This window comes from Blautia acetigignens, from assembly GCF_025566865.1.
GTDB classification, from domain to species: domain Bacteria; phylum Bacillota; class Clostridia; order Lachnospirales; family Lachnospiraceae; genus Blautia_A; species Blautia_A acetigignens.
The window spans coordinates 57,672-115,342 of the sequence record NZ_JAOQJM010000013.1 but is presented as its reverse complement, the minus strand read 5'-3'; the positions used below and the strand labels follow the sequence as shown (position 1 = coordinate 115,342).

Annotated in this window: 49 protein-coding genes, 7 tRNA genes, 2 pseudogenes and 1 riboswitch (2 of these 59 cut by a window edge); of the genes and pseudogenes, 47 read left to right on the top strand and 11 right to left on the bottom strand. The window is 47.1% G+C overall.

The window, feature by feature from the left end; all coding sequences use genetic code 11:
- Positions 1-259 carry the 3' end of an MATE family efflux transporter gene (locus OCV70_RS14445; protein WP_262579792.1) on the top strand. It extends 1,154 nt beyond the left edge of the window, so 259 of the gene's 1,413 nt are visible here — the last part of the coding sequence; the start codon falls outside the window, past its left edge; it ends in the stop codon at positions 257-259.
- Between the two features lie 127 nt (positions 260-386).
- Here OCV70_RS14445 and OCV70_RS14440 read toward each other — a convergent pair whose 3' ends face one another.
- Together OCV70_RS14440 and OCV70_RS14435 are read right to left on the bottom strand one after the other, a co-directional pair.
- Complete coding sequence (locus tag OCV70_RS14440; protein ID WP_173766730.1) at positions 387-1,349, bottom strand: substrate-binding domain-containing protein; 963 nt, start codon at positions 1,347-1,349, stop codon at positions 387-389.
- Positions 1,342-1,554 carry a TOBE domain-containing protein gene (locus OCV70_RS14435; RefSeq protein ID WP_118579240.1) on the bottom strand — a complete coding sequence of 71 codons (213 nt, stop codon included), beginning with the start codon at positions 1,552-1,554 and terminating at the stop codon, positions 1,342-1,344. Before OCV70_RS14435 ends, OCV70_RS14440 begins: the two co-directional genes overlap by 8 nt.
- A 304-nt stretch (positions 1,555-1,858) precedes the next feature.
- Between OCV70_RS14435 and modA the strand changes: the two genes are divergently transcribed.
- The 3 genes from modA to OCV70_RS14420 all read left to right on the top strand — a co-directional run bounded on the left by modA (position 1,859) and on the right by OCV70_RS14420 (position 4,587).
- Complete coding sequence (modA, locus tag OCV70_RS14430) at positions 1,859-2,743, top strand: molybdate ABC transporter substrate-binding protein (RefSeq protein WP_173766728.1); 885 nt, start codon at positions 1,859-1,861, stop codon at positions 2,741-2,743.
- 96 nt (positions 2,744-2,839) lie between these two features.
- Entirely contained in the window at positions 2,840-3,535 is a 696-nt protein-coding gene (modB, locus tag OCV70_RS14425; RefSeq protein WP_173766726.1) for a molybdate ABC transporter permease subunit, read from the top strand.
- Positions 3,535-4,587: a sulfate/molybdate ABC transporter ATP-binding protein gene (locus OCV70_RS14420; RefSeq protein ID WP_262579790.1), complete on the top strand. Its 1,053-nt coding sequence runs from the start codon at positions 3,535-3,537 to the stop codon at positions 4,585-4,587. The genes modB and OCV70_RS14420 overlap by 1 nt, the downstream gene beginning before the upstream one ends.
- Positions 4,588-4,695: 108 nt before the next feature.
- Here the strand turns inward: OCV70_RS14420 and OCV70_RS14415 are convergent.
- Together OCV70_RS14415 and OCV70_RS14410 are read right to left on the bottom strand one after the other, a co-directional pair.
- Positions 4,696-4,766: transfer RNA gene (locus OCV70_RS14415), tRNA-Trp, on the bottom strand.
- 128 nt (positions 4,767-4,894) lie between these two features.
- Positions 4,895-4,982, bottom strand: a tRNA-Ser gene (locus tag OCV70_RS14410).
- Between the two features lie 185 nt (positions 4,983-5,167).
- Here OCV70_RS14410 and epsC point away from each other — a divergent pair.
- The 5 genes from epsC to OCV70_RS14385 all read left to right on the top strand — a co-directional run bounded on the left by epsC (position 5,168) and on the right by OCV70_RS14385 (position 6,659).
- The gene (gene epsC / locus OCV70_RS14405; RefSeq protein WP_173766722.1) at positions 5,168-6,094 is read left to right on the top strand and encodes a serine O-acetyltransferase EpsC; all 927 of its coding nucleotides are present in this window, start codon (positions 5,168-5,170) and stop codon (positions 6,092-6,094) included.
- A 230-nt stretch (positions 6,095-6,324) separates the two neighbouring features.
- Positions 6,325-6,395: transfer RNA gene (locus OCV70_RS14400), tRNA-Gly, on the top strand.
- A 3-nt stretch (positions 6,396-6,398) separates the two neighbouring features.
- A tRNA-Gly gene (locus OCV70_RS14395) sits at positions 6,399-6,471 on the top strand.
- 41 nt (positions 6,472-6,512) lie between these two features.
- A tRNA-Gly gene (locus tag OCV70_RS14390) sits at positions 6,513-6,583 on the top strand.
- Positions 6,584-6,586: 3 nt separating this feature from the next.
- A tRNA-Gly gene (locus OCV70_RS14385) sits at positions 6,587-6,659 on the top strand.
- Between the two features lie 149 nt (positions 6,660-6,808).
- On the opposite strand, the gene OCV70_RS14380 is transcribed toward OCV70_RS14385, so the two are convergent.
- Together OCV70_RS14380 and OCV70_RS14375 are read right to left on the bottom strand one after the other, a co-directional pair.
- Positions 6,809-7,024 carry a DUF378 domain-containing protein gene (locus OCV70_RS14380; RefSeq protein ID WP_021924950.1) on the bottom strand — a complete coding sequence of 72 codons (216 nt, stop codon included), beginning with the start codon at positions 7,022-7,024 and terminating at the stop codon, positions 6,809-6,811.
- Between the two features lie 115 nt (positions 7,025-7,139).
- Entirely contained in the window at positions 7,140-8,243 is a 1,104-nt protein-coding gene (locus OCV70_RS14375; RefSeq protein WP_021924951.1) for a DUF5067 domain-containing protein, read from the bottom strand.
- 149 nt (positions 8,244-8,392) lie between these two features.
- Between OCV70_RS14375 and OCV70_RS14370 the strand changes: the two genes are divergently transcribed.
- From OCV70_RS14370 to OCV70_RS19405, 11 genes are all read left to right on the top strand, one after another.
- A complete protein-coding gene (locus OCV70_RS14370) occupies positions 8,393-9,322 on the top strand; it encodes an alpha/beta fold hydrolase (RefSeq protein WP_021924952.1) in 930 nt (309 codons plus the stop codon).
- A gap of 140 nt (positions 9,323-9,462) precedes the next feature.
- On the top strand, positions 9,463-9,615 hold the full coding sequence (locus tag OCV70_RS14365; RefSeq protein WP_021924953.1) for a hypothetical protein: 153 nt from the start codon (positions 9,463-9,465) through the stop codon (positions 9,613-9,615).
- Positions 9,616-9,860: 245 nt separating this feature from the next.
- Positions 9,861-10,805 carry an ABC transporter permease gene (locus tag OCV70_RS14360; RefSeq protein WP_021924954.1) on the top strand — a complete coding sequence of 315 codons (945 nt, stop codon included), beginning with the start codon at positions 9,861-9,863 and terminating at the stop codon, positions 10,803-10,805.
- Positions 10,806-10,807: 2 nt separating this feature from the next.
- Positions 10,808-12,166, top strand: coding sequence for an ABC transporter permease (locus tag OCV70_RS14355; RefSeq protein ID WP_173766720.1), 1,359 nt, complete (start codon positions 10,808-10,810; stop codon positions 12,164-12,166).
- Positions 12,167-12,181: 15 nt separating this feature from the next.
- The gene (locus tag OCV70_RS14350) at positions 12,182-13,189 is read left to right on the top strand and encodes an ABC transporter ATP-binding protein (protein ID WP_021924956.1); all 1,008 of its coding nucleotides are present in this window, start codon (positions 12,182-12,184) and stop codon (positions 13,187-13,189) included.
- The gene (locus tag OCV70_RS14345) at positions 13,189-14,199 is read left to right on the top strand and encodes an ABC transporter ATP-binding protein (RefSeq protein ID WP_173766718.1); all 1,011 of its coding nucleotides are present in this window, start codon (positions 13,189-13,191) and stop codon (positions 14,197-14,199) included. The genes OCV70_RS14350 and OCV70_RS14345 overlap by 1 nt, the downstream gene beginning before the upstream one ends.
- Positions 14,200-14,303: 104 nt before the next feature.
- On the top strand, positions 14,304-15,959 hold the full coding sequence (locus OCV70_RS14340) for a peptide ABC transporter substrate-binding protein (protein WP_173766716.1): 1,656 nt from the start codon (positions 14,304-14,306) through the stop codon (positions 15,957-15,959).
- Between the two features lie 214 nt (positions 15,960-16,173).
- Positions 16,174-17,700, top strand: coding sequence for a 4-alpha-glucanotransferase (gene malQ / locus OCV70_RS14335; RefSeq protein WP_173766737.1), 1,527 nt, complete (start codon positions 16,174-16,176; stop codon positions 17,698-17,700).
- Positions 17,697-19,430, top strand: a complete 1,734-nt coding sequence (locus tag OCV70_RS14330) for an ABC transporter ATP-binding protein (RefSeq protein WP_117854132.1) — start codon at positions 17,697-17,699, stop codon at positions 19,428-19,430. The genes malQ and OCV70_RS14330 overlap by 4 nt, the downstream gene beginning before the upstream one ends.
- Positions 19,430-21,172 carry an ABC transporter ATP-binding protein gene (locus OCV70_RS14325; protein ID WP_173766714.1) on the top strand — a complete coding sequence of 581 codons (1,743 nt, stop codon included), beginning with the start codon at positions 19,430-19,432 and terminating at the stop codon, positions 21,170-21,172. Before OCV70_RS14330 ends, OCV70_RS14325 begins: the two co-directional genes overlap by 1 nt.
- 80 nt (positions 21,173-21,252) lie before the next feature.
- A complete protein-coding gene (locus OCV70_RS19405; protein ID WP_173766711.1) occupies positions 21,253-21,741 on the top strand; it encodes a hypothetical protein in 489 nt (162 codons plus the stop codon).
- A 22-nt stretch (positions 21,742-21,763) separates the two neighbouring features.
- Here the strand turns inward: OCV70_RS19405 and OCV70_RS20225 are convergent.
- Positions 21,764-21,892, bottom strand: a pseudogene (locus OCV70_RS20225) (DUF6783 domain-containing protein); the annotation flags it as partial.
- On the opposite strand from OCV70_RS20225, the pseudogene OCV70_RS19870 reads away from it, so the two are divergent.
- Positions 21,830-21,961: pseudogene (locus OCV70_RS19870) on the top strand (DUF6783 domain-containing protein); the annotation flags it as partial. The pseudogenes OCV70_RS20225 and OCV70_RS19870 sit on opposite strands and share 63 nt — an antisense overlap.
- Positions 21,962-22,056: 95 nt before the next feature.
- On the opposite strand, the gene OCV70_RS14315 reads toward OCV70_RS19870, so the two are convergent.
- Complete coding sequence (locus OCV70_RS14315; protein ID WP_173766709.1) at positions 22,057-22,560, bottom strand: VanZ family protein; 504 nt, start codon at positions 22,558-22,560, stop codon at positions 22,057-22,059.
- Between the two features lie 150 nt (positions 22,561-22,710).
- Between OCV70_RS14315 and thyA the strand changes: the two genes are divergently transcribed.
- Both thyA and OCV70_RS14305 read left to right on the top strand, forming a co-directional pair.
- On the top strand, positions 22,711-23,559 hold the full coding sequence (gene thyA / locus OCV70_RS14310; RefSeq protein ID WP_021925155.1) for a thymidylate synthase: 849 nt from the start codon (positions 22,711-22,713) through the stop codon (positions 23,557-23,559).
- A 44-nt stretch (positions 23,560-23,603) separates the two neighbouring features.
- Positions 23,604-24,095, top strand: coding sequence for a dihydrofolate reductase (locus OCV70_RS14305; protein ID WP_173766707.1), 492 nt, complete (start codon positions 23,604-23,606; stop codon positions 24,093-24,095).
- A gap of 123 nt (positions 24,096-24,218) precedes the next feature.
- Here OCV70_RS14305 and OCV70_RS14300 read toward each other — a convergent pair whose 3' ends face one another.
- The gene (locus tag OCV70_RS14300; protein ID WP_021924281.1) at positions 24,219-25,244 is read right to left on the bottom strand and encodes a branched-chain amino acid aminotransferase; all 1,026 of its coding nucleotides are present in this window, start codon (positions 25,242-25,244) and stop codon (positions 24,219-24,221) included.
- Between the two features lie 245 nt (positions 25,245-25,489).
- On the opposite strand from OCV70_RS14300, the gene OCV70_RS14295 reads away from it, so the two are divergent.
- From OCV70_RS14295 to OCV70_RS14265, 7 genes are all read left to right on the top strand, one after another.
- Positions 25,490-26,860 (top strand): 5-bromo-4-chloroindolyl phosphate hydrolysis family protein, encoded by a 1,371-nt coding sequence (locus OCV70_RS14295; RefSeq protein ID WP_117854113.1) that lies wholly within the window; start codon positions 25,490-25,492, stop codon positions 26,858-26,860.
- A gap of 67 nt (positions 26,861-26,927) precedes the next feature.
- Positions 26,928-28,079: a toxic anion resistance protein gene (locus tag OCV70_RS14290; RefSeq protein ID WP_117854110.1), complete on the top strand. Its 1,152-nt coding sequence runs from the start codon at positions 26,928-26,930 to the stop codon at positions 28,077-28,079.
- A gap of 66 nt (positions 28,080-28,145) precedes the next feature.
- Positions 28,146-29,213, top strand: a complete 1,068-nt coding sequence (gene ispG / locus OCV70_RS14285) for a flavodoxin-dependent (E)-4-hydroxy-3-methylbut-2-enyl-diphosphate synthase (protein WP_021924278.1) — start codon at positions 28,146-28,148, stop codon at positions 29,211-29,213.
- A gap of 21 nt (positions 29,214-29,234) precedes the next feature.
- Positions 29,235-33,755, top strand: a complete 4,521-nt coding sequence (locus OCV70_RS14280) for a PolC-type DNA polymerase III (RefSeq protein ID WP_117854108.1) — start codon at positions 29,235-29,237, stop codon at positions 33,753-33,755.
- A gap of 27 nt (positions 33,756-33,782) precedes the next feature.
- Positions 33,783-35,741 (top strand): fructose-1,6-bisphosphatase, encoded by a 1,959-nt coding sequence (locus tag OCV70_RS14275; RefSeq protein WP_117854105.1) that lies wholly within the window; start codon positions 33,783-33,785, stop codon positions 35,739-35,741.
- Between the two features lie 15 nt (positions 35,742-35,756).
- Positions 35,757-37,172, top strand: a complete 1,416-nt coding sequence (locus OCV70_RS14270; protein ID WP_117854103.1) for an amidophosphoribosyltransferase — start codon at positions 35,757-35,759, stop codon at positions 37,170-37,172.
- Between the two features lie 27 nt (positions 37,173-37,199).
- Positions 37,200-38,126: a YARHG domain-containing protein gene (locus tag OCV70_RS14265; RefSeq protein ID WP_117854101.1), complete on the top strand. Its 927-nt coding sequence runs from the start codon at positions 37,200-37,202 to the stop codon at positions 38,124-38,126.
- A 65-nt stretch (positions 38,127-38,191) separates the two neighbouring features.
- Here the strand turns inward: OCV70_RS14265 and OCV70_RS14260 are convergent, their stop codons facing one another.
- A complete protein-coding gene (locus OCV70_RS14260; protein ID WP_021924271.1) occupies positions 38,192-38,407 on the bottom strand; it encodes a helix-turn-helix domain-containing protein in 216 nt (71 codons plus the stop codon).
- Between the two features lie 151 nt (positions 38,408-38,558).
- Between OCV70_RS14260 and OCV70_RS14255 the strand changes: the two genes are divergently transcribed.
- The 11 genes from OCV70_RS14255 to OCV70_RS14205 all read left to right on the top strand — a co-directional run bounded on the left by OCV70_RS14255 (position 38,559) and on the right by OCV70_RS14205 (position 51,785).
- Complete coding sequence (locus OCV70_RS14255) at positions 38,559-40,142, top strand: YifB family Mg chelatase-like AAA ATPase (RefSeq protein ID WP_317259472.1); 1,584 nt, start codon at positions 38,559-38,561, stop codon at positions 40,140-40,142.
- A 47-nt stretch (positions 40,143-40,189) separates the two neighbouring features.
- Positions 40,190-41,080 (top strand): DNA-processing protein DprA, encoded by an 891-nt coding sequence (dprA, locus tag OCV70_RS14250; RefSeq protein WP_117854099.1) that lies wholly within the window; start codon positions 40,190-40,192, stop codon positions 41,078-41,080.
- A gap of 120 nt (positions 41,081-41,200) precedes the next feature.
- Positions 41,201-43,279, top strand: a complete 2,079-nt coding sequence (topA, locus tag OCV70_RS14245; protein WP_021924274.1) for a type I DNA topoisomerase — start codon at positions 41,201-41,203, stop codon at positions 43,277-43,279.
- Between the two features lie 258 nt (positions 43,280-43,537).
- Complete coding sequence (gene codY, locus OCV70_RS14240) at positions 43,538-44,323, top strand: GTP-sensing pleiotropic transcriptional regulator CodY (RefSeq protein ID WP_021924275.1); 786 nt, start codon at positions 43,538-43,540, stop codon at positions 44,321-44,323.
- 346 nt (positions 44,324-44,669) lie between these two features.
- A complete protein-coding gene (gene groES / locus OCV70_RS14235; protein ID WP_021924276.1) occupies positions 44,670-44,954 on the top strand; it encodes a co-chaperone GroES in 285 nt (94 codons plus the stop codon).
- A 38-nt stretch (positions 44,955-44,992) separates the two neighbouring features.
- On the top strand, positions 44,993-46,615 hold the full coding sequence (gene groL / locus OCV70_RS14230; protein WP_117854097.1) for a chaperonin GroEL: 1,623 nt from the start codon (positions 44,993-44,995) through the stop codon (positions 46,613-46,615).
- Positions 46,616-46,743: 128 nt separating this feature from the next.
- Positions 46,744-47,250 carry a DUF6106 family protein gene (locus OCV70_RS14225; protein WP_021924948.1) on the top strand — a complete coding sequence of 169 codons (507 nt, stop codon included), beginning with the start codon at positions 46,744-46,746 and terminating at the stop codon, positions 47,248-47,250.
- A gap of 82 nt (positions 47,251-47,332) precedes the next feature.
- Entirely contained in the window at positions 47,333-48,790 is a 1,458-nt protein-coding gene (gene guaB, locus OCV70_RS14220; protein ID WP_021924947.1) for an IMP dehydrogenase, read from the top strand.
- Positions 48,791-49,564, top strand: coding sequence for a peptidoglycan recognition protein family protein (locus tag OCV70_RS14215; RefSeq protein WP_021924946.1), 774 nt, complete (start codon positions 48,791-48,793; stop codon positions 49,562-49,564).
- A gap of 90 nt (positions 49,565-49,654) precedes the next feature.
- Positions 49,655-49,737, top strand: a riboswitch (ZMP/ZTP riboswitch).
- 71 nt (positions 49,738-49,808) lie between these two features.
- Positions 49,809-50,522 (top strand): IMP cyclohydrolase, encoded by a 714-nt coding sequence (locus OCV70_RS14210; protein WP_117854094.1) that lies wholly within the window; start codon positions 49,809-49,811, stop codon positions 50,520-50,522.
- A 42-nt stretch (positions 50,523-50,564) separates the two neighbouring features.
- Positions 50,565-51,785, top strand: coding sequence for a phosphoribosylaminoimidazolecarboxamide formyltransferase (locus OCV70_RS14205; RefSeq protein WP_021924944.1), 1,221 nt, complete (start codon positions 50,565-50,567; stop codon positions 51,783-51,785).
- A 150-nt stretch (positions 51,786-51,935) separates the two neighbouring features.
- Here the strand turns inward: OCV70_RS14205 and OCV70_RS14200 are convergent.
- Positions 51,936-52,008: transfer RNA gene (locus OCV70_RS14200), tRNA-Gly, on the bottom strand.
- A gap of 231 nt (positions 52,009-52,239) precedes the next feature.
- Here OCV70_RS14200 and OCV70_RS14195 point away from each other — a divergent pair.
- The 6 genes from OCV70_RS14195 to OCV70_RS14170 form a co-directional block, all read left to right on the top strand.
- Positions 52,240-53,145 (top strand): 3D domain-containing protein, encoded by a 906-nt coding sequence (locus OCV70_RS14195; RefSeq protein WP_117854092.1) that lies wholly within the window; start codon positions 52,240-52,242, stop codon positions 53,143-53,145.
- Between the two features lie 196 nt (positions 53,146-53,341).
- On the top strand, positions 53,342-54,031 hold the full coding sequence (locus OCV70_RS14190; RefSeq protein WP_021924942.1) for a polysaccharide biosynthesis tyrosine autokinase: 690 nt from the start codon (positions 53,342-53,344) through the stop codon (positions 54,029-54,031).
- 59 nt (positions 54,032-54,090) lie between these two features.
- Positions 54,091-54,822, top strand: coding sequence for a CpsB/CapC family capsule biosynthesis tyrosine phosphatase (locus OCV70_RS14185; protein ID WP_117854089.1), 732 nt, complete (start codon positions 54,091-54,093; stop codon positions 54,820-54,822).
- A 58-nt stretch (positions 54,823-54,880) separates the two neighbouring features.
- Positions 54,881-55,615 (top strand): YveK family protein, encoded by a 735-nt coding sequence (locus OCV70_RS14180; protein ID WP_117854087.1) that lies wholly within the window; start codon positions 54,881-54,883, stop codon positions 55,613-55,615.
- 26 nt (positions 55,616-55,641) lie between these two features.
- Positions 55,642-56,463: an immunoglobulin-like domain-containing protein gene (locus OCV70_RS14175; protein WP_117854084.1), complete on the top strand. Its 822-nt coding sequence runs from the start codon at positions 55,642-55,644 to the stop codon at positions 56,461-56,463.
- A 44-nt stretch (positions 56,464-56,507) separates the two neighbouring features.
- Positions 56,508-57,671, top strand: the 5' portion of a protein-coding gene (locus OCV70_RS14170) for a sugar transferase (RefSeq protein ID WP_117854082.1). It continues 255 nt past the right edge of the window; the window shows 1,164 of its 1,419 coding nt (coding positions 1-1,164); its start codon is at positions 56,508-56,510; the stop codon falls past the right edge of the window.

Below are 57,671 nucleotides of genomic sequence, written 5' to 3'. Positions count from 1 at the left end.
TATGCCGCAGAATGCATTTCTCCATGCGGCTTATTTCACTCTGCGCTCCGGCGGCAAGACCATTATTACATTCCTGTTTGACAGTGTGTTCGTGTGGTGCGTCAGTGTGCCCATTGCGTACTGTCTCAGCCGATTTACAGGGCTTCATGTGCTGGCAGTATTTACCATGGTGCAGATCGGAGATATTCTGAAATGCATTGTTGGCTTCGTTCTGGTGAAAAAGGGCGTATGGATGCAGAATATTGTTTCCAGCCGTTAAACTGCCAAAAGACCTTTTGCCCCGAACATCATTTGTATTGGAAAATTCCATAATAAAAAATGCGTTTCATTTCAAAAACATTCGCTGCCAAAGAAATGAAGCGCATTTTTGAATTTAAAGCAAAAGATTACAGGGAAAACAGTTCTCCTGTGCGGGTTACGTCGTATCCTGTCTGTCCCTGAAGGATGGTGCGAAAATCTTCAGAACGGACGATCTCCAGCAAAGCAGCAAATCCAGGCTGGGAAAGAGCACTTGTTTCCATAACAAGATACATGGGCAGTGTTTCCAGGGGAACAAAATCTAAAAGCCCGGACTGATGAGCCGCATATTCTTCCCCAAGGGCCGTGTCCGCTTTGTGATTAGCCACAGCTGCAGCTGTAGAAATGTCAGACACAAGCTCTGTGGAATAACCGGAAACACTGGCAGGGGAAATCTGGCTGCCAAGAAGGAAACGGTCCAGATAGATTCTGGGAGTGCTGCCTTTCTCACGGTTAGCAATGGTAATGTTTTTTCCAGAAAGGGCATTAAGGGATGTGATTCCCTTAGGGTTGCCGGATGGAACATAAAAGCCAATGGCATATTCATAAAGACAGATCACGGACAGTGCAGTGCCGGGAACCAGATGGCGGATATCTTCCAGATCCAGGCTGGCACAGGCAATATGGGCCTTTTTGAAATAAAGGGAATAAAGGCTGTTGTAGCTGTTCATAAAAGACTGAAGCACTGGAATTCCCTGTGGATGAATGGACATCTGGCTGACCAGAAGCTCCAGAGCCGGGGAAAACTGTCCGCACAGGATCAGTCCGCTGGAATGAAGCAGATAATCCCGCTTCAAAAGGGAGCTTTCTGGCGGAAATTCCGGAACCTGCAGGCTGGACATGGGGGAAATCCCGGAAGCAGAGGCTCCAGAATTCCCGGGATTTCCGGAATTGCTGTGCTCCAGATACTGGTTCAGCTGCTGTTCACTGATCCGCAGCTGCTTGCCAACCTTGGAGGAATATAATTCTCCCCGCTTGATCAGCTCATATACGGTTGTTTTTTTAATCTGAAGCCTGTCTGCGACTTCCTGGGCAGTATAAAGCTTATTCATCAATTCCCACCATTACGTTGGTAGCCTTGATTACGGCATAAGCATCGGAGCCTACCTCAAGTCCAAGCTCCTCTACAGCTGCGCAGGAGATGGTAGCTGTGATGATGTTTCCGCCGCCGATATCGATGGTGACGATGGAGTTTACAGCTCCCTTGTTAATATTGATAACTTTGCCTTTTAACTGATTGCGTGCGCTTAATTTCATAGTAAAAATCCTCTTTTCTTAAATAAAATCTGATTCAGAAGTAATCGCTGCGAAAGACAAAAAACAGCAGTTTTTCCATGCTTTCGCTGTCCTACTATGATAGCATGGAATGTGGGAAATAACAAGCTTCGACACGATTCCAAACACGTTCTGGTTATAGGAAAATTTACAAAAAATATTTGCATGGATAAAAAGAATTTGTACAATTTGCAGGCGCAGGAATTGACATAGAAAAACAAATCAAGTATAATGGATAAAACGGAACAAAACTCAACAAAACGAAGCAAAAATGGAGGAACGAGACATGAAAAAAAGAGTTTTTGCAGCACTGATGGCTGGTGTTATGGGAACTATGATGTTTGGTACCACTTTAGTATCTGCTGAGGCTGAGACTCCGGAGCTGAAAGGCGAGGTTTACGCGTTTATTGCAGCCAGCCTGAACAATGCCATGGAAGAGCTTCAGAAGAACTTCAATGAGACATATCCGGACGTTGAGATCCTTTACAATGCAGACAGCTCAGGCACACTGCAGACTCAGATTGAGGAAGGCGCACGCTGCGATATCTTCTTCTCCGCAGCACAGAAGCAGATGAATGCGCTGGTAGATGAAGGCCTTGCAGACAAGGATTCCGTTGTAGATCTTCTTGAAAACAAGGTAGTCCTGATCAAACCAAAGGATGGCGAGACTAAGGTAACAGGCTTTGAGAATATTACAGACGCTGCCAACCTTGCACTTGCAGGCGAGGATGTTCCGGTGGGACAGTATTCCCGTGAGATTTTTGACAATCTTGGAATTACAGACGAAGTAAACAAGATGGAGATCAACGAAGGCAAGAACGTGACTGAAGTACTTGCGGCTGTAAGTGAGGGAAGCAACGAGGTTGGTATCGTTTATGCCACTGACGCGGCTTCTGTCGCAGATTCCGTTGATATTATCGCAGAGGCACCGGCTGGAAGCCTTGAGACACCTGTACTTTATCCGGTAGGACTTGTAGAAGACCAGGAAGCAAGCGATGATGACAAGGCAGCTGCAGCAGCATTCCTTGAGTATCTTCAGTCTGATGAGGCTCTTGAAGTATTTGAGAAATACGGATTTGCAGCTTATGTAACAGATGAGAATGCTGATGATGCCCAGGCTGACGATGCCGCTGAAGAGACAGAAGAGGCAGCTGAGGATACAGCAGAATAATTACGGAACATAAATTTTTACATATGACAATATATGGTTACTGCTCCTTACCTGGACAGTAACCATATTCATATTAGAAAGAAAAAGGATAGTAATATGGGAGAATTTCTCAGTGAAATAAACTGGACTCCGTTATGGATTTCCATGAAAACAGGTGTGGCGGCAACCATAATCGCCTTTTTCCTGGGTGTATTCTGCGCAAGGAAGATCATGAAATTAAAACCAGGGGCCAGGGCTATTATGGACGGCATCCTGACTATGCCCCTTGTTCTTCCGCCTACTGTAGCGGGATTTTGCCTGCTTTTGCTTTTCAGCCTGAAAAGACCCTTTGGAAAATTTTTGCTTCAAAATTTTGATATCAAGGTAGTACAGACATGGACCGGCTGTGTGATCGCGGCTTCTGTGATCGCGTTTCCTTTGATGTACCGAAATACCAGAGCTGCTTTCGAGCAGGTGGATGTGAACCTGATCTATGCAGGACGGACTCTGGGAATGAGTGAGAGCAGGATTTTCTGGAAGGTGATCATGCCTGCAGCAGGACCTGGAATCGCATCCGGTACCGTGCTGGCTTTTGCCCGTGCAATCGGAGAATACGGCGCTACCTCCATGCTTGCCGGCAACATTCTTGGAAAAACAAGGACGGTTTCAGTTGCCATCGCTTCAGAGACAGCAGCTGGAAACTTTGATATGGCTGGCTTTTGGGTTGTGGTAATTATATTGATCTCATTCCTGGTGGTTGCGGCAATCAATATTGTCTCCGGCAGAGGAATGCAGACCAGAAGGTGGATATAATGGCGATTGAACTTGATATTCAGAAAAATTTCAAAGGCTTTTCCCTGAATGTAAAGCTGAAGGGGCAGGACGGAACCATGGGAATCCTGGGAGCTTCCGGAAGCGGAAAGAGCATGACGCTTCGCAGTATTGCGGGAATTGAGACGCCGGATTCCGGGAAGATCGTGATAAATGGAAGAACGGTTTTTGACTCGGAGCAGAAGATCAATCTGCGTCCCCAGGAGAGACGGGTGGGATACCTGTTTCAGAATTATGCCCTTTTTCCTACAATGACAGTGGAGAAGAACATTGCCTGCGGATTCCGCGGGGACAAAAATGAAATGGCCGAGAAAGTGGCAGATTACATAAAACGTTATCATCTGGAGGGGCTTGAGAAGCATCTGCCGTCTCAGCTTTCCGGAGGTCAGCAGCAGAGAGTTGCCCTTGCGCGGATGATGATCGGGGAACCGGAGGTAATTCTTCTGGATGAGCCGTTTTCTGCGCTGGATGGTTATCTGAAAGATATTTTACAGAGGGATATGCAGAATTTCCTGAAGGACTATAAGGGTGACATGATCATGGTTACCCACAGCAGGGATGAGGCGTACAAGTTCTGCAGCCAGCTGACGCTGCTGCATAATGGCAAGGAGATCCTGACGGGAGAGACACGGCAGATCTTTGAGAAGCCACAGTATCTGGAGGCTGCTAAGCTTACCGGCTGCAAGAATTTTTCCGCTGTGCAGAAGATGGGACCGCATCAGGTGTATGCCCTTGACTGGGAGCTGATGCTTCATATCCAGGAGGAAGTTTCCGATGAGATCACCCATGTGGGAATCCGCGGCCACTGGATGCGTCCTGCCAATGAGAGCGGGGAAAATGTAATGACCGTGCAGGTGGAGGAATATATTGAGAATACATTTGAGCATCAGTATCTGATCCGCAATAAGGAAGCCGATGGAAGCACACCCCTTTGGTGGATGTGCCAGAAGAAAGATTTCCAGGAGAAAACAGAGGATCGGGTACCTGCGTATCTGTATTTTCCGCCGGAGCATCTCATGCTTCTTAAGAAATAAAAAACGGGAAGAAATCGCAATGGTGGATTTCTTCCCATATTTTTTATGAATAGATAAAGCAAAAAGCCGGAAAACTTTGATTAGAAAGCTTTCCGACTTGTTGGAGAACAGGGGATGAGAGAATCGAACTCCCACCAAAGGTTTTGGAGACCCCTATCATACCATTTGACCAATCCCCTATGTTTTGCTTCTGTTGCAATTATACATACAAAAGGCACACTTGTCAAGATAAAATGTTAGATTTCGCGAAAATTTTTATAAAAGCGGTGTACCTGGCGGACAAAGTGCTGTGCATAATAGCAAAAAGCGGAGATGGAGGGATTTGAACCCTCGCATCGGTTGCCCGACCTACCGCATTTCGAGTGCGGACCCTTCAGCCACTTGGGTACATCTCCACGACATTTCTCATTATATCGGGGGATGGGAGAAAGGTCAATCCTTTTTTTATTATTGACGGGAAAACAATAGTGTAATATTATGGGAAGGTAACCATTTGTGGCAATCATGCCGGAAGAATCCGGCATACTATATAGAAAATAGGCGGGAGCATATCTGCTTTCGTGAAATAAGGAGAACAGTTATGAGTGATAAGAAGACATCCATAGAGAATGCAGTAGCCCGTCTGACTGCCAATTACCGCAAGGAAGAGCTGTTTCTGACAAAGAGTGGAAGACACCTTCCTGTCCGTGCGGCGATTATTGATATTGTGAAAGAGATGAGATCCGTTATTTTCCCGGGATATTTTGACATTGATTCCGGCGCGGCGGTTTTTCCAGAGCATTACACCGGATATCTGCTGAATGACCTGTTTGACCGTATGAAGGAGCAGATTGAGACTGCATTTCTCTATGTGGGCGAGGATACTGCCAGCGCATGCGGCAAGGCTGCCAGGGTAACAGCCAGCTTTTTTGAACAGCTGCCGGATGTGCAGGAAATGCTTCTGAAGGATGTGCAGGCAGGCTTTGACGGTGACCCGGCTGCCAAGAGCAGGGAAGAGATTATTTTCTCCTATCCGGGATTCCTGGCAATTTATGTGTATCGTCTGGCCCATATCCTTTATCTGGAGGAGGTGCCTTTTATTCCCAGAATCATGACAGAGTATGCACATGACCATACAGGAATCGATATCAACCCAGGTGCCACCATTGGAGAGTACTTCTTCATTGACCATGGAACCGGCGTGGTAATCGGTGAGACTACTACTATTGGAAATAATGTGAAGCTGTATCAGGGCGTGACTCTTGGTGCGCTTTCCACCAGAAAGGGACAGCAGCTGTCCGGTGTGAAGCGTCATCCTACTATTGAGGACAATGTGACCATTTATTCCAATTCTTCCGTGCTTGGCGGTGAGACTGTCATTGGAGAAAATACCATCATCGGCGGTAACACCTTCATTACAGAGTCCATCCCGGCGAACTCCAAGGTAAGCGCCAAGAGCCCGGAGCTTGTGATCAAGAAGCCGCGCACCTGCGTGGAGGCTTCCAATGTGTGGGACTGGGAGAACTGATCTTGGCAAGATCGATTTGGAAAGTGATAAATGAGAGCCAGAGCCTTTTTCAAACACACTTTAGGGTGTAGGAGCAGGGGTCTGGCTCTTCTGGAAATCCCCTAAAAACAGTTCTATTGCGTCAATCTTAGAAACAAAAGAAAAAATTTGAAAAAATTTCAAAAAAGTTATTGACAAATCCGTCCACATCGGATATACTAAGTTTCGTTGTGACGGACAAGCACAAATGTGCGGGTGTAGTTCAATGGTAGAACACCAGCCTTCCAAGCTGGATACGTGGGTTCGATTCCCATCACCCGCTTATGCGATAGTGGCGTAGTTGGTAACGCGCGACCTTGCCAAGGTCGAGACCGCGGGTTCGAGCCCCGTCTATCGCTCTTCTGACGAAAGTCAGGCAGGCACATTTGAATACAGATGTGCGGGTGTAGTTCAATGGTAGAACACCAGCCTTCCAAGCTGGATACGTGGGTTCGATTCCCATCACCCGCTTGTGCGATAGTGGCGTAGTTGGTAACGCGCGACCTTGCCAAGGTCGAGACCGCGGGTTCGAGCCCCGTCTATCGCTCTTGAGAAACCAGGACATATTGCTCCTGGTTTTTTGTTTGTAATAGGAAAGCAGCCTGCGCTTTGGGATTCGATCCGCGAAATGCAGGCTGCTTTTGCATATTCATAAGATGAAAGAGTGTTTTGAAAAAAGACTATGTTGCCTGGGTTTTATGCGTCTGCCTCGTCTGCGCAGATGATTCCATAGAAGCTGAGCAGATACAGGCCGCTAAGTCCCACCAGTGCATAGATAATTCTGGAGATCCAGCTCATGCTTCCAAAGATTAGGGCTACCAGATTGAAATTAAAGAATCCGATCAGTCCCCAGTTGATTGCACCGATTATGGTAAGCGTCAGACAAAAACATCTCAAAAATTTATTTCCCATAAGTCACCATCCTTTCGTATCCATAGTGTCTCTTCTTTTTCGTAAAATATGCATAAAAAATACGCGAAAATCCAGTTAAAAGATTTTCGCGCATTTTAAAAGTAAAAAGCAGTTTTTACTGCAGGTTCAGGGTCTGCACCGCTGTTACACTGGTGTCCAGTCCAAAAGCGTCCACAGCCTGTAAGGTAACCGGACTCATATCCTTCAGGGAAAAGGCCTGGCATACATTCACGGTCTCCCCTGGCTGGATCTCTTTCATAAAGGCATCGATGGCGCTGTCGCTGTTTGCCGGAATGGCGGCCTCAAGAGAAGCACCGTTCTGGTAAGCGGTCAGGTTCACATCCACCATGGCACTGGAAGCACCGGAACCGTTGTTGGTGTAGTCGTAGTAAACAAGAAGACAGGGTTCACCGCCGAAGTCTGTGGAGACTACATTTCTGGTATAGTGAATGGAAAAACGTTCATTTGAAAGATCAATGGTGCCGTCTGAAGCAGCAGGCGCCTGGGCATTTTCTGAAGAAGAGCCATCTGCCTCCTCAGAAGAAGCGCTTAAGGTCTGGCTGATTTCATCTTCCACGCTTTTGAAGTTTGCGGACATGATCTTTACAGTCTCATCATCCAGGGAAGTGACCTTCCACTGGCCGTCTACCTTGATCATAGGATAAGTGATATCAGCCTCGCTGAATTTATCCTCCAGACTGTCTGATTTTTCCATTAAGATCGCGGCAAGCTTTTCCTGTGTCTCCTGCTCTGTGAGGCTTTCGCCGGAAAAGGCGCTGGACACGATCTGACGAAGAAATTCTGTGACCGTTTCCCTGTAAATATCAGAGCCGTCGATATAACGGATGCGTGCTGTCACATCGGCTGTTCCATTCTGGAAGCTAAAGCTGGTCTTAGTGATGGACCAGGTCATTTTGGCATTGATGGACTTGAAAAAGCTTTCGTATGCAGCATTTGTCACATCTGCATTGTCAAGAGCAGACAGATCGGCGCTTTGAAGGTGGGACTGCATGGCGTTAAGATCAAGGGACTGGATCGCGGTAAGGTATGTCTCCAGTTCTTTGGCTGGCTGACTTCGCTCGTAGAAATAGTATCCCACGCCTGCTCCGATCACAAGGATAAGGGCAAGCAGAATCAGGACGCGCCCAATCTTGCCCTTTTTTTTCTTTTTACGGGGAACGGACTGCTCATCCGGGGTATTTAATTGTGGCTCTCTCATGTTTCCTCCTTTTCGTTGCTGGAATTGCTTCCATTATAGTATACGAAAAGATTTGTGTCAAAGCATTTGTCCAAAGGAGGGCATGTCAAAATAGTGGAAAAACAGGGGCGTCCATGTTATACTAAGAAAAAAAGAAAGGCGGAAAAACTATGAGTGCAAAATACGAAGCTTATATAGAATCCGAGGCGGACGGCCTTGATATTTCCGTTCTGGCAGTGGTTCCGGACGAGACGCCTTACCGGGGAATCCTGCAGCTTGTTCACGGCATGAGCGAATACAAGGAGCGTTATCTTCCATTTATGGAATACATGGCAAAGAGAGGCTATGTATGCGTGATCCACGACCACAGAGGCCATGGGAAAAGCGTCCGCGCCATGGATGACCTTGGTTATATGTATGGCGGCGGTGCAGATGCCATTCTGAAGGATATTGAGGTGGTGAACCGGGAAATGCACCAGCAGCTTCCGGATCTTCCCTTGATCCTGTTCGGTCACAGCATGGGTTCCCTGGCAGTCAGGGCTTTTGCAAGGGATCATGATGACTGCATGGATATGCTGATCATCTGCGGTTCCCCAAGCAAAAATACAGCAAGGCCATTAGGGGTGGCACTGGCCCATGCGGAGAGCACTGTTTTCGGCCCGACTCACAGAAGCCATGTGATCGAGGCCTTGTCCTTTGGCGGAAATGTAATGCGTTTTCGTAAGGACCAGAACTGTACCTCCTGGATCTGTGCCAATAAGGCAGCAGCACAGGAGTATTCCGATTCTGAGCTGTGCGGCTTTACTTTCACAGACGATGGCTACCTGGCACTTTTCGAGCTGATGAAGCGAGCCTACGATGTGAAGCACTGGCACTGCACAAAGCCGAAAATGCCTGTGCTTTTTGTAAGCGGCGCAGACGATCCCTGTATGATCAATGTGCGCCATTTCGCAAAAGCAGTGCAAGATATGCGCCACGCAGGTTATCTGGACGTAAAAGGCAAGCTCTATCCGGGCATGCGCCACGAGATCCTCAATGAGACTGATAAGAAACGGGTTTATCACGATATTGCATTCTACATAAGGAAAAAAGGCTTCTGATAAGAAGAGCACCTGTTCAGAAGCGTTAAGGAATGGGAGAAAACAGAAAATCAATGTTTTGCATAGAAAAATCCATTTGGAGCATAATGAGGATATAAGAGGCAACGACGAAAGAGGTTTATTGGAAAATGGAGATTTCTATGAGAAAAAGAGGCTGGATTTTGCTGCTTGTCCTGCTGTGCGTGGCTTTTCTGATCAGCTGCGGCAAGGATACAGAGCCGGATGAGGCAAAAGGTGAACTGGTGAGAACGGAACAGGAAGGGTACCCTATGGTGCTCTTCCTTTTTTACTGACAAAAACAGAAAAATTTTCGAAAATGCTTCTGCCAGATTGCAATATGTGCCTAAAAAACTTATGGCAGTGCCGCGTAAGCGTACTACAAACTTAAAAAATTACAATATCACCCTGTTAAAGTTTAAAAAGTTACTTGCCTAAAGCGAACGAAGATGCTATAATTTTTTTCATATCTTATTAAAAATGAATCCTGGTCAGAAATTAAAGAAGGAAAGATTTCAACCAGGTGAATTAAGGAGGAAAAATGGGAAAGTACTTTGTAAAAAGACTGGGAATGGCAATCCTGACGATCTTTCTGGTAGCCTGTCTGACATTCCTGCTGATGAATGCTGTACCGGGAAGCCCATGGCTCAGTGAAAAGACACCTTCTGAAACCACACTTGCAGCACTGAATGCCAAATACGGACTGGACAAGCCAGTTTATGTACAGCTGTTTATGTATCTGAAAAATATTCTTCACGGTGATTTCGGCGTATCTCTTAAGATGCAGAAGAACCGTGCAGTTCTTGACATTATTGTGGATATGTTTCCGGTATCTGCCAAGGTAGGTGCGCTTGCGCTCCTCTGGGCGATCCTGGTAGGCGTACCTCTTGGATGTCTTGCAGCATTTAAGCGCGGCAAGCTTACAGACAGTATCCTTCGCGTGATCTGTACACTTGGAATTTCCATGCCAAGCTTTGTTGTGGCATCTGTTCTTCTGGTTACACTTACTGGAAACAATGCACTGAATCTGTTTCCGTCTATTTTTGACCCGTCACAGGGATGGCGCGCCTATGTGCTGCCCTGCTTTGCGCTTGGATTTTATCCGATGTGCTACACAGCCCGCCAGACACGTTCTGCCATGCTGGATTCTTTAAGCCAGGAGTACATTAAGACAGCCCGTGCCAAGGGTCTGAAAAATAAAAAGATCATTTTCAAGCATGCCCTGAGAAATGCCCTGATTCCGGTTATTACATACTTAGGACCGCAGGTAGCCTTCACTCTTTGCGGCGGTTTCGTTGTAGAGAGCGTTTTCTCTATCCCGGGACTTGGACGTTACTTTGTACAGTCCATTCAGAACCGTGACTATCCGGTTATTATGGGAACCACTATTTTCCTGGCAGCATTTATTATTCTGATGAACCTGGTTGTAGACCTCCTCTATAAGGTAGCTGACCCGAGAATCAGCCTTACGAAAGGAGGAGAATGATCGTGACAGAAGATAAGAAAATCAAGAAATGTCCGGTTAGTCTTCAGCCGGATATTGAGAATCTCCTTCAGGATCTGACGCCGGATGATTTTGCATCTGCTTCCAGACAGGAGAAGGATGATTTCATTCAGGACCGCCAGAGCGTATCCTACTGGAAGGATGCCTGGAGAAGACTGAAAAAGAATGCAGTAGCTATGGTTGCACTTGGTGTGATCGTGTTCCTGTTTTTATTTGCTTTTGTGGGACCTCTTCTGATTCCCTATGGATATGATGAGTTTAACAAGGGTGCTGAGAATCTTTACCCATATCACTATACTTTAGAAGATCAGCAGCGTGTGAATGATGAGATTGCCGCAAGAACTCAGTCTGATGTGGTCGATGTAGATGAGATGATCGCACAGGCGAAGGCTGAAGCAGAGAAAAAAGGTGAGAAATTTACAAAGAAGGACGAAGCCGTTATCCGTGCGAAGGCAAAAGTTGCTGCAAAGCCGGCAGATTCTTCTTCTGAAGATCAGAGCGTAGATGAGGATTCCGTCCGTAAGGAGCTTGGAATTAAAAAGCATATTTTCGGCTATTCTCAGGCTGAGCTTGAGCGTAAAGCAAATGGGGAAAACGTATTTCCTCATGTATTTGGTACTGATATGTATGGCCGTGACATTCTGGTCCGTGTTATGTATGGCGCCAGAGTTTCCATGTCCGTTGGTGTGTTTGCCGCTATTCTTGTACTTGTGATCGGTGCTCTTTACGGAGCAATTTCTGGTTATTGCGGTGGTAAGGTTGACGCAGTAATGCAGCGTATTGTAGAGCTTATTTATGCGGTTCCTGAGATGCTTGTTGTTCTTTTGATTGCCACTGCACTGAAGCCGATTCTTACTGACTATGTAAACTCTGCAGGAACCAGTCCTTTGAAATCCTTTGTTAATGTTCTTGGACCTAATCTGATTTCCATGTTCATTGCCTTTGGTCTTCTGTACTGGGTAACCATGAGCCGCATTATCCGCGGTCAGGTGCTTCAGCTGAAGCAGCAGGAATATGTAACCGCAGCCAGAGCACTTGGCGCATCGGGCGGCAGAATCATTCGTCGCCATCTGCTTCCAAACTGTATCGGACAGATCGTTGTTACTACCTGCCTGCAGATTCCTTCTGCTATTTTCCTGGAGTCCTTCTTATCCTATCTTGGTGTTGGTGTCTCTGCACCGCTTCCAAGCCTTGGCTCCATGGCAACAGATGCATTAAGTGGTATGTACACCTATACTTACAGATTGATTGTGCCTTCTGTGATCCTGAGCATTATGATTCTTGCCTTTAATTTATTTGGCGACGGTCTTCGCGATGCTCTTGATCCGAAGCTGAAGAAATAAGAGAGGAGGAGAAAAATGTCTGAACAGAAAAATAAATTATTGGAAGTAAAAGACCTGAAAGTCTCCTTCTTTACTCCGGCAGGAGAAGTAAAGGCTGTTGGTGGTATTTCTTATGATCTTGATTATGGCGAAGTTATGGGCGTGGTTGGAGAATCTGGTTCTGGAAAGAGCCAGGAAGCATATTCTATTATGGGGCTTCTTCAGTCACCAGGTAAGGTAATCGGAGGATCTATCACCTTCGAGGGAAAGGATGTCCTTTCTTTTTCAAAAGATGAAATGACTGCATTTCGCGGAAATAAAGTAGCGATGATTTTTCAGAATCCAATGACCTGCCTGAATCCGGTTTACACCATTGGAAACCAGCTGGTTGAGGCTCTTCGTGCCCATGATAAAAAAATCAGTGCAGAAGAAGCACAGAAGCGTGCCATGGAAATGATGGAGCTGGTAGGAATCAACAATGTAGAGAAGCGTATGAAGCAGTATCCTCATGAGTTTTCCGGCGGTATGCGTCAGCGTGTAATGATTGCTATGGGACTGATCTGTCATCCGCAGCTGCTGATCGCAGATGAGCCTACCACAGCACTTGATGTTACCATTCAGGCTCAGATCCTGGATCTGATGAAGAATCTTCAGAAGAAAACAGGAATGGGAATAATTTTTATTACGCACAATCTTGGCGTTGTTGCAGACATCTGTGATAAGGTATCGGTAATGTATGCAGGTAAGATTGTAGAGCAGGGGCCTGTGGATGATATTTTCTATAAGCCTGCTCATCCATATACAAAAGGTCTTCTTCGTTCTATGCCTCGTGTTGATGCCGAGAGCTATGAACGTCTGATTCCTATTGAGGGAACACCAGTTGATATGCTGAATCCACCGGAGGGATGTCCGTTCGCTCCCCGCTGTGAGCACTGCATGAAGATCTGTCTGAAAAAAATGCCTCCTTACGTGGAAGTGGGCGAGAAACATCGTTCTGCCTGCTGGCTTCGTGTTCAGGAGCTTATGAACAAGGAGGGGAAATAATGGCAGAAGAAAAGAAACTTCTTGAAATTCAGAATTTACGAAAATATTTTCCGATAAATGGTGCAAAGGGACCGGTGGTACAGGCCGTACAGGATGTTTCACTTTTTATCAATAAAGGAGAAACACTTGGTCTTGTAGGAGAATCCGGATGTGGAAAAACGACACTTGGAAGAACGATTCTTCGGCTGCATGAGCCTACCGGAGGAAAAATTATTTATGATGGAGAGACCATATACGATAATCCACTTGATAAAGACGGCAAACCTCTTGGAAAAGCAAAAACAGTAAAAATGCTTCCATACAGAAGAAAAATGCAGATTATTTTTCAGGATCCGTCTGCTTCTCTTGACCCACGTATGACTGTCGGCGAGATTATCGGAGAAGCAATTGATATTCACAAGCTTGCCTCCAGCAAAAAAGATCGTGCAGATATGATCAAGGAGCTTCTGGCACAGGTTGGACTAAATACAGAGCACGCAAATCGTTATCCGCATGAGTTTTCCGGTGGCCAGCAGCAGAGGGTTGGTATTGCCCGTGCACTTGCAGTAAAACCGGAATTCATTGTATGCGATGAACCGATTTCTGCGCTGGATGTTTCGATTCAGTCACAGGTGGTAAACATGCTTGAGGATATGCAGGAGCAAATGGGCTTGACCTATCTGTTTATTGCACATGATCTTTCTGTTGTCCGTCATATTTCAAACAGAATTGGTGTTATGTATCTTGGTTCTCTTGTGGAACTTGGAGAAAGCTATGAGCTAAACAGACATCCGATTCATCCTTATACCCAAACACTGCTTTCTGCGGTTCCGGTACCGGATCCAAAGCTTAGCAGAACCCGAAAACGTATTATTCTGGAAGGGGATGTACCTAGTCCTATGAATCCGCCAAGCGGATGCAGCTTCCATACCAGGTGTCCTTATGCTACCGAAAAGTGTAGCCGGGAGACTCCTGTATTCAAGGAACATGAGCCGGGTCACTGGGCTGCATGTCATCTGCTGGATAAGTAAATCATAATTTTGGTATTAGGTTTTCCATAAAGGAGAACTGCTTAATACATGCGTCGGTTCTCATTTCTCATGCGGCGCGAAAAAGCAAAAAAGGAGGAAATGTAATGAGAAGAAAATTTATGTCTATGGCACTTACAGCAGCTATGGTAATAAGCATGGCTGCAACACCGGTATTCGCTGAGGATACAGCAGCTGACGAAGGATTTAACCTGAATCTTTGCATTGCATCTGAACCACAGACTATTGACCCGGCACTGAACTCTGCTGTTGACGGATCAATTATGTGCAACCATATGTTTGAGGGCCTTGTTAAATGGGTAAATGATGGTGAAGGAAATGCCATTACAGCTCCTGGACAGGCTGAGTCCTGGGAAAAGACAGAGAACGAGGACGGTACTGTAACTTACACAGTTAAGCTTCGTGATGGAATTAAGTGGTCTGATGGACAGGATGTAACAGCTGGTGATTTTGTTTATGCATGGCAGCGTCTTGCAAATCCTGAAACAGCAGCAGATTACTGCTATATGATCGATATGGTTCAGGGATATGACGCAGTTGCTGACGGAAGTGCAACACCGGATACCCTTGGAATTAAAGCAGTTGATGATAAGACTCTTGAGATTAATCTTACCTATGACTGCCCATACTTTGAAGAAATCATGGCATTCCCGGCAACCTTCCCGGTTCGTCAGGACATGGTTGAGGGAAGTGACAACTGGACATTTGATCCAAGCACCTACATTGGCAATGGACCTTACAAAATGACAGAGTGGTCTCATAACGCTTACATTTCCATGGAGAAAAATGAGAACTACTACGATTATGACAATCTTGGACCGGATACCATCAAGTTTACTCTTCTTGATGATAACAACGCTATGCTCAAAGGCTACAACAACGGAGAGCTTGACTTCATCGAAAACCTTCCTGTAGATGAGATCCCGACATACCTTGCTTCCGGAGAGCTTGAGATCGGAGACTATCTTGGAACATATTATGTATGCTTCAATACAGAGGATGAGGTATTTTCTGACCCGAATATCCGCAAAGCATTCTCTCTTGTAATTGACCGTAACTACATTGTAGAGAACGTTTCCCAGGCTGGTGAGGTTCCGGCTGACGGATATGTTCCGAACGGTGTAAACGATGCAGCTGGTCCTGGAAGTGATGATTTCCGTACAGTAGGCGGCTCTTACTACAGCATTTCCGAGGAGGATTATGAGAAGAACTGTGAAGAAGCCCGTCAGCTTCTTGCAGATGCCGGATATCCAAACGGCGAAGGCTTCCCAACTGTAGAGTATCTGTACAACACAGCTGATAACCACAAGAAGATCGGTGAGGCTCTTCAGAACATGTGGCAGACAGAGCTTGGCGTAACTGTTAATCTGAACAACCAGGACTGGAACGTATTCCTTCAGAACAGAAAAGATGGAAACTTCCAGATTGCACGTAACGGCTGGATTGCAGACTACAATGATCCTTGCTCCTTCCTGGATATGTGGTACACAGACGGTGGAAACAACGACGCTCAGTACTCCAACCCGGACTATGATGCAGCTATCGATGCAGCAAAAGCTACCTCCGATCCGGCAGAGCGTATGAAAGCATTCCACGAAGCTGAGGATCTCCTTATTGGACAGGACAGCGTACTTGCTCCGATCTACTTCTATACACAGCCATACATGCTCAATCCGGATATTGACGGTATGTACTACACACCACTTGGATACTTCTTCTTCGGTTATACAACCAAGAAATAATCCAGGGAAAATATAAGGTTTTACGCATACGTAAAATACAGCAGGCATTCGGGAATTTTCCGGATGCCTGCGATTTTTTGCAGATGAGGCATCCGTTTTTGGGAAAGTGTGTTATCAATCCGGGTTTATTTATATTGACCGGGGATGCATGGAAGCTGTATAATAAACAGATAATGGTTATTGTAAAAACAGTAACAGACAGGAGGAACACATGATGAGAGCCAGCGGTATTTTGTTGCCGATATCCAGCATCCCTTCCAACTACGGAATTGGATGCTTTTCTAAAGAAGCGTACGCTTTTGTAGATCAGCTTGCAGAAGCAGGACAGAAGTTCTGGCAGATTCTGCCACTTGGACCTACCGGATATGGAGATTCCCCGTATCAGTCCTTTTCCACATTTGCAGGAAACCCTTACTTTATTGACCTGGAGGAGTTTATCCAGAGAGATCTTCTGACAGCACAGGAGTGCGCGCAGTGCGACTGGGGCGGAAGTCTTAGCTATGTGGATTATGAGAAAATCTACCATTCCAGATTTGCCCTTCTTCGCAAGGCCTATCACCGTTTTTACCAGATGGATACAAAGAAGAAAGAGCTTGAGCTGCTCCGTGAGGAGATGGAGGCTTTTGAGAAGGAGCAGGGCTTCTGGCTGGAGGATTACTGCCTGTATATGGCAGTGAAGGACAGCCTGGAGGGCATTTCCTGGAATGAATGGCCGGAAGAGCTTAAGACCAGGAAGCCGGAGGCACTGGCAAAGGCAAGACAGGTGCTGAGGGAGGATATCAGCTTTTATGCATTCCAGCAGTTCTGGTTCTACCGCCAGTGGAGCCAGCTGAAAAAATATGCCAATGACAGGGATATCCGGATCATTGGAGACCTGCCCATTTACGTTGCCTTTGACGGCGCAGATGCATGGGCAAACCCGGATCTGTTCCAGTTTGATGAGGACGCTGCGCCGGTAGCTGTGGCAGGATGCCCGCCGGATGCTTTTTCCGCAACCGGACAGCTGTGGGGCAATCCCCTTTATAACTGGGATTACCATAAGAAAACAGGCTATAAGTGGTGGATTCTTCGCATGTCCCATTGTATGAAGCTGTACGATAAGGTGCGTATCGACCATTTCCGCGGCTTTGATGAGTACTGGGCAGTTCCTTATAAGGATGAGACTGCTGAGAATGGAAAGTGGGAGAAAGGACCGGGAATTGAACTGTTTAAGGTTCTGGAGCAGAATATTTCCAATCTGGATGTGATCGCAGAGGATCTTGGCTTCCTTACCGATACGGTAAGAGAGCTTCTTGCAGATTCCGGCTACCCGGGCATGAAGGTGCTGCAGTTTGCCTTTGACGAGAGCGGGGAAAGCGTTTATCTGCCTTTCCGTTATGAGAGCAATTGCGTTGTCTATACAGGAACCCATGACAATGAGACCACCAAAGGCTGGCTGGAAGGACTTTCCAAGTCCAATCTGGATTATGTGAAACGGTACATTGCATGCGAGAATAAGGATGCAGATGCGTGCGTCTGGGGACTGATCCGTGCTGCCCAGTCAAGTGTGGCTGAGCTTTGCGTGATCCCGCTGCAGGATTATCTCTGCCTTGGAAATGAGGCAAGAATGAACACGCCTTCTACTTTAGGCGATAACTGGAAATGGCGTCTCAGAAGAGGACAGCTGACCGATGAGGTAATCGGGCAGATCAAAGCCATGACCAAATTATACGGAAGAACTCAGGAGTATAAGAAGAAATGAAAAGGCTGATTCGATTTTTGAAGGGCTATGAGAAGGAGAGCTTTCTGGCACCTTTGTTTAAAATGCTGGAGGCTACCTTTGAGCTGATCGTGCCTCTGGTTGTTGCAAATATTATGGATATCGGTATTAAGAACCAGGATAATGCCTATATCTGGCATCAGTGCGTGATCATGGTACTGCTTGGCGTGATCGGACTTGTGTGTGCGCTTACGGCCCAGTATTTTTCCGCGAAGGCTGCCATGGGATTTAGTACGGCCCTTCGTAAGGAAATGTTTGCCCATATCAGCAAGCTTTCCTACAGGGAATTAGACCAGCTTGGAACCCCGACCCTTGTGACCAGGATCACCAATGACGTAAACCAGGCACAGACAGGTGTCAACATGGTGCTTCGTCTGTTCCTTCGCTCCCCCTTTATTGTTGTGGGTGCGGTGATCATGTCCTTTACCATTGACTGGAAGATCGGACTGATCTTTTTGATCGCAGTGCCGCTGATCTCGGTTGTGATTTATGCGATTATGCGAACCACCGTTCCCATTTACAAAAAGGCACAGTCCTCCCTGGACCGCATTTCCCTGATCACCAGAGAGAACCATGTAGGTGCCAGAGTGGTGCGTGCTTTTGGAAGACAGCAGGAAGAGTATAAGGAATTTTCCCAGGTAAATGATGATTACACCAAGGTTCAGGTGACAGCAGGTAAAATTTCCGCGCTTTTAAATCCTGCAACTACTGTAATCATGAACTTTGCCATTATCGGAATCCTGTGGTATGGAAGCAAGGAGGTTTCCATCGGTACCCTGACACAGGGTGAGGTGGTTGCCCTTGTAAACTATATGAACCAGATCCTGATCGCTCTGATCGCACTTGCCAACCTGATCGTGGCAGTTACCAAGGCTATGGCTTCTGGCGTGCGTCTTAACGAGGTTCTGGATACACAGCCGTCTCTTACAGATGAGGGCAGCAGCACGCAGCAGGAGAAGGCGAAAGCAGACAGAGTTGCATTTGAGGATGTAAGCTTTACCTATGCAGGCAGCAAGGAGCCTGCACTTTCCCATATTTCCTTTACTGCAAAGCCGGGTGAGACCATCGGTATCATCGGAGGTACCGGATGCGGAAAGTCCACACTTGTGAACCTGATCCCCCGTTTTTATGATGCGTCTGAAGGAAGTGTGGTAATTGACGGAAATAATGCAAAAGAATATCCATTTTCCCAGCTTCGTAAAAAAGTGGGAATGGTGCCGCAGCAGGCAGTTCTGTTTAAGGGAACCATCCGCGACAATATGAAATGGGGCAAGGAGGATGCCACTGAGGAAGAAATTCAGCGCGCCCTTTCCATTGCACAGGCAAGTGATTTTGTAAACAGCAAGCCGGAGGGGCTGAACACTATGGTAAGCCAGGGCGGCGCCAATTTATCCGGCGGCCAGCGCCAGCGTCTTACCATTGCAAGAGCACTGGTGGGAGATCCTGAGATCCTGATCATGGATGACAGTGCTTCTGCCCTTGATTTTGCTACAGATGCAGCCCTTCGTCATGCGATTCACCAGCAGACCAAGGGAATGACCGTATTTATTGTTTCCCAGAGAGCAACCTCCATCAAACAGGCAGACAAGATCCTGGTTCTGGATGATGGGGAGCTGGTAGGCGTGGGAACGCACAAAGAACTTATGGAATCCTGTGAGGTTTACAGAGAAATTTGTCTGTCACAGCTTTCCGAGCAGGAGGTGAACCGCTGATGGGAAAGAATAAAGATACCATGAAAAGGGTGTTGAAGTTTATCAGCCCTTACAAAGCAAAGATCATTATTATGCTTCTGACAGCGCTTGTCACAGTTGGTTTTACTTTGTATACACCGATTCTGATTGGTAATGGAGTGGATAATATTGTTGGTCCGGGAAATGTAAATGTGGCAGGACTTCTGAAGGTTCTTGGCACGCTTGCGGTGGTTGTTATAGGAAATGCAGTTTCCCAGTGGGTGATGAACCTTCTGACCAACCAGGTCACCTACAGCGTGGTACAGGATGTAAGAAGCCAGGCATTTGCCCATCTTCAGGAGGTTCCGGTATCTTATATCGATGCCAACCAGCCGGGAGATATTTTGAGCCGTATCGTGTCTGATGTCAGCCAGTTTTCCGACGGACTTCTTATGGGATTTACCCAGCTGTTTACCGGTGTGCTGACGATTTTTGGAACCATTGGATTTATGCTTTCCATCAGTGTGAAGATCGCGGTGATCGTTATTTTGCTTACCCCGATTTCCCTGTTTGTGGCAAGCTTTATTGCGGGCAGAACCTTCCGCATGTTCCAGGAGCAGTCTGAGAAAAGAGCCGAGATGACTTCCATTGTGGAGGAGCTTGTGGGAAATCAGAAGATCGTGCAGGCTTTTTCCTATGAGGAGAGAGCGAATGAGCGTTTCGGCAAGGTGAATGAGGAGCTTCGGGTCTGCGGTATTAAGGCAATCTTTTTCTCCTCAATTACCAACCCGTCCACACGTTTTGTGAATGGACTGGTTTATACGGCAGTTGGAATTTTCGGTGCGTTTACCGTTATCAGGGGCGGCATGACAGTGGGACAGCTTACCAGCTTTCTGAATTATGCCAACCAGTATACCAAGCCGTTTAATGAGATTTCAGGCGTTGTGACGGAGCTGGAGAATGCCCTTGCCTGTGCCAAGAGACTGTTTGACTTTATTGATACTCCGGTACAGGAGCCGGATGCGCCGGGTGCTGTGGAGCTGAAAAAAGCAGACGGAAGAGTGAATGTGGAGAATATTTCTTTCTCCTACAGAAAAGAGGTTCCGCTTCTTACTGATATTTCTATTGATGTAAAGCCGGGACAGAGAATTGCCATTGTAGGACCTACCGGATGCGGTAAGACGACTATGATCAACCTGTTGATGCGTTTCTACGATGTGGATAAGGGACAGATCCTGGTCAGCGGACATCCGGTAAAGGAGCTGACCCGTGACAGCTTGAGAAGAAACTTTGGTATGGTGCTTCAGGAGACCTGGCTGAAGGCTGGAACCATCCGTGAGAACATTGCTTACGGCAAGCCGGATGCTACTCTTGAGGAGGTAATGGAGGCTGCCAGGCATGCCCATGCCCACAGCTTTATCAAGCGTATGCCAAATGGCTACGATACAGTGATCTCTGAGGGCGGCGGAAATATTTCCCAGGGACAAAAGCAGCTTTTATGTATTGCAAGGGTTATGCTGATGCATCCTGCAATGCTGATCCTGGATGAGGCGACTTCTTCTATTGATACCCGTACAGAGGTGAAAGTCCAGAAGGCTTTTGCAGAGCTGATGGAGGGAAGAACCAGCTTTATTGTTGCCCATCGTCTCTCTACCATTCAGGAGGCTGACCTGATCCTGGTTATGAAGGATGGAAATATTATTGAGCAGGGCAAGCATGAGGAACTGTTAGCGAAGAAGGGCTTCTATGCGAACCTGTATGAGAGCCAGTTTGCAGTGTCTTAATATGAGAGTGCGGTGATTTGTCTGGCAGATCATCAAATTTCGAACAGATGGTATCTGCAAAAAAGAACGGAGGATGTAGGATGGGAGATTTCGAAAACAGAAATCGTGAGGGGAAAATAAAAGAAAATACAGCGGCAGCTGCTTCCGATGAGAAGGCAGGCGGGGAGAATCCCAAGAGCGGGGTTCCCCTGCGCACTTACTTGATCATGATACTGGCAGGGGCTTATGTGGCTTATCTTGGCGTGTCCCTTTGCCAGGGCGTGATGAAAGGCGCAGAGGGCAGCAGCCCGGGATTTATGGTGGCTGGCGTTGTGTTTATTGTGCTGGGCGTGATTTTCGTGATCAATGGAATCCGCGGCAGCTTAAAAGTCAGCAAAGCGCAAAAAGAGCAGGCGAATGCTGAGAACGCGCAGCAGGCACAGGGCGTTGCCGACGAAAGCACATCTGCGGCAGCCGCCTCGTCACAGATGAAAAACAGTACAGAGTCTGGCAAAAAGATGTCCATCGCAGACCGCGCCAACCTGGTAAGCAAGCTGGGGGATGCGCAGGAGGATGAGGAAGAGAAATAAGAAGTCTCATTGGCCTAGAGCGTGCCCCAAAAATCATTCCCGCAATCTGCACGCCCCACTTTGCGGTATATTTTGCCCGAATTCAGTTGCCGTAGCCCGCTACGGCGCCCTCATCCGAACAAAATCTTCCACAAATTGTGACGTACATCTCGCAGAAAGCCTTTTGGGAGCACGCTCTAGCCCTCCTTTCCGACTGATTCCCTTACGGGTTTCTATGTAATCAGAGGGTCACAGTCCAAATTGTAAAAATTCAAAAAAGAGGAAAGATTCCATAATTACGTGGAATCCTTCCTCTTTTTTGATATTGTGGTATGTTTACCGGCGTTTTTTGCTGCTGGGGTTGTGGGTGGTGGACCAGCAGAAGGCCTGCACAAGCAGGATTCCGATGGCGGCACCGCTGCTGTCAATGCACACATCTCTCACAGAAGGACCGCGTCCATTCACAAAAGACTGGTGATATTCATCAAGACCTGCAAAGCCTACGCAGACCGCACCAGCCAACAGAATCAGCCAGATGCCCCTCACCCCGTACACATAAAGGGGAAAAGAGATGGCAATGGCAAGAATACAGTACTCTGTCATGTGCGCTGCTTTTCTTACGTAAAATTCGATGGAACTTGCGGAATAGGCAAGCTCTGTCTCCGTTTTGTTTTCGTTTAGAACTTCATTCTTTGTCTCTACAATCTGGTAGCTGACTTCATAGCTTAGGGCACCAGACACCTCCCCTGTCTGGGCTGAAAATGAATAAATCAGATACATCATCAGAATTGCAGGAAGAAAAGAAAGAGGTTTCAGTAAATGGATTAAAATTTTCTTCATGGGGTCTACTATAACATGGGATTGAGGGAATGTAAAGAAAAAAGGTAATTTACCCGAAGTCTCTAAAACCTTGTTATTTATGAGAATCTATGCTAAAATTGGTGAAGCATTGAGTGAAGAACGTGATGAAACAGGAGGAAAAGGACAGGCATGAGTTTAGCAGATAATATATTTATCGATATGTGCAAGGATGTAATTGAGAACGGAACCAGTACGGAAGGGGAAAAGGTGCGCCCGGTATGGGAGGACGGTACTTCCGCTTATACCATCAAGCGTTTCGGTGTGGTGAACCGTTATGATCTGAGAAAGGAATTCCCGGCGCTGACCCTTCGAAAAACTGCGCTGAAAAGTGCCATGGACGAGATCCTGTGGATCTGGCAGAAGAAATCCAACAATATCCATGATCTTCACAGCCACATCTGGGACAGCTGGGCAGACGAGGACGGTTCCATTGGAAAAGCCTACGGCTATCAGCTGGGCGTGAAGCACCAGTACAAGGAAGGCATGATGGACCAGGTGGACCGCGTCCTCTACGATCTGAAGAACAATCCCTACAGCCGCAGAATCATGACCAATATTTATGTGCATGAGGATCTCCATGAGATGAATCTGTACCCCTGTGCATATTCCATGACCTTTAATGTGACAAAGGAGCCGGGAAAGGACAAGCTTACCTTGAATGCCGTCCTGAACCAGCGTTCCCAGGACATTCTGGCTGCAAACAACTGGAATGTGTGCCAGTATTCTATTCTTCTAATGATGATTGCCCAGAGCTGTGACATGGAGGCCGGAGAACTGGTGCATGTGATCGCAGACTGCCATATTTATGACAGACATATCCCGGTAATTAAGGAACTGATTTCCAGAACCCCTTATCCGGCACCAACTGTGAAGCTGAATCCGGATGTGAAGAATTTCTATGATTTTACTACAGATGATCTGATAGTAGAGAACTATCAGACCTGGCCGCAGATCAAGAATATTCCCATTGCAATTTGAGCATGGAATAGGAAACTGAGTTTGTATAAAGGAGATTATAAGTAATGAAAATTATCGTAGCAGCAGATAAAAACTGGGGAATTGGAAAAGACAACAAGCTTCTGGTAAGCATTCCGGCAGACATGAAAATGTTCCGTCAGGAAACCACCGGAAAGGTATGCGTCATGGGGCGAAAAAACCTGGAAAGCTTTCCAGGAGGACTTCCCCTTAAGAACCGTACTAATATTGTACTGACCCACAATCAGAATTACAAGGTAAAGGACGCAATCATTGTTCATTCCATCGAGGAACTGTTAGAAGAATTGAAAAAATACAATGCAGAAGATGTTTACTGCATCGGCGGTGACACCATCTACAAACAGCTTCTTCCATATTGCGACGTGGCACAGGTGACCAAAATTGATTTCGCCTACATTGCAGACAGCTATTTCCCCAATCTGGACGAAGACCCGGAATGGCATGCAGCAGCCGAGAGCGAAGAGCAGACCTATTTTGACCTGGAGTACAAATTTGTACGTTACGAGAGAAATAAATAAAAGATGGAATTTGTCATACGGCATATAAAAAAATCCGGCACTTTCAAGAATGAAAATGCCGGATTCTTTATGTGCTGTGTAAAATTCATATCCTCAGATACGAAAATGCAAATTCCGGAAAAATTACTCGATTACCTTCAGCCATCCCTCTGGAGCCTGGATGCGGCCCATCTGGATTCCGGTAAGTGTCTCGTACAGCTTCTTGGTGATCGGTCCCATTTCGTTCATGCCGCTTGGGAAGCAGATCTCTTTGCCGTGGTCAACAATCTTTCCAACAGGAGAGATAACAGCAGCAGTACCGCAAAGACCGCACTCTGCGAAGTCTTTTACTTCATCGAAGTATACTTCTCTTTCCTCTGCCTCAAGTCCAAGGTATTCCTTGGCAACATAGATCAGGGAACGGCGTGTGATGGATGGAAGGATACTGTCAGACTTCGGTGTTACAACCTTGCCGTCCTTTGTTACGAACAGGAAGTTGGCTCCGCCTGTCTCCTCAACTTTAGTACGTGTCTTGGAGTCAAGATACATGTTCTCATCGAATCCGTTCTTATGAGCATCTACGATTGCGTGAAGGCTCATTGCATAGTTAAGGCCTGCTTTGATATGTCCGGTTCCGTTCGGTGCAGCACGGTCGAAATCGCTGACACGGATTGTGATCGGCTTAGCGCCGCCTTTGAAGTATGGTCCAACCGGTGTGGTGAATACACGGAACTGATACTCGTTCGCTGGCTTAACACCGATAACAGCGTCGCTTCCGAACATGTACGGACGTACATATAAAGTAGCGCCTGATCCGTATGGCGGTACATATGCAGCATTTGCTTTAATTGTCTGAACAACTGCGTCAACAAAACGGTCTTTCGGGAATACCGGCATCTCCAGTCTTGCTGCGGAGTGCTCCATACGCTCTCCGTTCAGGTCAGGACGGAAAGTAACGATACGTCCGTCTTCTGTGGTGTATGCTTTCATACCTTCAAAAACAGTCTGTGCGTACTGAAGTACACCTGCGCACTCGCTGATAGTAACAGTATCATCTGTGGTCAGGCCACCCTCATCCCAGGCACCGTTCTTGTAGTTGGATACATAACGATAGTCTGTTTTTACATAACCAAAGCCCAGGTTGCCCCAGTCAATGTCTTTTTTCTCCATAACAATTTCCTCCTAGCGTGGTTTCTTGGGGTAGATTCTGAATGTGAATCCACAACGTTTTTACCATTGTAAAACTTTTACGTGTGAAATTCAATGGGAAAAGTAGATTTTTCAGTTTTTTCCTGTGAAAAAGTTGGGGAAAAGGATCTGGAGCGTGTTTATATTTTATGCTGTCTTGTTTTTTTAGAGGGATTTTTGTATAATGAAAGGACAGGCGTTATGGAATAAAATATCCGGAGGAAAAAATGGGATATCACGAATTAGATGAGCTTGGAGAAAAAATCCAGGACATCATTGACAGTGCAATCAATGAGAAGAACTACCAGAAACTGAACCAGACCATTAATCAGACTGTAAATAAGGCAATCGACAATGGAAGCGAGGCGCTGCGGGATGCCCTGAACAATACATTTGGCGGGAACAGTGGCAAATACACCAATTACCGCACCGGAAGCTCTTACGATTACAGACAGAACCGTACCTGGGATTTTCAGAAGAACCAGACGGGCACAGGCCAGAAAGAACGTTCAGAAGCATGGAATTACACACAGAGAAATTCAGGCAGCAGCCAGAAGCCGGAACTTCCTGCCCTATACATGCCAACTAACGGCATTAAGGTGAAAGGAATCCTGAAAACCGTGTTCGGCGGCATTCTCACTGGAACCATGGGAATAGGGCTTATGGTCAGCCTGATCGGAATGGGGATCTTCGGCGTGGGAACGGGAGGCATGGTGATCACCGGAATCTTCGGTGCTTTTACCGCAGCGGGCGGCGTGCTTCTTGGCAATGGCTGCAGCAATCTTGCAGGCCTGAAGCGCCGCAGCAAATACATTCGGGCACTTGGAGACCACACCTACTGTGATTTCCGAAATCTGTCCCTTGCTGTTGGCAAGCCTGTGAAATTTGTAAAAAGAGACATTAAGAAAATGATAGACAAAGGCTGGTTTCTGCAGGGACATGTGGATACCCAGGAGACCTGCCTGATCACCAGCAATGAGACATACGACCAGTACGTAAGCACTCAGAAGCAGTTGGAAGAAAGAAAACGCCAGGACGAAGAGCGGGCGAGCCATGAGGCAGAACTTCAAAAGCAGGCAGATGCAAAAGCCCGGAAGGAAGCTGAGGCAAAAGAAAGAGAACGGGCAGAGATTTCCCCGGAGGTACAGCTGGTTCTGGATAAAGGCAATGACTTTCTGGAGAAGATTCGCCGCAGCAACGATGCCATTCCAGGAGAAGAAATCTCCAGGAAGATCTCCAGAATGGAGCTGATCGTCCAGAAGATTTTTGAGCGTGCCAAGGCACACCCGGAGATCATTCCAGATCTGAACCGACTGATGGATTATTACCTGCCGATGACGGTGAAGCTTCTGAATGCCTATGAGGACATGGATAGCCAGCCCATACAGGGAGAGAATATTGCTTCTTCCAAGAAGGAGATTGAGGACACCATTGACACATTGAACGTTGCGTTTGAGAAGCTTCTGGATTCTGTGTTTGAGGATACGGCAATTGACGTTTCCAGCGACATTTCCGTGCTGAACACCGTACTTGCCCAGGAGGGCCTGACAGAAGACGAGCTTACCCGCATGAGACGGGAAGCGAAAGAGAAGGCATAAAAGAAAATAGAACCATATCAGGATACAGCTGCAGATCATCAGGAAATCTGCACATAAGGAGGATATCATGGGAGATGAATTGAAAGGCTTTGAAGAAACTGCACCTACACTGACACTGGAACCGGATCTTGGGGAGGCGAAGCCAGCAGCCCCTGCAGTGCCGGAAGCAGAAGCTGTGAAAAAAGAGATGGAGCAGACCATTCTTACCCCAGAGGAACAGCAGATGGTAGACAGCTTTGCACAGAAAATCGACATTGAGAACACCAACCAGATCCTTCAGTACGGAGCTGGAACCCAGAAGAAGATGGCTGATTTTTCCGATGCAGCCCTTGAGAATGTGCGCACACAGGATCTGGGCGAAGTAGGGGAGCTGATCACACAGGTGGTAGGCGAGCTCCGTGACTTTGACGCCACAGAAGAGGAAAAAGGCTTCCTTGGCTTTTTCAAAAAGCAGGGAAACAAGATCGAGAATATGAAGAACCGCTATGCCAAGGCAGAGGTGAATGTGCAGAAGATCACCACTTCCCTTCAGGACCACCAGATGCGTCTGATGAAGGATTCAGCAGTTCTTGAGAAAATGTACGCCCAGAACCTGAACTACTATAAAGAACTGACCATGTACATTCTGGCAGGCAAGCAGAAGCTGCAGGAGGTACGCGAGGGCAAATTAAGAGACTTAGAGGCCAAGGCAGCAGCCAGCGGACTTCCGGAGGATGCACAGGAAGCCAAGGATCTGGACAGCAAGTGCAACCGTTTCGAGAAGAAGCTTCATGATCTGGAGCTGACCAGAACCATTTCCCTGCAGACTGCGCCCCAGATCCGTCTGGTACAGAACAACGACACGCTTATGGTAGAGAAGATCCAGACTACTATTGTAAATACCATTCCGCTGTGGAAGAGCCAGATGGTTCTTGCGCTTGGAATCGCCCATTCCACAGAGGCAGCCCAGGCCCAGAGACAGGTAACCGACCTTACCAACGAGCTTCTGAAAAAGAATGCCCAGGCCCTTCACCTTGCATCCACAGAGACAGCCAAGGAATCCGAGAGGGGAATTGTGGACATTGAGACCTTGAAGCAGACCAACCAGGAGCTGATCAGTACACTGGATGATGTGATGAAGATCCAGAAGGAAGGCCGCATCAAGAGACAGCAGGCAGAGGTGGAAATGCGCAGAATGGAAGACGAGCTTAAGAATAAACTGTTGGAGATCCAGCACTGAAAACAATAGGGGTGTCTGTCAGATTACGGCATCCCTTTCGTGCCCTTTAGATATAGGAGGAAAAATATGTACAGAGACCATACAAAAGTAATACAGATTGGAAACAAAAAGATCGGCGGAGGCAATCCCATTCTGATCCAGTCCATGACCAATACCAAAACAGAAGATGTAGAAGCAACAGTAGCCCAGATCCTTGCCCTGGAGGCAGCAGGCTGCGACATCATCCGCTGTGCAGTGCCGACCATGGAAGCTGCCAGGGCGCTGAAGGAGATTAAGAAGCAGATTCATATTCCCCTGGTTGCAGACGTTCATTTCGACTACCGACTTGCCATTGCGGCCATGGAGAACGGCGCAGATAAGATCCGCATCAATCCGGGAAACATTGGAAGTACAGAGCGGATCAAGGCTGTAGTTGACGTGGCAAAGGAACGGAATATCCCCATCCGTGTTGGTGTAAACAGCGGTTCCCTTGAGAAGGAACTGGTGGAGAAATACCACGGCGTTACTGCAGAGGGTCTGGTGGAGAGCGCACTGGACAAGGTACACATTATTGAAAAGCTTGGCTATGACAATCTGGTGATCAGCATCAAATCTTCTGACGTTATGATGTGTGCCAAAGCTCACGAGCTGATCGCAAAGCAGACCAGCTATCCCCTTCATGTGGGAATCACAGAGGCGGGAACCCTTTACTCCGGAAACATCAAGTCTGCCATCGGACTTGGAATCATTTTATACCAGGGAATTGGAGACACTATCCGCGTATCCCTGACAGGCGCACCTCTTGAGGAAGTGAAAGCAGCCAAGCGGATCCTGAAAACATTAGGGCTTCGCAAAGGCGGCGTAGAGGTAGTATCATGTCCCACCTGCGGCCGAACCCAGATTGACTTGATCGGCCTTGCCAACAAAGTGGAAACTATGGTTCAGGATATCCCTCTTGATATCAAGGTAGCCGTTATGGGCTGCGTGGTAAACGGACCGGGAGAAGCCAAGGAAGCGGACATTGGAATCGCAGGAGGCGTCGGCGTGGGACTGCTGATCAAAGACGGCGAGATCGTAAAAAAAGTGCCGGAGGATCAGCTTCTGGATACCCTGCGGGAAGAGCTAATGAACTGGGAAAGCAAAGAACAACAGTGATTAAAGGTGAAGACTTTATAAATGGAAAAAGAATTTTTTGATGTATTTCCAAACTTAAAACTGAAACAGGAACTAAGTGAGCTTCTGGAAGAGGTAATCGTCACCAAGGTAGCGTGCAACGCAGCCAAAACTTGTGTGCGCGTCTATTTGAGAAGCGACCGCTGGATCCACAAAAAGCATATTTTCAGCCTGGAAGAGCAGATCAAAAGACAGTGCTTCCCGGGGCTTGAGGTATCTGTGAAGGTCATTGAGAAGTTTCATCTGTCCAGACAGTACACGCCGAAGAACTTTCTGGACACCTATCGTTCCAGCATGGAACTGGAGCTTCGCAATTACAACATGCTGGAATACAACCTGTTCAAGCAGGCACAGATTACCTTCCCGGAGGAGGATTGTCTGCACATGGTACTGCCGGATTCCGTCATCGCCAGACAGAAAAGCGAGATCCTCATCGAGTATCTGCACAAGATTTTCTGCGAGCGCTGCGGTATGGACCTGAAGGTTTCCCTGGATTATGTGGAAACTGAGGAGAGCAAATACCGCAGAAATGCGGCAATCCAGATCCAGCAGGAAGTGGCAAATGTGCTGAAGTATGCCAAGCTTTCCGAGGCTAATAAAGCGGCAGAAGCAGAAACTGCAAAAGAGGAAAAAGAGGGCAAAAAGGCAGAAAAAACCCCAGCAGCAAAGCCGGAGAAAAAGCAGGAGGCTGCACAGGAGAAGAAATCCTTCGAGAAAAAGCCATTCGAAAAGAAGGGCAAATGGGGAGATTTCCGCGGCGGTTACCGCAAGGACCCCAACCCGGATGTTATATATGGAAGGGATTTCGAAGGCGAGCCCATTCCTCTTGAGAGTATTGTCCAGGAGATGGGCGAGGTCATTGTCCGCTGCCAGGTTATGGAAGTGGAAGCGAGGGAAATACGAAACGAGAAAACTATTCTGATTTTCCCGGTTACAGACTTTACCGATTCCATCACAGTAAAAATGTTCCTGCGCAACGAGCAGGTGCCGGAAGTAACAGAGCATGTGAAAAAAGGCGCCTTCCTGAAAATCAAGGGCGTCACCTCCATCGACCGTTTCGACAGCGAGCTTACCATTGGTTCCATTTCCGGAATCAAGAAGATTGCAGATTTCAGAAGCGCCAGAGTGGACACCAGTCCTCAGAAGCGAGTGGAGCTTCACTGCCACACCAAGATGAGCGACATGGACGGCGTCACAGAGGCGAAAGCTCTGGTAAAGCGTGCCTATGAGTGGGGACATCCTGCCATTGCCATCACAGACCACGGTGTGGTACAGGCATTCCCTGAGGCAAACCACTGCTTTGATGCCTGGGGCGGCTGTGTGCCGAAGGACTCCAAATTCAAGGTGCTTTATGGTATGGAGGCGTACCTTGTAGATGATCTGAAAGGTATGGTAACCAATCCCAAGGGCCAGGCGCTGGACGGCAGATTTGTTGTCTTTGATATTGAGACCACCGGATTTTCCCCGCTGACCTGCAAGATCATTGAGATCGGCGCGGTTCTGGTGGAAAATGGCAAGATCACAGACCGTTTTTCCACCTTTGTCAACCCCCAGGTGCCCATTCCATTTCGAATTGAACAGCTGACCAGCATCAATGACGGCATGGTCATGGACGCACCCACTATTGAGGAGATTCTGCCTAAGTTCCTGGAATTCTGCGAAGGGGCGACTATGGTAGCCCACAACGCGGATTTCGATATGAGCTTTATTATAGAGAACTGTAATCGCATGGGCATCCCTAATGATTTTACCTATGTAGACACGGTGGGCATGGCAAGATTTCTTCTGCCTGCATTGAACCGTTTTAAGCTGGACACCGTAGCCAAGGCGGTTGGCGTGTCATTGGATCATCACCACCGTGCGGTAGACGATGCGGAATGTACGGCACGCATATTTGAGAAATTTGTGGGAATGTGCGCGGATAAGGACATTACCGATGTCAACCAGCTCAATGAGCAGGGAAAAATTTCCCCGGATACCATCAAGAAGCTGCCTACCTACCATGCGGTTATTTTCATGCGCAACGAGACCGGGCGAATCAATCTGTACAAGCTGGTAAGCCAGTCCCACATCAAATATTTTAACCACAGGCCCCGTGTGCCGAAGAGTGTTTTTGAGGCGCACCGGGACGGACTTCTCATCGGAAGCGCCTGCGAGGCGGGAGAGCTTTACCAGGCTCTGCTTCGAAATGCGCCGGAGCAGGAGATCGCAAGGCTGGTGAGCTTCTACGATTATCTGGAAATCCAGCCTCTTGGAAACAATATGTTCATGATCGAGGATGAGAAGAACGACACCATCCATTCCAAGGAAGACCTGATCGAGATCAACAAGAAGATCGTGAAGCTTGGCGACCAGTTCCATAAACCTGTAGTGGCCACCTGCGACGTGCATTTTATGGATCCCCAGGATGAGATTTACCGACGGATCATTATGGCAGGAAGCGGCTTCAAGGATGCGGACAATCAGGCACCGCTGTATCTTCGTACCACAGAAGAAATGCTGGAGGAATTTTCCTATCTGGGAAGTGAGAAGGCAGAGGAAGTGGTAATTACAAATACGGTGAAGATAGCGGATATGATAGAGAAAATGTCACCGATCCATCCGGACAAGTATCCGCCGGTCATCGAGAACTCTGACCAGGATCTGAAGGACATGTGTTTCCAGAAGGCTCACGAGATGTACGGGGAAGTGCTTCCGAAGATCGTGGAGGACCGTCTTGACAAGGAACTGAACTCCATTATTTCCAATGGATATGCGGTGATGTACATCATTGCCCAGAAGCTGGTGTGGAAATCCAATGCGGACGGCTATCTGGTTGGATCCCGAGGTTCCGTAGGATCTTCCCTGGCAGCCACCATGTCCGGTATTACGGAAGTAAATCCGCTGCCGCCTCATTATCTGTGCCCCAATCCGGAGTGCAAGTACAGTGATTTTGACTCGCCGGAGATCAAGGCATTTGCAGGTATGGCAGGATGCGACATGCCAGACCGGATCTGCCCGAAGTGCGGCACCAAGATGACCAAGCAGGGCTTTGATATCCCATTTGAGACCTTCCTTGGTTTCAAGGGAGACAAGGAGCCTGATATCGACCTGAACTTCTCAGGAGAATATCAGTCTAATGCCCATCATTATACAGAGGTTATATTCGGAAAAGGCCAGACCTTCAAGGCCGGTACTATCGGTACTCTTGCGGATAAGACCGCATTCGGATACGTGAAGAATTATTTTGAAGAGCGGGGACAGCACAAGCGTTCCTGCGAGATCAACCGTATTGTCCAGGGCTGCACCGGAATCCGGCGAAGCACAGGACAGCACCCGGGAGGTATTATCGTACTTCCCATGGGAGAAGAAATCGAGAAATTTACCCCGGTTCAGTATCCGGCCAACGATTCCAGCAGTGGATTTATCACCACCCATTTTGATTACCACTCCATTGACGGAAACCTTCTGAAGCTGGATATACTGGGACACGATGATCCCACCATGATCCGTACCCTTGAGGATATGACAGATTTAAATGCCAGAGAGGTTCCCCTTGATGACAAGGCGGTCATGTCTTTGTTTGCCAGCACCGAAGCTCTTGGAATTAAGCCGGAGGATATTGGCGGCTGCAAGCTTGGCTGCCTGGGAATTCCGGAGTTTGGTACTGATTTCGCCATGCAGATGCTTGTGGATACCAAGCCGAAATATTTTTCCGACTTGGTACGTATTGCCGGACTTTCCCACGGTACAGACGTGTGGCTGGGAAATGCCCAGACCCTGATCGAGGAAGGAAAGGCAACCATTTCCACTGCAATCTGTACCCGAGATGACATTATGATCTATCTCATCGGCCAGGGTGTGGAGAGTGGTCTTGCGTTTACCATTATGGAAAGTGTCCGTAAGGGAAAGGGCCTTCGTGACGAGTGGATCACCACCATGAAGGAACACGGCGTTCCAGACTGGTACATCTGGTCCTGTAAAAAGATCAAGTACATGTTCCCGAAAGCCCACGCGGCCGCCTACGTTATGATGGCGTACCGAATTGCCTGGTTCAAGGTATTTCAGCCGCTGGCTTATTATGGGGCATATTTCAGTATCCGTGCCACAGCCTTTTCCTATGAGCTGATGTGCATGGGAAAAGAAAAACTGGAATTTTATATGGCTGAGATCCGAAAGAAGGGAGACTCTGCCTCCAAGAAGGAGCAGGATACCCTGAAGGATATGCGTATTGTCCAGGAGATGTACGCCAGAGGCTATGATTTCATGCCCATTGATATTTACCGGGCAAAGGCCCACCGTTTCCAGATCATAGAGGGCAAGCTAATGCCGTCCATTGATTCCATAGAGGGTCTTGGAGACAAGGCAGCAGATGCTGTGGTGGATGCCGCTGTACAGGGAAGATTCCTTTCCAAGGATGATTTCCGCGACCGCACCAAGGTCAGCAAGACTGTGATTGATTTAATGGATAAATTAGGACTGTTCGGAGATATCCCACAGTCCAACCAGATTTCACTGTTTGATTTTACAAGTAATGTTGGATAACTGCTTTTACAGATAACAGGAGGTTTCATGAAGACAGAAGAACTGCGCTATTTACAACGTCTGGCGGAGCTTTACCCCACCATTGGCAAGGCATCCACAGAGATCATCAACCTTCAGTCTATTCTCAATCTGCCAAAGGGAACCGAGCATTTCCTTTCCGATATCCATGGAGAGTATGAGGCTTTTTCCCATGTGCTCCGCAATGGCTCTGGTGCAGTGCGAAAGAAAATAGACGATGTATTCGGTCATACCTTAAGCAACAGTGACAAACGTTCCCTGGCAACTCTTGTGTACTATCCCAAGGAAAAGATTGCCTATGTGAAGAAAAAAGAGACGGACATGGAGAACTGGTACAAGATCACCCTGTACCGTCTGATCGAGCTGTGCAAGACGACTGCCTCCAAATATACCAGATCCAAGGTACGCAAGGCCCTGCCTGCTGATTACGCCTATGTGATCGAGGAACTGATCACGGAGAAGGCAGAGGTTCTGGACAAGGAAGCTTATTACGACTCCATTGTGGATACCATTATTGACATTGGAAGAGCGGAGAATTTCATCATTGCCCTTGCAGAGCTGATCCAGAGACTGGTTGTGGATCATCTTCATGTGCTTGGGGATATTTATGACAGAGGACCTGGCCCGCACTTTATCATGGATCGCTTGATGGATTACCATTCCCTTGACATCCAGTGGGGAAACCATGACGTGGTGTGGATGGGAGCCGCTGTGGGACAGGCTGCCTGCATGGCAACGGTGATCCGAAACAGCATCCGCTACGGCAATCTGGACATTCTGGAGGATGGATACGGAATCAATATGATGCCTCTGGCTGCGTTTGCCATGGAGGTGTACGGGGATGATCCCTGCCAGGTTTTTGAGGTGCATGGAAATCCTTCCAATTACAATGCACTGGAGAAGGAACTGAGCCGGAAGATGCACAAGGCCATCGCCATGATCCAGTTTAAGCTGGAGGGTGCCCTGGCCAAGGAGCATCCGGATTTTCACATGGAGAACCGCTGCGTGCTGGAAGGAATTGATCCTGTGGAGGGAACGGTAAGGCTGCCGGACGGAAGCGTGCATGAGCTTCTGGACCACAATTTCCCGACCATCGACTGGGAACATCCTTATGAGCTGACAGATGGGGAAAAAGATGTGATGGAGCGTCTGACTTCAGCCTTCCGCAACTGTGAGAAGCTTCAGAACCATATGCAGCTTCTTCTGGACAAGGGCGGGCTTTACAAGACCTATAACGGCAATCTTCTATTCCATGGAAGCATTCCCCTGAATGAGGACGGAACCTTCAAGGAGGTTCAGATTTACGGAGAGACTTGTAAAGGCAAGGCACTTTATGATAAACTGGAAGCCTATGTAAGAAAAGCATTTTTTACCGTAGACGAGAAGGAGCAGAAGGACAGCCAGGATATTTTGTGGTACATCTGGGCGGGACCAAACTCTCCTCTTTATGGAAAAGATAAGATGACAACCTTTGAGCGGTATTTTATCGCAGACAAGGAGACACACAGGGAGAAAAAGAATGCCTACTACCATCTCTGGGAGAATGAAGAGGTGGTGAACCGTATGCTTGAGGAATTCGGGCTTGACCCGGAGAACGGGCATATTATCAATGGTCATGTGCCTGTGCACCAGTTGGAGGGAGAAAATCCGGTGAAGTGCGGCGGCAAGGTGATCGTCATTGACGGCGGTTTCTGTGAGGCGTACCGGAATGTAACCGGTATTGCCGGATATACTCTGATCTACAGTTCCTACGGCTTAAGCCTGACTGCACATGAGCCTTTTACCTCAGCAGAGGATGCAGTGGCGACAGAGAGGGACATTGTGTCAAACCGTGTGGCTGTGCGCTACAATCCAAGAAGGGCTCTTGTGGGGGACACCGATAACGGCAAGGCACTCAAAGAACGAATTCAGGAGCTGAAACAGCTTTTGGAGGCCTACAGAAAAGGCGTTATAAAGGAGAAAAAATAAGGAGACTTAGGAAAAATGGGTGGAATTTTTGGTGTTGCGTCAAAGTCTGATTGTGTAATGGATCTGTTTTTTGGAATTGATTATCACTCCCATCTGGGAACAAGAAGAGGTGGAATGGCAGTATATGGAAAAGCGAGCGGATTTAACCGCGTGATCCATAATATTGAGAATTCTCCGTTTCGTACCAAGTTTGACAAGGATGTGGCAGAGATGGAAGGCAATCTGGGAATCGGCTGTATTTCTGACAACGAGCCCCAACCTCTTCTGGTGCGCTCCCATCTGGGAAATTTTGCCATCACCACAGTTGGCAAGATCAATAATATAGAAGCATTGGTGGAGAAATGCTTCCGCGATGGACATACCCATTTTCTGGAAATGAGCGGCGGCAGCGTGAATCCTACAGAGGTGACAGCGGCCCTGATCAACCAGAAGGACAGCATAGTGGAGGGAATCTGCTATGCCCAGGAGATGATCGAGGGTTCCATGACATTGCTTTTGATGACAGGAGATGGCATTTACGCAGCCCGTGACCGCTACGGACGAACTCCTCTTGTAATCGGAAAGAAAGAGGATGCCTGCTGTGCTTCCTTTGAAAGCCATGCCTATATCAATCTGGGGTATGAGGATCTGAAGGAGTTAGGACCTGGGGAAATCGACTTTATCACCCCGGAAGGCGTAAAGGTGCTGCAAAAGCCAGGGGATAAGATGCGGATCTGTTCCTTCCTGTGGGTATATTACGGCTATCCGACTTCCACCTATGAGGGTGTGAATGTAGAGGAAATGCGTTATAAATGCGGTGACATTCTGGCAGGAAGAGATGCGGGGGAGGTAAATCCGGACCTGGTTGCAGGCGTGCCGGATTCCGGTATTGCCCATGCCATCGGCTATGCCAACCGTTCCGGGGTGCCTTTTGCACGGCCGTTTATCAAATATACTCCAACCTGGCCCAGATCTTTTATGCCGACCCAGCAGAGCCAGAGAAATCTGATCGCAAGAATGAAACTGATTCCGGTACATAAACTGATTAAGGATAAGAGCCTTCTGATGATCGATGACTCTATTGTAAGGGGAACCCAGCTTCGTGAGACAACAGAATTCCTTTACAACAACGGTGCCAAGGAGGTGCATATCCGTCCGGCATGTCCGCCGCTTTTATATGGATGCAAGTACCTGAATTTCTCCCGCTCCAAATCCGAGATGGATCTGATCACAAGACGTGTGATCGCAAAGCGTGAGGGAGACAATGTGTCCGATAAGATCCTGCAGGACTATGCAAATCCGGATTCCACCAACTATAAGGAAATGCTGGAGGAAATCCGCAGCGAGCTGAATTTCACATCCCTGAAATATCATCGCCTGGATGACCTGAAGAAATCCATTGACATTGAACCATGCAAGCTTTGCACTTATTGCTGGAACGGACAGGAGTAAACCTGTTTTTCAAGGAGGTAACTGCGTATGAAAAAGCATAACAAAGACGTGCTTCGGGCAACTTTGTTTGCGCTGATTGCCATATTTATTATGATCGGGGCTGCCGGCCTTCTGTTTGCCGAGCACAAAAAGAAGCTGCAGAAGGAGCAGCAGAAGAATGCGGCCATTGAGGCACTGGAAAAGGTTCCTACGGTGACGCCCACTCCGGCGGTAACTGCTACGCCTACTCCGGAGCCGACTGCTACGGTAACGCCGACACCGGTTATTACGCGTGCGCCTGCTTTTGATGCAAATGATTACTATGGAATGTGGTACAGTAAGGACGGCCTGGCGTGTCTGAATATTGAGGAGCTGACCCTGAAGTCTGTTTCCTATTCTTTTTCCCAGGCCTCTGACAGCGCAGGCACTAAGGTGAGCGAAGCCTCTGGCACAGCCAAGGTTGCAGGAAATGCAGCGAAGATTTCCTTTACGGATTCCTGGGGCAATAATGTCAGCGGAAATATGACCTTTGACCAGGGCAAGCTTTATCTGAAGCTTAGCACGACCCAGATCGCTGACGGAGCAGGCATGTCTCCTTCTGTAGATGAGGTGCTTACAAGGGAACAGAATACAGCTGCAGCTGCGCCGACTCCTACTGCGTCCGTAAGCGGGGACATTGCAGACCGGGATTATATTTTCCCGGACAGCGACAGCCGCTATCTCACAGATGCGGATCTGGAGGGATATTCTTCTTCTGAGCTGGAGCTTGCGAAAAATGAGATTTATGCCCGGCACGGCAGGAAGTTTGTGACGCCAAGGATCGCAGACTACTTTAACAGCAAATCCTGGTACAAGGGAACGGAGGATCCGGAGACTTTTGACAACAATCAGGGGTATATTTTCAATGAATATGAGGTGGCCAACATTTCCAAAATCGCAGATACAGAGGAACAACGCCGAAGTGAAGGCGAGTAGAGAATAAAAGAGGTGTTGCCCTTTGAAAAGAGGGCAGATGTGAGGGGGGAAATCAGTTTTCCCCCTTATTTTGGCATTTTCTTCTTGTCAGTGCGGCCTACCAGATAATCAATACTGGTTTCATAGTAGTTGGCCAGACGGATCAGCATTTCGATGGGAATATTCCGTGAGCCTGTTTCGTAATGAGAATAGGAACGCTGGCTGATGTGGAGAATCTCACTGATCTGCTTCTGAGACAGGTCAGCGTCTGTTCTCAGATCCTGAATTCGCTGAAATTTCATGGGTTCACCTCTTTTTCTTCTGTAATTTCAAAAAGTATAAATCAGAACGAAATGCACTATTGCAATACAGAGCAAAATGGGCTATAATAAATTTTATATATCTTTTTATCATATCTTTTGATCTTTTACTCGTTTATATTCCAGGGAGACATTGAAATGGCAGAATCGTTTTGGAATCGGGGAGGAACGGTGTCTGCAGAAAGGAAAAAATTTGTTTGCAAGTGTAATGTCAGCGGCAATTTCCGGGATGGAAGTTTGTCCGGTGAATGTGGAAGCGGATGTCAGTGACGGGCTTCCCTGTTTTACTATGGTTGGGTTTCCAAGCACACAGGTGAAGGAGGCTCAGGACCGGGTGCGCACAGCCCTTCGCAACAATGGCATCAGCCTGCCGCCCAAAAGAGTGACGGTGAATTTGGCACCTGCTGACTTAAGAAAAGAAGGGGCAGGCTTTGACCTTCCCGTGGCGGCAGCAGTGCTTGGTGCATCTGGTTTTCTGGAGCCAAAGCAGTTGAACGGGGCGATGCTTATGGGGGAAATCAGCTTAAGCGGTGAGGTAAGAAGTGTTTCCGGGGTGCTGCCAAGGGTGATCCGGGCCAGGGAGCTGGGGTGCAGATACTGTATGGTCCCTTTTGGAAATCTGGAGGAAGCCAGGCTTGTGCGGGACATGAAGGTGATCGGGGTGAGAAATATAACGGAAATGGTGAACTTTCTTGCAGATCCGGACAGCTTCAAACAGGAACAGACAGGCGAAGAAGGGAGGGCACTGGAAGAACAGACCCAGGCAGATTTCATGGAGATCTGCGGACAGGAAAGCGCCAGGCGGGCAGCCGAGATTGCAGTCAGCGGATTTCACAATATCCTGTTTATCGGGCCTCCTGGAACAGGCAAAACCATGCTGGCAAGAAGAATTCCAACGATCATGCCCTCCCTTACCTTTGAGGAAAGCCTGGAGCTGACCAAAATCTACAGCGTGGCAGGACTTTTAACCCCCAAAAGGCCCTTGATCCGGGCAAGGCCCTTCCGCAGCCCTCACCACACCAGCTCTGCGGCCTCCATTGCTGGCGGCGGAAAAATTCCAGGACCAGGCGAGGTGACGCTGGCCCACAGAGGCGTGCTGTTTCTGGATGAGATGCCGGAATTTTCCAGAAGAGGACTGGAGGTGCTGCGCCAGCCTTTGGAGGATAAGCAGATCCAGCTTTCCCGGGCAAGCGGAACCTATGTGTTTCCGGCAGGATTTATTCTGGTGGCAGCTATGAATCCCTGTCCCTGCGGGTACTACCCGGATATGAACAAATGCAGGTGCAGTCCGGGAGAGGTGAGCCATTATCTTCATAAGCTAAGCCAGCCCCTTCTGGAACGAATCGACCTTTGCGCAGATGTGCCGCCTGTGGATTTTTCCCAGATTTCCTGTGTAAAGCCGGGTGAGAGCTCTGCCGTGATCCGGGAAAGAGTGGAACGGGTCCGGCAGATCCAAAGCAAACGGTATGAAAAGGAGCCGATCTGTTTCAATGGGGAGCTGTCCGGCAAACAGATCCAAAAATACTGCGTGCTCACTGAGCATGCCTTTAAGATGGCCCAGAATGCGTTTGAACTGATGGATTTAAGTGCCCGTTCCTACCACAGGATCCTAAAGGTTTCCAGAACCATTGCGGACATGGAGGGGGAGGAGGAAATCCATTCCAGACATGTTGCGGAAGCTCTTACTTACAGGGCATTTGATAAAAAATACAAATGATGCCGGAAGAAGTATTCATAAAAAAGAGCTTTTGGAGGTATTTTAGAATGGAAGAAAGGAAGAAACACGAAATACACTGGGTAAACAGGGAGGATGCGAACTTTCCGGAGCGGCTGAAAAAGCTTACCGGCATGCCGAAAAAGCTGTACTATATTGGAAACCTGCCGGATCCGGCAAAGCCTTCGGCAGCAGTTGTGGGGGCAAGAATGAGCAGCCCTTACGGAAGATGCCAGGCATTTAAGTATGCAAGGACTATGGCAGAGCATGGCGTGCAGATCATAAGCGGCATGGCCAGAGGAATTGATTCGGAGGGGCATAAGGGAGCACTGGATACGGATACGCCTACCTTTGCTGTCCTGGGAAGCGGCGTGGATGTGTGCTATCCGGAATCCAACCGCCGGCTTTATGAGCGGATTCTGGAAAAGGGCGGCGGAATCATCAGTGAGCTTCCCCCTGGAACAAAGCCCCAGAACTGGACATTTCCTGCAAGAAACCGGATCATCAGCGCCCTTTCAGATGCAGTACTTGTGGTGGAGGCAAAGGAACAGAGCGGTTCCCTGATCACAGCAAACTTTGCCTTGGAGCATGGACACAGTGTTTACGCAGTGCCGGGGGCTGTGACAGATGAGCTGAGCCGGGGCTGCAACAAGCTGATTTTTGACGGCGCAGGCATTGCCTACACTCCGGAGATCATGTTGATGGAGTGGGGAATCCAGGTGGAAAATCCTCCTGCAAATATACAAAAAAAGAAGTTGGGGCTTGCGCCGGATTTGGATTTGGTGTATAGTGGTCTCGATTTACGACCTGAAAATATGGATCATATCATAAGAAAAACAGGCTTTTCAGCAGCAAAGGTCTGCACCATTCTCACGGAATTACAGCTTATGGGGCTGGTGCAGGAGACAGGAAGAAAATATTGCCGGGTGCCAGAGAACTGATCTGCATCCGGCGAAAATATGGCAGCTGTGAAAGGATTGGTTAAGGTTATTGTGCCCGGGGCGGACAGTAGCTGGTAAGCAAGCAGCTGCGCAATATGAATACAAAGTAGGAGAGGTAGTATGGCTAAATATCTGGTGATAGTTGAGTCACCTGCAAAAGTAAAGACAATAAAGAAATTTCTTGGGGCAAATTATGATGTGGAGGCTTCCAACGGCCATGTGCGTGATTTTCCCAAGAGTCAGTTTGGAATAGATGTGGAGAATGATTTCGAGCCGAAATACATTACCATCCGTGGAAAGGGCGAGCTGCTTGCCAAGCTTCGCAAGGCAGCCAAGAAGGCAGATAAGATTTATCTTGCAACTGACCCTGACCGTGAGGGAGAGGCCATTTCCTGGCATCTGATGCAGGCTCTGAAGGAGGATCCGGACAAAATGCACCGAATCACCTTCAACGAGATCACCAAAACTGCAGTAAAGGATTCCCTGAAGCACGCAAGAGGCCTGAACATGAACCTTGTGGATGCGCAGCAGGCAAGAAGAATGCTGGACCGTATGGTTGGATATACCATCAGCCCCCTTCTGTGGGCAAAGGTAAAAAGAGGCTTAAGTGCAGGCCGTGTACAGTCTGTGGCTCTTCGAATCATCTGTGACAGGGAAGAAGAGATCAACTCTTTCATTCCGGAAGAGTACTGGAGCTTATCCGGAGAATTTCTGGTAGACGGGGAGAAGAAGCCTCTGGAAGCCAAATTCTACGGAACAGACAAGAAGATGGATATCCATAACAAGGCAGAGATGGATGCCATCCTTGAGAATCTGAAAGATGAGGAGTTCGAGATCTCCGAGGTAAAGAAGGGGGAAAGAATTAAGAATGCTCCCCTGCCGTTTACCACCAGTACCCTGCAGCAGGAGGCTTCCAAGACCCTGAATTTTTCCACCCAGAAGACCATGCGTCTGGCGCAGCAGCTTTATGAGGGCGTTGACATTAAGGGAAGCGGCACTGTGGGTGTGATCACCTATCTTCGTACCGATTCCGTCCGTATTTCCGATGAGGCGGATGCTGCGGCAAGAAGCTATATCGGCAGCCAGTACGGGGAGAACTATGTGTCTGAAGCTGCCAAGACCGTGAAGAAGGGACAGAAGATCCAGGATGCCCATGAGGCCATTCGTCCTACTGACATCAGCCGTACGCCTGTACAGATCAAAGAATCCCTGACCAGGGACCAGTTCCGCCTTTATCAGCTGATCTGGAAGCGCTTTACTGCAAGCCGCATGGCTCCAGCCAGATATGAAACCACTTCCGTAAAGGTTTCCGGCGGGGAATATACCTTTACCGTATCTGCCTCAAAGGTGGCATTTGACGGTTTCCTTTCCGTGTACATGCAGGAAGAGGATATGAAGAAGAGCAATGTGCTCAGCCAGAGCCTTACCAAGGGCATGAAACTGAATTTAAAGGAATTAAAGCCGGAGCAGCATTTTACCCAGCCGCCGGCACATTATACAGAGGCTTCCCTGGTTAAGACCATGGAGGAGCTTGGAATCGGACGTCCAAGTACCTATGCGCCAACCATTACCACCATTATCAGCCGCCGCTATGTTTCCAAGGAGCAGCGCAACCTGTATGTGACAGAGCTTGGTGAAGTGGTAAACAGCATTATGAAGCAGGCATTTCCAAGTATTGTGGATGTGAATTTCACCGCGACTATGGAAGGGCTTCTTGACTGCGTGGAGAATGGCACTGTCCAGTGGAAGACCGTTGTGCGCAATTTCTACCCGGATCTGAAGCATGATGTGGATGCAGCACAGGAAGAGCTTGAGAAGGTGGACATCCATGACGAGGAGACCGATGTGGTCTGTGACAGCTGCGGACGCCATATGGTGATCAAATATGGTCCTCACGGAAGATTTCTTGCCTGCCCGGGTTTCCCGGAATGCAGAAATACCAAGCCATACTACGAGAAGATTGGCGTAGCCTGCCCGAAATGCGGCAAGGAAGTAGTCCTGAAAAAGACGAAAAAAGGCCGTAAGTACTACGGCTGTGAGGATAATCCGGAGTGCGATTTCATGTCCTGGCAGAAGCCGTCTGACAAGAAATGTCCGGTTTGCGGAAGCTACATGGTAGAGAAAGGCAATAAGCTGGTGTGCAGCCAGGAAACCTGCAGCTACGTGGAGCCTAAGCCAAAGGAAGAAAAAGAAGACTAAGAAGTGCTGAAGTCTGAATGATAAATGGATAAAATGTCTCCCTGCCGCCTGGCGGGGAGATTTTTTGTACGTTTTTGGAAGCAAAAACCGGAAACCGATTACTGATGTTGTTTGGTGAATAGTTCCAAAAACGTTATATTTTCAGAAAAGCTAAACAAAATTGAAAAATAGTAAAAAATAGCTTGTAAATAGTTCGAAAAACGTGTAGTATTAGGGTAACAAGTGAATTTTACGGAACAAAAGCGAAGGGAGGACAAAATGAGCGTTCAGTTACTTGATAAAACTAGAAAAATCAATAAGCTTCTGCACAACAGCAGTTCCAGTAAGGTGGTATTTAACGATATCTGTCAGGTCCTGATGGACACTTTAAGTTCTAATATCCTTGTTCTCAGCAAGAAAGGGAAGGTGCTTGGCGTAAGCTTCTGCCCTGGTGTTGAGGAGATACAGGAACTGATCGCAGATGAGGTTGGCGGTCATGTTGACCCTCTTCTCAACGAGAGATTTCTGGGAGTTCTGTCCACCAAGGAGAATGTGAATCTTCAGACACTGGGCTTTGAGCATGTTTCCAGCAGTTATCAGGGAATCATCAATCCCATCGATATTGCAGGAGAGCGTCTTGGAACCGTGTTTATGTACCGCAAGGACAATCCTTACGACATTGAGGATATTATTGTCAGCGAATACGGCACCACAGTCGTTGGACTTGAGATGATGCGTGCCGTACACGAGGAGAATGCGGAGGAGGACCGTAAGAAACAGGTTGTGAAGTCTGCGTTTAATACCCTTTCCTTCTCTGAACTGGAAGCCATCATCCATATTTTTGATGAGCTGGACGGAGACGAGGGAATTCTTGTAGCAAGCAAGATTGCAGACCGGGTAGGCATTACCAGATCCGTTATCGTCAATGCACTGCGCAAGTTTGAGAGTGCAGGGGTTATTGAATCCCGTTCTTCCGGCATGAAGGGAACTTATATCAAGGTTCTCAATGAGGTTATTTTCGATGAGCTTGAGGAGATCAAGGCACAGAGAAATAAGAAAGCCTGAGAAGAAAGGTGCTTTCCTGCACCACACATAGTACGAAAATACAAAAGCTGATTTTTTTGCGGAAAAGCTGCATAGAATATATGCGTGCCTGTTTTTGCGGAAAGGGTCAGCTTTTTTTCTGCGTAAAGAATCCTGTGTGAAAATTTCAGAAAATTATAAAAGTGAGAAAATAAGAGAAAATAAAAGAATAAATGAGTATGAGAAAGAATATACTTAAAAATACAACAATGAAAAGAGTTGCACAAAAAGCAATAATTCAATAATATAATGGACAGTAGTTAGCACTCGATAATAATGAGTGCTAGTAAATCATAGAAAGAAAGAAATCTAAAGGAGGAAATAGATCATGAAATTAGTTCCATTAGGTGACAGAGTTGTATTAAAACAGTTAGAAGCAGAAGAAACAACCAAATCCGGTATTGTTCTTCCGGGACAGGCTCAGGAGAAGCCACAGCAGGCAGAAGTAATCGCTGTAGGACCTGGCGGAGTTGTGGATGGTAAAGAAGTAAAAATGGAAGTTGCTGTAGGAGACAAGGTTATCTATTCCAAATATTCAGGAACAGAGGTAAAGCTTGACAACGAAGAGTATATTATCGTAAAACAGAGTGATATCCTTGCAATTGTAAAATAATAGCCGCAAAAGTAGGAAAACAGGAGGATTGATTTATCATGGCAAAAGAGATTAAATATGGCGCAGAAGCCAGAACAGCATTAGAGGCTGGTGTAAATAAACTGGCTGATACCGTTAGAGTAACACTTGGACCGAAAGGAAGAAACGTAGTACTTGACAAACAGTTCGGTGCTCCGCTTATTACAAACGATGGTGTTACAATTGCAAAAGAAATCGAGCTTGAGGATGCTTTTGAGAACATGGGTGCTCAGCTGATCAAAGAGGTTGCATCCAAGACAAATGACGTAGCTGGTGATGGTACTACAACTGCTACTGTACTTGCTCAGTCAATGGTTCACGAAGGAATGAAGAATCTTGCAGCAGGTGCGAACCCGATCGTTATGAGACGCGGTATGAAGAAGGCAACTGACGCTGCTGTAGAAGCAATCAAGAATATGAGCCAGAAAGTAAGCGGAAAGAAACAGATCGCAAACGTTGCATCTATTTCCGCTGGTGACAAAGAGGTTGGAGAGCTTGTTGCAAATGCAATGGAGAAGGTTTCCAATGACGGCGTTATCACTGTAGAAGAGTCCAAGACCATGCATACAGAGCTTGACCTGGTAGAAGGTATGCAGTTTGACCGCGGATACATTTCCGCATATATGTCCACTGATATGGAGAAAATGGAAGCAACTCTTGAAGATCCATACATCCTGATCACAGACAAGAAGATTTCCAACATCCAGGAAGTTCTTCCGTTACTGGAGCAGATCGTACAGGCTGGCGCAAAACTTCTCATCATCGCTGAGGACGTTGAGGGCGAGGCTCTTACAACACTTATCGTAAACAAATTAAGAGGAACCTTCCAGGTAGTAGCTGTCAAAGCTCCTGGCTATGGCGACAGAAGAAAAGAAATGCTTCAGGATATCGCAATCCTTACAGGCGGTACTGTAATCTCTGATGAGGTTGGCCTGGAACTGAAAGATGCTACAATGGCTCAGTTAGGACGTGCAAAATCCGTTAAGGTTGCAAAGGAGACAACTGTTATCGTTGATGGTATGGGCGACAAGGATCAGATCGCAAACCGTGTTGCTCAGATCCGTGCTCAGATCGAGGAGACAAAATCTGATTTCGACAGAGAGAAACTTCAGGAAAGACTTGCAAAACTGGCAGGCGGCGTAGCAGTTGTACGTGTTGGTGCAGCTACTGAGACAGAGATGAAAGAGGCTAAGCTTCGTATGGAAGATGCTCTTGCAGCTACCAGAGCAGCAGTGGAAGAGGGAATCATCGCAGGCGGCGGTTCCGCATACATCCACGCTTCCAAAGAGGTTGCAAAGCTTGCAGCTGAACTTGAGGGAGATGAGAAGACTGGTGCAAACATCATTCTGAAAGCACTGGAAGCTCCGCTGTTCCGCATTGCAGCAAACGCTGGCCTTGAAGGCGCAGTCATTATCAACAAAGTAAGAGAGTCTGAGCCAGGCGTTGGTTTTGATGCTCTGAATGAGAAATATGTAAACATGGTAGACGAGGGTATCCTGGATCCTGCAAAGGTTACAAGAAGCGCTCTTCAGAACGCAACAAGCGTTGCATCTACTCTGCTTACAACAGAATCTGTTGTTGCAAATATCAAAGAGGATGCTCCGGCAATGCCAGCAGGCGGCCAGGGTATGGGCATGATGTAATAAAAAGTCCTGGAGATTTTACAACAATTCACTAAAAGTTTAGAATTAGAGAGGGTCGGTGTCATAGACGCTGGCCCTTTTGTGTGTTATACTAATGCTTAATTTTAGAAACAAAGGAGAACAGTAATATGAGTGATTTGTATTCAGAACTGCTTGTCAAAAAAGAGCGGACCATGAAGGACAAGCTGATGAAGGGCGGAATGATCGCACTGGTTGTGATCTTCGGCCTGGCAGGAATTTTATTTATGCCCCTGCTTCTTTTTGTGGCCATCGCACTTGGCATTGTGGCCTACTTTGTAGTCATTCCCGGCACAGACCTGGAATTTGAGTACCTGTTTGTCAACGGAGAGCTTGACATTGACAAGATCATGGCCAAGTCCAAACGAAAAAGAGTAAAGAACTTAAACATTTCAGAATGTGATCTGATGGCACCTCTTAACTCCCACAGAATGGACTATTACAACAGCAATCAGAAGCTGAAAATACAGGATTTTTCTTCTGGAAATCCTGAACATAAGCGCTTCGCGATTATTGCCCGTGATGGTGCAGATACCTGTAAGGTAATCATTGAGCCAGATGAAACATTGGCAAAAACCATGAGAAATACCGCTCCCAGCAAGGTATTTTTGGATTAATTTACTGGATTGACACCTTTTTAGTTTTTTGCTACACTAATCTACAAACCAAAAGTTACTATAAGACAAGGGAGGAAAAGCAATGGGTACTATCATTGGTGAAGGTATTACTTTTGATGACGTCCTTTTAGTTCCGGCATATTCCAAAGTAATCCCGAATCAGGTTGACGTTTCAACTTACCTTACAAAGAAGATTAAACTGAACATTCCCATGATGAGCGCAGGAATGGACACCGTTACTGAGTACAATATGGCAATCGCCATGGCAAGACAGGGCGGTATCGGTATCATTCACAAGAACATGTCTATCGAAGCTCAGGCAGAAGAGGTGGACAAGGTTAAGCGTTCTGAGAATGGAGTTATCACAGATCCGTTTTTCTTATCTCCAGAGCATACACTGAAGGATGCCAATGACTTAATGGCAAAATTCCGTATTTCCGGAGTCCCGATCACAGAAGGCAAGAAGTTAGTAGGTATTATTACCAACCGTGATCTGAAGTTTGAGACAGATTTCAGCAAGAAGATCAAAGAGTCCATGACATCTGAGGGGCTGATCACAGCCAAGGAAGGCATCACCTTGGAAGAGGCGAAACAGATCCTTGCGAAATCCCGCAAAGAGAAATTACCCATTGTAGATGATGATTTTAACCTGAAGGGTCTTATCACCATCAAGGACATCGAGAAACAGATCAAATATCCTCTCGCTGCCAAAGATGAGCAGGGACGTCTGCTCTGCGGTGCTGCTGTTGGCATTACAGCTAATGTGCTGGCTCGTGTAGATGCTCTTGTGAAGGCTAATGTTGATGTTATTGTTGTAGATTCCGCTCACGGACATTCAGAGAATATTCTTCGTGCTGTACGTGAAATCAAAGCAGCATATCCGGAACTGCAGGTTATTGCAGGCAACGTTGCTACCGGAGCTGCTACCAAGGCGCTGATCGATGCTGGTGTAGATGCAGTGAAGGTTGGTATCGGACCTGGATCCATCTGTACGACCCGTGTTGTTGCCGGAATCGGTGTTCCGCAGATTACAGCCGTTATGGACTGCTATGAGGTTGCCAAGCGCTACGGCATTCCGATTATTGCAGACGGCGGTATCAAGTACTCCGGAGATGTTACCAAGGCAATTGCAGCCGGAGCCAATGTGTGCATGATGGGAAGCATGTTCGCCGGATGCGATGAGAGCCCGGGAACATTCGAACTGTACCAGGGAAGAAAATACAAGGTATATCGTGGCATGGGATCCATTGCAGCCATGGAGAACGGCAGCAAGGACCGCTATTTCCAGGAGAATGCCAAGAAGCTTGTACCGGAAGGCGTAGAAGGACGTGTAGCTTACAAGGGACACCTTGAGGATACTGTATTCCAGCTGATCGGAGGACTTCGTTCCGGTATGGGTTATTGTGGTGCTGAGAACATTGAAGCTCTGAAGCAGAACGGTAAATTCGTGAAGATTTCCGCTGCTTCCTTAAAAGAGTCTCATCCGCATGACATCCACATTACAAAAGAAGCACCAAACTACAGTGTAGATGACAAATAAATGAAAAGAAAATCTGCTGGGCCGTCTTTTTCAAGGCGGCCCTCTTTTAACAAAAAGAGAAAATTAGACAAAGCGGGAAGAACCCGTCAGAGAAACCAAAGAGTGGCGCTTCTGGCCCTCCTTTTTCTGCTGGCGTTGACTGGAATTATTATTTTGGTGGTGTATCATGACCAGAGAAATAAACAGGCAGCGAGGACGGTTTCAGAAGCAGAAAATACGGACAGCAGCGGACTGCAGCAGTGGATGGAACAGGGGGCACCGTACATAGATGTGCAGCTTCTGACGCCAAATGAGTATTCCAGACCTCAGCTGCCTCTGAATGAGGTGGATTACATTGCCATTCATTATACGGCCAATCCAGGTGCCACAGCCCAGAATAACAGGGATTATTTTGAAAATCTTGCCACTACTCATGAGGCCAAGGTGAGCAGTCATTTTGTGGTTGGGTTAGAGGGGGAAGTGATCCAGTGCATCCCTACTTCGGAGATGTCCTATGCCACCAATTCCAGAAATGTGGACTCCATTTCCATTGAGTGCTGCCACAATGATGAGACTGGGGTGTTCGAGCAGACAACCTATGATTCTACAGTGAAGCTGACTGCCTGGCTGTGCGCCAGATTCGGACTGACCTCTGAGCAGGTGATCCGCCATTATGATGTAACCGGCAAAGAGTGCCCAAAATATTATGTGGATCATCCGGATGCCTGGGAGCAGATGAAAGCGGACATTGCAGCGCAGATCACAGTGGATCAGGGGCTTATGGGAATTTCCTGAAATTCTCTTATGCATAGCGTTACAAAAAAATTGCCGCATAAATAAAATTTTTTCCATCTTGAAATACCTTTGGAAATATTGTAGTATAAAAAAGAACTGCATGACTGGCGGATCGTGGGAATACCCACAGGGAGTGCAGTGCTGAATTTGTGCCGACCGCCTGGGCAGCCTGGAAGAAGGGCTTCCCAGGCGTTTTTTTATACCACAGGATAATACGTTCTAATCTTGAAAGGAGAACATCTGCATGGAAATGATAGCACTTGACAAAGAACTGAAAGAGAATTCTTATCCGGGAAGAGGAATCGTAATCGGTCGCTCCGCTGACGGAACCAAGGCAGTTACCGCGTATTTTATCATGGGAAGAAGCGAGAACAGCCGCAACCGTGTGTTTGTAGAGGACGGAGAGGGAATCCGTACACAGGCCTTTGATCCTTCCAAGCTGGTAGATCCAAGCCTGATCATTTATGCACCTGTACGCGTACTTGGAAATAAAACAATCGTGACCAACGGAGATCAGACAGATACCATTTACGAGGGAATGGATCATCAGCTTACTTTTGAGCAGTCCCTGCGTTCTAGAGAGTTTGAGCCGGACGGCCCGAACTATACGCCTCGTATTTCCGGAATCATGCATGTGGAGAACGGAAGCTACAGCTACGCAATGTCCATTCTGAAAAGCAACAATGGAGATCCTTCCTCCTGCAACCGCTACACCTTCGCATACCAGAATGCCAAGGCTGGCGAGGGACATTTCATCCACACCTACAAATGCGATGGAAATCCTCTTCCAAGTTTTGAGGGAGAGCCAAAGCTGGTTGCCATCCCGGATGATATGGATGCATTTGCAGGTATGCTGTGGGAGAGCCTGAATGAAGACAATAAGGTTTCCCTTTTTGTGAGATATATTGATATTGCAACTGGAAAATATGAGACAAAGATCATCAACAAAAATCACTGAGAAGAAGATTTATAAAAGTAAAAAGACAGTTTTCCATTTGAAATGGATGAATTTGAGGATAAAACGGAGGAAATTGGCATGAAAGAATTAGAATTAAAATATGGCTGCAATCCCAACCAGAAACCTTCCAGAATTTACATGGAGGATGGAAGCGAGCTTCCCATCAAAGTTCTTTCCGGAAGACCTGGATACATCAACTTCCTGGATGCATTTAACGGCTGGCAGCTGGTGCGCGATCTGAAAAAAGCAACCGGACTTCCGGCAGCAACTTCCTTCAAGCATGTTTCTCCAGCAGGAGCAGCAATCGGACTTCCGCTGACAGAGACCCTGGCGAAGATCTACTGGGTAAACGACATGAACTGGAAAGAGTTTTCCCCTCTTGCCTGCGCCTATGCCCGTGCCAGAGGTGCTGACAGAATGTCCTCCTTCGGTGATTTCATTTCCCTCTCTGATGTGTGCGACAAAGATACAGCACTTCTGATCAAGAGAGAAGTATCCGATGGCGTGATCGCTCCCGGATATACAGAGGAAGCTCTTGAAATTCTGAAGCAGAAGAAAAAGGGTAACTACAACGTGATCGAGATTGACCCGGAATATGTACCTGCTCCGCTGGAACATAAACAGGTTTTCGGTGTAACCTTTGAGCAGGGAAGACAGGAGCTTGCCATTGATGATGCATTGATTTCCAATCTTGTAACAGAAAACAAAGTATTATCTGAGGAAGCCAAGCGTGATATGAAGGTTTCTCTGATCGTTCTGAAATATACCCAGTCCAATTCTGTATGCTATGTAAAAGACGGACAGGCAATCGGAGTTGGAGCAGGACAGCAGTCCAGAGTACACTGCACACGTCTTGCAGGACAGAAGGCAGACAACTGGTTCCTTCGTCAGAGCCCTAAGGTTCTGAATCTTCCATTTAAAGATACCATCTCAAGAGCAGAACGTGACAATGCAATCGACGTTTACATCGGGGATGAATATATGGATGTTCTGGCAGATGGAAATTGGGAAAAGACCTTTACCGAAAAGCCATCTGTATTTACAAAAGAGGAGAAACGGGCATGGCTGGATCAGATGACAGAGGTTACGCTTGGATCTGATGCATTCTTCCCATTCAGCGATAATATTGAGAGAGCTCACAAGAGCGGTGTGAAATACATTGCACAGCCAGGCGGATCTGTAAGAGATGCAGATGTCATTGAGACCTGCAACAAATACAATATGGCCATGGCATTTACCGGAATCAGACTGTTCCACCACTAAAAGCAAATAAAAATAAGCCCTGCACCAGGAAAACGGACGGAATGCATTTTTGAATGCGGATGTTCTTTCCTGAAAGTGCAGGGCTTTTATTATAGAAAGAATTTTTATAGAACGAGCAATAAAAAAGCTCCGATGCAATCGGAGCCTTAGAGCGATAGACGGGGCTCGAACCCGCGGTCTCGACCTTGGCAAGGTCGCGCGTTACCAACTACGCCACTATCGCATCTCTTATGTTTCGCTATCTGTATCAGCGACAATATGTATATTACACGATAAAGAGTAATTTGTCAAATGTTTTTTTTAAAAAATAAAAAATTTAAATAGGGGTTAGGGTTTGAAAACCAGAGGGGGCTGTGATATGATAAACAAAGAGCAGGGGGAAGCTGATGTTTATCGGAAAGAGTAAGAAACGATGAACTTTTCATAAAACAGACAAGTAAGGAGATACAGATTCATGAAGAAACAGATATTGATGATGGCATTATGTGTTTCGACGCTAATGCCTGTTACCGTGTTTGGTGAAGAAGCTGCCGTGCAGAATGTCAGTACAGTGAATAAGGAAGAAACTGCTTCCGGGGATGAGAACCCTAAGATCGAGGAATCCGAAGTAACTGCAGTGAATGATACGGTTACTGTGGCCATAGATGCCGATATTCTGGACTACCCGGGGAAAAAAGAGGGAAACATTATCGGCGAAGTCCTGGAAGGGGATGAGATCAGCCGTACAGGCACTATCTCGGATGCCTGGAGCCGTATCCTTTTTGAAGATGAAACAGGCAAAATACAGACAGGCTACATTCCTACCTCTTATCTGGAAGGCTATGGAGAGAATTCAGGTACAGAGGAGAGTGCAGAGGCTGGCGTGATACATAAAAGTTCCGGAAAAGGCATTTTTGCCGATGCAGTAGAAGGGGTTACCCAGACTGGCGGTGATGAGGGCGTTATGGAAGGGGAAGCAGTGATGGCTTCTGCAGACAGTTCCCTTCGTTCTCTTGGCAATTTCATCATTACCCATTACTGCCCGTGCAGTATCTGCTGCGGACCCTGGAGAGACGGAATCACTTCCACAGGTGCAACGGCAGTGACCAACCGTACCATTGCAGTGGATCCTACTGTGATCCCATATGGCTCCAAGGTTGTGATCAACGGCCAGGTTTATGTTGCAGAGGACTGCGGCGGCGCCATCAAGAACAATCATATTGATATTTATGTAGGAAGCCATGCGGAAGCTGAGACCAAAGGCGTATATGAAACAGAAGTCTATCTGCTGGAAGAGGGACAGCCTGATGAGACAGAAGTCCAGCCAGATGAGGCAGAAGAGAGCACAGAGTCTGTTGAAGAGGAAACTCCCCAGGAGTAAGCAAAAAGAGTAAAAAGCTGTGAATCTTTTGTGAATTTTTGTGTATTTTAAGAACGAAAATGTACTAGCCAAGTACAGGGATATAGTGTATAATGTTTAAGCAGACCTTGTCATGCGTTAAAATGCTAGTCATAATTCGGGAAAAATCACATGACAGGTACTACAGGAGAACATAGAGATAAGGTGAAAACAAATTATGGTAAAAGTAAAAATTAGCGACTGGAAAGCTGATACATCCATGGATGAGGCCTACAAGGCACTTCGTACGAATATTCAGTTCTGCGGTGCCGATAAGAAGGTCATTGCATTTACAAGCTGTACACCTAATGAGGGAAAAAGTAATGTTACTTTCCACCTTGCAGCTTCCCTTGCAGAGAGCGGTAAGTCCGTGCTTCTGATCGATGCGGATCTTCGTAAATCCGTACTGATGGGACGTGTACATGTAGAAGAGGAAGTCATGGGTCTGACCCACTATCTTTCCAAGCAGGCCAAGCTTTCCGATGTAATCTGCGCAACAAATCTTCCGAAGTTTCATATTATTTTTTCCGGAGTTGTTCCGCCGAACCCGGCAGAACTTCTTGGAAGCCGTCTTTTTAAGGATATGATCCGTCTTGTGAGAGACGTATATGATTATATCATTGTAGATACCCCGCCTCTTGGCCGTGTAATTGACTGTGCAGTTGTAGCAGACTCCTGTGATGGAACGGTTATCGTAATCGAGTCCGGCAGCATCAGCTACCATTTTGTACAGGATATCAAGGGTCAGCTTGAGAAGACCAACTGCCCGATCATCGGTGCGATCCTGAACAAGGTAGACACCAAGGAATACGGTAAATACGGCAAGTATGGCAAATATGGCAAGTACGGAGAATATGGCAAGTATTAACCTTCTCTGTCCGGCTGAATGTCATATAAACAGAACAGTATAGAAATGGACCAGAATAAATGAAAGGTATTTATGATATTCACTGTCACATTGTTCCAGGAGTGGATGACGGTGCGGAGAATCTGAAGATGTCCGTCCGTATGCTTCAGAAGGAATATGATGATGGAGTACGGGGGATTATTGCTACCCCTCATTTTCGGTATGATATGTTTGAGCCTTCTATGGAACTGGTGAAGAAGCAGTTCCTGAGACTTCGGAAGGCGGCCAGGGAAATTGGCGATGAGGGAATTGAGATGTACTTAGGCTGCGAGCTTCATTCCAGCATGGATATGGCAGACTGCCTGAAGCGCGGTGAGCGGCTTACCATGGCTGGCTCACGGTATGTGCTTGCAGAATTTCGCACATCAGATGAGAAGTCTTATATCCGTGAAAGGATACAGGCACTGATCCGCAATGGCTATTATCCCATTGTTGCCCATGTGGAACGCTACCGTTCCGTAGTGAAAAGCGGAATTGACTTCATTGATGAACTTAGAGATATGGGCGCCTATATCCAGATGAACGCGGACAGCATCATCGGTGATGACGGTTTCATGGTCAAACGTTTCTGCAAGAAAGTAATGAAAGAAGAAATGCTTGATTTTGTGGGATCTGACGGTCATGATATGGGAAAGCGTACACCGCATCTGGGCAAAGCCTACGAGAAAGTTGCGAAAATGATGGGTGAGGATTATGCTGATATAATCTTTATCAGCAATCCGGAATGCATTTTGAACAACGAAAGATTTTAATACATATTTTTATGTAAAAGACAAGCCAAAGAAAATAACAGGGTAACGGAGAAAAAGAATGGAAAATCAGGTTACAAATAACAACGACGAAATTGAAATCGATTTAGGTGAAGTCTTTCACCTGGTAATCAGCAAGCTGGGCGTGATTATTCTTTCCGGTATTCTTCTGGGAGTCCTTTCCATTATTGGAACCATGCTTTTTATCACTCCCAAGTATGAATCTACCACGAAGATCATGGTGTTGAATAAACAGGACAATAATACGCTTACCAGTGCTGATATGCAGACAAGTACCCAGTTGACCAAGGACTACGCGGAGCTGATCCAGAGCCGTACCGTTCTTGAAGGGGTAATTGCACAGCTGAATCTTGATATGACCTATAAGGAAATGCTTAACAAGGTTTCTGTTGAGACATCCAGCGACAGCCGTATTGTGTCTATCAGTGTGACAGATGAAGATCCATATACAGCCAGCGAGATTGCAAATGCTGTCCGTGACATGGCAGCAGAGCATATTCAGTCAGTTATGGATATTGAGGCTGTTAATGTAGTAGATACTGCGAATATCCCAAATGAGAAAGCAAGCCCAAGCCTTGCAAAGAATGGTGTGATCGGCGGACTTCTTGGCGTGATCATTGCGATGGCAGCAGTCATCATCATTTACCTTACCAATGATACCATCAAGGTGGAGGAAGACGTAGAGCGTTATCTTGGACTTAGTGTTCTTGGAAGCATTCCGTTTTCTGAGAAGGAAAGCAGATCCAAGAAAAAGAAATCAAGAAAGCGTCGCTGATAAAATTTGTATAAGGAGCAGCAGATATGCGTAAATGGTTAGTAGTTTTGATGACGGCAGCAGCTGTGGGTGCAACCGGACTTCTTGGATGGATGTATGTGTCACAGGACCGCAAAGGCCCGGAAATCACCATTGATGAGAGCAAAAAAGGCAGTTATACCGAAGGAATGACCGCAGAAGAGCTTCTGGATGGAGTAAAAGCAACCGATGATAAAGATGGTGATGTGTCTGACACTCTGACTGTAGAGAATGTGTATCCCAATGAGCAGGGAGATGAAGTTACTGTTATTTATGTTGCCAAGGACAAGAGCAACAATGTAACAAAGGTAACTTACCATATGACTCCTGATGCACCGCTGTCAGGATTTACAGCAGGAACAGAAGAAGGCTTCACGGAAGGAAATGCAGATCGTACTTCAGCTGCCTCAAATACGGCAGGAACCTTTGGTACAGGTTCAGCTACAGGCAGTACTTCAGATGAGACGGATGATGCAGAAGAAACAAGCGACACTGCAGATGCAGCCGTTACCCCTGAAGCTGAGATGACAGAAGAAGAGAAAGCCCAGGAGCGTGAAGAGGCTAAGATCGACAAGCTGAGTCCTCAGGATCCTCGCTTTTATCTGACCACCTATTATGTAGAGATCAACAGAGGAACCCAGATCGACAGACTGAGCTACGTAAAGGACATTGAGGATGATGTGGATCAGACCAATGAGCTTTACCGCAAGATCCAGATCACTGGTACGGTTGATGTATATACACCAGGCACTTATGAGCTGACTTACTACGTTGTCGACTCCAATGGAAATGCATCCAATGGGGCAGTGCTTACAATTGTAGTGAAATAAAATACACACACCCACATTTTTTATGCGGGGAGGGGCAAAGAGAAATGTATAAAAAAGAAAATAACAGCTGGTTAAAGCATATTGATTTTGTTATACTGGATATCCTATGCCTGCAGCTTGCATTTATTCTGGCGTATGAAATTCGTGTTGCAAAGGGAATTCCTTATCTGAATCCATTGTATGAGAACATGGCATTTGTTCTTGTGATTTTTCAGCTTCTGGTTTCATTTTTTGGGGAGAGCTTCAGCGGCGTGCTGCGAAGAGGCTTTCTAATAGAAATGAAATGTATGATCGAACACGAAATCTGCGTCATGCTTCTGGCTGTGCTTTATCTGTTTATGAGCCAGCAGGGAGTGATGTATTCCAGAGGGGCATTTACGATTATGTGTACGCTGTACTTTTTTATAGCGTATGCAGCCCGTATCGGATGGAAGAAAGTGATTCGTTCCAGGAAATTTGCAGAAGGTGAGAAACGTTCCATTTTAATTATTACGACAGATGCGGAAGCGGCGAATGTAGTGAAGGCATTGCGCGGCGATTCCTACGGAACTTATCATCTGGCAGGAGTTGCGCTTCTTGACAAGAACAAGACTGGCAGTATGATCCAGAGAGTTCCTGTGGTTGCAGGTGCTGATGATGTGACTGCTTATATTCACAAAAACTGGGTAGACGAAGTCTTTTTCGCACTGCCGGAGCATGTGGATATTCCGAAGAAGATCATGAAGGACTGCAACCGCATGGGCGTTGTCACCCATGTACAGCTTGCCGCTTTGAATGAACTGGGCAAGAATCAGGTTGTAGAAGAGATTGCAGGATATATGGTACTGTCCAGCAGTATTAACATTGTATCTTCCTGGCAGCTGCTGGTGAAGAGGCTTATGGATATTGCAGGCGGTCTGGTAGGATGTATTTTTACCGGAATCATTTACATATTCATAGCACCGATCATGAAGGTGAAATCCCCGGGACCTGTATTCTTCTCACAGGTTCGTATGGGAAAGAATGGCAAGCCATTTAAAATCTACAAATTCCGTTCCATGTATATGGATGCAGAGGAGCGGAAGAAAGAACTGATGGAGAAGAACAACATCAAAGACGGTCTTATGTTTAAGATGGACGATGACCCGCGAATTATCAAGGGAATCGGTCATTTTATCCGCAAGACTTCTCTGGACGAGTTCCCGCAGTTCTGGAACATCTTAAAAGGC

Coding starts and splice junctions, on each gene's coding strand:
- OCV70_RS14210 (WP_117854094.1), top strand. CDS start 49,809: ATGGAAATGATAGCACTTGACAAAGAACTGAAAGAGAATTCTTATCCG.
- epsC (WP_173766722.1), top strand. CDS start 5,168: ATGAGTGATAAGAAGACATCCATAGAGAATGCAGTAGCCCGTCTGACT.
- OCV70_RS14435 (WP_118579240.1), bottom strand. CDS start 1,554: ATGAAATTAAGCGCACGCAATCAGTTAAAAGGCAAAGTTATCAATATT.
- OCV70_RS14175 (WP_117854084.1), top strand. CDS start 55,642: ATGCGTAAATGGTTAGTAGTTTTGATGACGGCAGCAGCTGTGGGTGCA.
- OCV70_RS14440 (WP_173766730.1), bottom strand. CDS start 1,349: ATGAATAAGCTTTATACTGCCCAGGAAGTCGCAGACAGGCTTCAGATT.
- OCV70_RS14195 (WP_117854092.1), top strand. CDS start 52,240: ATGAAGAAACAGATATTGATGATGGCATTATGTGTTTCGACGCTAATG.
- OCV70_RS14270 (WP_117854103.1), top strand. CDS start 35,757: ATGGGTGGAATTTTTGGTGTTGCGTCAAAGTCTGATTGTGTAATGGAT.
- codY (WP_021924275.1), top strand. CDS start 43,538: ATGAGCGTTCAGTTACTTGATAAAACTAGAAAAATCAATAAGCTTCTG.
- modB (WP_173766726.1), top strand. CDS start 2,840: ATGGGAGAATTTCTCAGTGAAATAAACTGGACTCCGTTATGGATTTCC.
- OCV70_RS14225 (WP_021924948.1), top strand. CDS start 46,744: ATGAGTGATTTGTATTCAGAACTGCTTGTCAAAAAAGAGCGGACCATG.
- OCV70_RS14275 (WP_117854105.1), top strand. CDS start 33,783: ATGAAGACAGAAGAACTGCGCTATTTACAACGTCTGGCGGAGCTTTAC.
- malQ (WP_173766737.1), top strand. CDS start 16,174: ATGAGAGCCAGCGGTATTTTGTTGCCGATATCCAGCATCCCTTCCAAC.
- OCV70_RS14330 (WP_117854132.1), top strand. CDS start 17,697: ATGAAAAGGCTGATTCGATTTTTGAAGGGCTATGAGAAGGAGAGCTTT.
- OCV70_RS14370 (WP_021924952.1), top strand. CDS start 8,393: ATGAGTGCAAAATACGAAGCTTATATAGAATCCGAGGCGGACGGCCTT.
- OCV70_RS14280 (WP_117854108.1), top strand. CDS start 29,235: ATGGAAAAAGAATTTTTTGATGTATTTCCAAACTTAAAACTGAAACAG.
- OCV70_RS14420 (WP_262579790.1), top strand. CDS start 3,535: ATGGCGATTGAACTTGATATTCAGAAAAATTTCAAAGGCTTTTCCCTG.
- OCV70_RS14340 (WP_173766716.1), top strand. CDS start 14,304: ATGAGAAGAAAATTTATGTCTATGGCACTTACAGCAGCTATGGTAATA.
- groL (WP_117854097.1), top strand. CDS start 44,993: ATGGCAAAAGAGATTAAATATGGCGCAGAAGCCAGAACAGCATTAGAG.
- OCV70_RS14265 (WP_117854101.1), top strand. CDS start 37,200: ATGAAAAAGCATAACAAAGACGTGCTTCGGGCAACTTTGTTTGCGCTG.
- OCV70_RS14325 (WP_173766714.1), top strand. CDS start 19,430: ATGGGAAAGAATAAAGATACCATGAAAAGGGTGTTGAAGTTTATCAGC.
- OCV70_RS14215 (WP_021924946.1), top strand. CDS start 48,791: ATGAAAAGAAAATCTGCTGGGCCGTCTTTTTCAAGGCGGCCCTCTTTT.
- guaB (WP_021924947.1), top strand. CDS start 47,333: ATGGGTACTATCATTGGTGAAGGTATTACTTTTGATGACGTCCTTTTA.
- OCV70_RS14185 (WP_117854089.1), top strand. CDS start 54,091: ATGAAAGGTATTTATGATATTCACTGTCACATTGTTCCAGGAGTGGAT.
- OCV70_RS14295 (WP_117854113.1), top strand. CDS start 25,490: ATGGGATATCACGAATTAGATGAGCTTGGAGAAAAAATCCAGGACATC.
- OCV70_RS14375 (WP_021924951.1), bottom strand. CDS start 8,243: ATGAGAGAGCCACAATTAAATACCCCGGATGAGCAGTCCGTTCCCCGT.
- OCV70_RS19405 (WP_173766711.1), top strand. CDS start 21,253: ATGGGAGATTTCGAAAACAGAAATCGTGAGGGGAAAATAAAAGAAAAT.
- OCV70_RS14315 (WP_173766709.1), bottom strand. CDS start 22,560: ATGAAGAAAATTTTAATCCATTTACTGAAACCTCTTTCTTTTCTTCCT.
- groES (WP_021924276.1), top strand. CDS start 44,670: ATGAAATTAGTTCCATTAGGTGACAGAGTTGTATTAAAACAGTTAGAA.
- OCV70_RS14260 (WP_021924271.1), bottom strand. CDS start 38,407: ATGAAATTTCAGCGAATTCAGGATCTGAGAACAGACGCTGACCTGTCT.
- dprA (WP_117854099.1), top strand. CDS start 40,190: ATGGAAGAAAGGAAGAAACACGAAATACACTGGGTAAACAGGGAGGAT.
- OCV70_RS14380 (WP_021924950.1), bottom strand. CDS start 7,024: ATGGGAAATAAATTTTTGAGATGTTTTTGTCTGACGCTTACCATAATC.
- OCV70_RS14180 (WP_117854087.1), top strand. CDS start 54,881: ATGGAAAATCAGGTTACAAATAACAACGACGAAATTGAAATCGATTTA.
- OCV70_RS14205 (WP_021924944.1), top strand. CDS start 50,565: ATGGATGAATTTGAGGATAAAACGGAGGAAATTGGCATGAAAGAATTA.
- OCV70_RS14305 (WP_173766707.1), top strand. CDS start 23,604: ATGAAAATTATCGTAGCAGCAGATAAAAACTGGGGAATTGGAAAAGAC.
- modA (WP_173766728.1), top strand. CDS start 1,859: ATGAAAAAAAGAGTTTTTGCAGCACTGATGGCTGGTGTTATGGGAACT.
- OCV70_RS14290 (WP_117854110.1), top strand. CDS start 26,928: ATGGGAGATGAATTGAAAGGCTTTGAAGAAACTGCACCTACACTGACA.
- OCV70_RS14360 (WP_021924954.1), top strand. CDS start 9,861: ATGGGAAAGTACTTTGTAAAAAGACTGGGAATGGCAATCCTGACGATC.
- OCV70_RS14300 (WP_021924281.1), bottom strand. CDS start 25,244: ATGGAGAAAAAAGACATTGACTGGGGCAACCTGGGCTTTGGTTATGTA.
- ispG (WP_021924278.1), top strand. CDS start 28,146: ATGTACAGAGACCATACAAAAGTAATACAGATTGGAAACAAAAAGATC.
- OCV70_RS14365 (WP_021924953.1), top strand. CDS start 9,463: ATGAGAAAAAGAGGCTGGATTTTGCTGCTTGTCCTGCTGTGCGTGGCT.
- OCV70_RS14190 (WP_021924942.1), top strand. CDS start 53,342: ATGGTAAAAGTAAAAATTAGCGACTGGAAAGCTGATACATCCATGGAT.
- OCV70_RS14350 (WP_021924956.1), top strand. CDS start 12,182: ATGTCTGAACAGAAAAATAAATTATTGGAAGTAAAAGACCTGAAAGTC.
- OCV70_RS14345 (WP_173766718.1), top strand. CDS start 13,189: ATGGCAGAAGAAAAGAAACTTCTTGAAATTCAGAATTTACGAAAATAT.
- topA (WP_021924274.1), top strand. CDS start 41,201: ATGGCTAAATATCTGGTGATAGTTGAGTCACCTGCAAAAGTAAAGACA.
- thyA (WP_021925155.1), top strand. CDS start 22,711: ATGAGTTTAGCAGATAATATATTTATCGATATGTGCAAGGATGTAATT.